The sequence below is a fragment of the Janthinobacterium violaceinigrum genome, from assembly GCF_009208555.1.
Classification (GTDB): Bacteria; Pseudomonadota; Gammaproteobacteria; order Burkholderiales; family Burkholderiaceae_D; genus Janthinobacterium; species Janthinobacterium violaceinigrum.
This window is the reverse complement of the sequence record NZ_WFLI01000020.1, coordinates 1-57,320: the sequence shown is the minus strand read 5'-3', so window position 1 is coordinate 57,320 and position 57,320 is coordinate 1. Positions and strand designations below refer to the sequence as shown.

At 62.8% G+C, this 57,320-nt stretch carries 53 protein-coding genes (1 of these 53 running past the window's edge); 27 read left to right on the top strand and 26 right to left on the bottom strand.

The genetic code is table 11. The annotated features are described in order from the left end of the window. Positions 1-527 carry the 3' portion of a glycine-rich domain-containing protein gene (locus GCN75_RS17370; RefSeq protein ID WP_152283580.1) on the top strand. Its footprint begins 187 nt before the window's first position, so 527 of the gene's 714 nt are visible here — the last part of the coding sequence; the start codon falls outside the window, past its left edge; its stop codon occupies positions 525-527. Between the two features lie 81 nt (positions 528-608). Here GCN75_RS17370 and GCN75_RS17365 read toward each other — a convergent pair whose 3' ends face one another. The 4 genes from GCN75_RS17365 to GCN75_RS17350 form a co-directional block, all read right to left on the bottom strand. Then, the gene (locus tag GCN75_RS17365) at positions 609-848 is read right to left on the bottom strand and encodes a hypothetical protein (RefSeq protein WP_029496207.1); all 240 of its coding nucleotides are present in this window, start codon (positions 846-848) and stop codon (positions 609-611) included. A gap of 241 nt (positions 849-1,089) precedes the next feature. Continuing rightward, complete coding sequence (locus tag GCN75_RS17360; RefSeq protein WP_152283579.1) at positions 1,090-1,359, bottom strand: hypothetical protein; 270 nt, start codon at positions 1,357-1,359, stop codon at positions 1,090-1,092. Positions 1,360-1,553: 194 nt separating this feature from the next. After that, positions 1,554-1,814, bottom strand: a complete 261-nt coding sequence (locus tag GCN75_RS17355) for a hypothetical protein (protein ID WP_152283578.1) — start codon at positions 1,812-1,814, stop codon at positions 1,554-1,556. A gap of 84 nt (positions 1,815-1,898) precedes the next feature. Then, positions 1,899-2,816 carry an SDR family oxidoreductase gene (locus tag GCN75_RS17350; RefSeq protein WP_152283577.1) on the bottom strand — a complete coding sequence of 306 codons (918 nt, stop codon included), beginning with the start codon at positions 2,814-2,816 and terminating at the stop codon, positions 1,899-1,901. Between the two features lie 12 nt (positions 2,817-2,828). Here GCN75_RS17350 and GCN75_RS17345 point away from each other — a divergent pair, with 12 nt between their 5' ends. The 5 genes from GCN75_RS17345 (at position 2,829) to GCN75_RS17325 (ending at position 7,767) form a co-directional block, all read left to right on the top strand. Then, positions 2,829-3,854, top strand: a complete 1,026-nt coding sequence (locus tag GCN75_RS17345) for a CDP-6-deoxy-delta-3,4-glucoseen reductase (RefSeq protein WP_152283576.1) — start codon at positions 2,829-2,831, stop codon at positions 3,852-3,854. A 77-nt stretch (positions 3,855-3,931) separates the two neighbouring features. Beyond that, entirely contained in the window at positions 3,932-5,203 is a 1,272-nt protein-coding gene (locus GCN75_RS17340) for an MFS transporter (protein ID WP_152283575.1), read from the top strand. A gap of 38 nt (positions 5,204-5,241) precedes the next feature. After that, positions 5,242-5,907: a DUF1345 domain-containing protein gene (locus GCN75_RS17335; protein WP_152283574.1), complete on the top strand. Its 666-nt coding sequence runs from the start codon at positions 5,242-5,244 to the stop codon at positions 5,905-5,907. 253 nt (positions 5,908-6,160) lie between these two features. After that, complete coding sequence (locus tag GCN75_RS17330) at positions 6,161-6,538, top strand: HPF/RaiA family ribosome-associated protein (protein WP_131374005.1); 378 nt, start codon at positions 6,161-6,163, stop codon at positions 6,536-6,538. Between the two features lie 263 nt (positions 6,539-6,801). After that, a complete protein-coding gene (locus GCN75_RS17325; protein WP_152283573.1) occupies positions 6,802-7,767 on the top strand; it encodes a GGDEF domain-containing protein in 966 nt (321 codons plus the stop codon). Positions 7,768-7,883: 116 nt separating this feature from the next. Here GCN75_RS17325 and GCN75_RS17320 read toward each other — a convergent pair whose 3' ends face one another. Next, a complete protein-coding gene (locus tag GCN75_RS17320; protein WP_226941443.1) occupies positions 7,884-8,516 on the bottom strand; it encodes a DUF5610 domain-containing protein in 633 nt (210 codons plus the stop codon). 143 nt (positions 8,517-8,659) lie between these two features. On the opposite strand from GCN75_RS17320, the gene sbcB reads away from it, so the two are divergent. Continuing rightward, complete coding sequence (gene sbcB / locus GCN75_RS17315) at positions 8,660-10,108, top strand: exodeoxyribonuclease I (RefSeq protein ID WP_152283572.1); 1,449 nt, start codon at positions 8,660-8,662, stop codon at positions 10,106-10,108. 144 nt (positions 10,109-10,252) lie between these two features. On the opposite strand, the gene pyrF is transcribed toward sbcB, so the two are convergent. After that, positions 10,253-11,077 carry an orotidine-5'-phosphate decarboxylase gene (gene pyrF / locus GCN75_RS17310; protein WP_152283571.1) on the bottom strand — a complete coding sequence of 275 codons (825 nt, stop codon included), beginning with the start codon at positions 11,075-11,077 and terminating at the stop codon, positions 10,253-10,255. A 167-nt stretch (positions 11,078-11,244) separates the two neighbouring features. Between pyrF and GCN75_RS17305 the strand changes: the two genes are divergently transcribed. The 5 genes from GCN75_RS17305 to GCN75_RS17285 all read left to right on the top strand — a co-directional run bounded on the left by GCN75_RS17305 (position 11,245) and on the right by GCN75_RS17285 (position 15,028). Next, positions 11,245-11,859, top strand: coding sequence for a LemA family protein (locus GCN75_RS17305; RefSeq protein WP_152257261.1), 615 nt, complete (start codon positions 11,245-11,247; stop codon positions 11,857-11,859). 1 nt (position 11,860) lies between these two features. After that, entirely contained in the window at positions 11,861-12,694 is an 834-nt protein-coding gene (locus GCN75_RS17300; RefSeq protein ID WP_152283570.1) for a TPM domain-containing protein, read from the top strand. Further along, entirely contained in the window at positions 12,694-13,215 is a 522-nt protein-coding gene (locus GCN75_RS17295) for a TPM domain-containing protein (protein ID WP_152257263.1), read from the top strand. The genes GCN75_RS17300 and GCN75_RS17295 overlap by 1 nt, the downstream gene beginning before the upstream one ends. Positions 13,216-13,287: 72 nt before the next feature. Next, positions 13,288-14,052 carry an SDR family NAD(P)-dependent oxidoreductase gene (locus GCN75_RS17290; RefSeq protein ID WP_152283569.1) on the top strand — a complete coding sequence of 255 codons (765 nt, stop codon included), beginning with the start codon at positions 13,288-13,290 and terminating at the stop codon, positions 14,050-14,052. A 550-nt stretch (positions 14,053-14,602) separates the two neighbouring features. Further along, positions 14,603-15,028 (top strand): VanZ family protein, encoded by a 426-nt coding sequence (locus GCN75_RS17285; RefSeq protein WP_226941442.1) that lies wholly within the window; start codon positions 14,603-14,605, stop codon positions 15,026-15,028. Positions 15,029-15,047: 19 nt separating this feature from the next. Here GCN75_RS17285 and GCN75_RS17280 read toward each other — a convergent pair whose 3' ends face one another. Continuing rightward, a complete protein-coding gene (locus GCN75_RS17280; protein ID WP_152257265.1) occupies positions 15,048-15,335 on the bottom strand; it encodes a hypothetical protein in 288 nt (95 codons plus the stop codon). 219 nt (positions 15,336-15,554) lie between these two features. Here GCN75_RS17280 and GCN75_RS17275 point away from each other — a divergent pair, with 219 nt between their 5' ends. Next, positions 15,555-16,037: a hypothetical protein gene (locus GCN75_RS17275; protein WP_152283568.1), complete on the top strand. Its 483-nt coding sequence runs from the start codon at positions 15,555-15,557 to the stop codon at positions 16,035-16,037. A 106-nt stretch (positions 16,038-16,143) separates the two neighbouring features. On the opposite strand, the gene GCN75_RS17270 is transcribed toward GCN75_RS17275, so the two are convergent. After that, positions 16,144-17,271 (bottom strand): M24 family metallopeptidase, encoded by a 1,128-nt coding sequence (locus GCN75_RS17270; protein WP_152283567.1) that lies wholly within the window; start codon positions 17,269-17,271, stop codon positions 16,144-16,146. A gap of 190 nt (positions 17,272-17,461) precedes the next feature. Next, positions 17,462-18,967 carry a dipeptidase gene (locus GCN75_RS17265; RefSeq protein ID WP_152283566.1) on the bottom strand — a complete coding sequence of 502 codons (1,506 nt, stop codon included), beginning with the start codon at positions 18,965-18,967 and terminating at the stop codon, positions 17,462-17,464. Between the two features lie 216 nt (positions 18,968-19,183). Here GCN75_RS17265 and GCN75_RS17260 point away from each other — a divergent pair, with 216 nt between their 5' ends. After that, positions 19,184-20,182: an LLM class flavin-dependent oxidoreductase gene (locus GCN75_RS17260; RefSeq protein ID WP_152283565.1), complete on the top strand. Its 999-nt coding sequence runs from the start codon at positions 19,184-19,186 to the stop codon at positions 20,180-20,182. 188 nt (positions 20,183-20,370) lie between these two features. After that, entirely contained in the window at positions 20,371-21,582 is a 1,212-nt protein-coding gene (locus GCN75_RS17255; protein WP_152283564.1) for an MFS transporter, read from the top strand. A gap of 42 nt (positions 21,583-21,624) precedes the next feature. On the opposite strand, the gene GCN75_RS17250 is transcribed toward GCN75_RS17255, so the two are convergent. From GCN75_RS17250 to GCN75_RS17225, 6 genes are all read right to left on the bottom strand, one after another. Further along, positions 21,625-23,265 carry a M28 family peptidase gene (locus tag GCN75_RS17250; protein ID WP_152283563.1) on the bottom strand — a complete coding sequence of 547 codons (1,641 nt, stop codon included), beginning with the start codon at positions 23,263-23,265 and terminating at the stop codon, positions 21,625-21,627. Positions 23,266-23,402: 137 nt separating this feature from the next. After that, entirely contained in the window at positions 23,403-24,239 is an 837-nt protein-coding gene (locus tag GCN75_RS17245) for an HDOD domain-containing protein (protein WP_099379493.1), read from the bottom strand. Positions 24,240-24,353: 114 nt separating this feature from the next. Next, the gene (locus GCN75_RS17240; protein ID WP_152283562.1) at positions 24,354-25,439 is read right to left on the bottom strand and encodes a BMP family ABC transporter substrate-binding protein; all 1,086 of its coding nucleotides are present in this window, start codon (positions 25,437-25,439) and stop codon (positions 24,354-24,356) included. A 21-nt stretch (positions 25,440-25,460) separates the two neighbouring features. Continuing rightward, a complete protein-coding gene (locus GCN75_RS17235; RefSeq protein ID WP_152283561.1) occupies positions 25,461-26,390 on the bottom strand; it encodes an ABC transporter permease in 930 nt (309 codons plus the stop codon). After that, the gene (locus GCN75_RS17230; RefSeq protein WP_152283560.1) at positions 26,383-27,459 is read right to left on the bottom strand and encodes an ABC transporter permease; all 1,077 of its coding nucleotides are present in this window, start codon (positions 27,457-27,459) and stop codon (positions 26,383-26,385) included. Before GCN75_RS17230 ends, GCN75_RS17235 begins: the two co-directional genes overlap by 8 nt. Continuing rightward, on the bottom strand, positions 27,452-28,978 hold the full coding sequence (locus GCN75_RS17225) for an ABC transporter ATP-binding protein (RefSeq protein ID WP_405002825.1): 1,527 nt from the start codon (positions 28,976-28,978) through the stop codon (positions 27,452-27,454). Before GCN75_RS17225 ends, GCN75_RS17230 begins: the two co-directional genes overlap by 8 nt. A 452-nt stretch (positions 28,979-29,430) precedes the next feature. Between GCN75_RS17225 and GCN75_RS17220 the strand changes: the two genes are divergently transcribed. After that, complete coding sequence (locus GCN75_RS17220; RefSeq protein WP_152283608.1) at positions 29,431-30,243, top strand: outer envelope protein; 813 nt, start codon at positions 29,431-29,433, stop codon at positions 30,241-30,243. A 305-nt stretch (positions 30,244-30,548) separates the two neighbouring features. Next, a complete protein-coding gene (gene gluQRS, locus GCN75_RS17215; protein WP_152283559.1) occupies positions 30,549-31,475 on the top strand; it encodes a tRNA glutamyl-Q(34) synthetase GluQRS in 927 nt (308 codons plus the stop codon). A 74-nt stretch (positions 31,476-31,549) separates the two neighbouring features. Here the strand turns inward: gluQRS and GCN75_RS17210 are convergent, their stop codons facing one another. After that, positions 31,550-33,781, bottom strand: coding sequence for a TonB-dependent receptor (locus tag GCN75_RS17210; RefSeq protein ID WP_152283558.1), 2,232 nt, complete (start codon positions 33,779-33,781; stop codon positions 31,550-31,552). A gap of 509 nt (positions 33,782-34,290) precedes the next feature. On the opposite strand from GCN75_RS17210, the gene GCN75_RS17205 reads away from it, so the two are divergent. Further along, positions 34,291-36,972 carry a hybrid sensor histidine kinase/response regulator gene (locus tag GCN75_RS17205; RefSeq protein WP_193317546.1) on the top strand — a complete coding sequence of 894 codons (2,682 nt, stop codon included), beginning with the start codon at positions 34,291-34,293 and terminating at the stop codon, positions 36,970-36,972. Then, a complete protein-coding gene (bla, locus tag GCN75_RS17200) occupies positions 36,965-37,858 on the top strand; it encodes a class A beta-lactamase (protein ID WP_152283556.1) in 894 nt (297 codons plus the stop codon). The genes GCN75_RS17205 and bla overlap by 8 nt, the downstream gene beginning before the upstream one ends. Before the next feature lie 60 nt (positions 37,859-37,918). Here bla and GCN75_RS17195 read toward each other — a convergent pair whose 3' ends face one another. The 9 genes from GCN75_RS17195 to GCN75_RS17155 all read right to left on the bottom strand — a co-directional run bounded on the left by GCN75_RS17195 (position 37,919) and on the right by GCN75_RS17155 (position 46,714). Continuing rightward, the gene (locus GCN75_RS17195; RefSeq protein WP_152283555.1) at positions 37,919-38,359 is read right to left on the bottom strand and encodes a DUF695 domain-containing protein; all 441 of its coding nucleotides are present in this window, start codon (positions 38,357-38,359) and stop codon (positions 37,919-37,921) included. Positions 38,360-38,398: 39 nt separating this feature from the next. Beyond that, positions 38,399-39,061: a hypothetical protein gene (locus tag GCN75_RS17190; RefSeq protein WP_152283554.1), complete on the bottom strand. Its 663-nt coding sequence runs from the start codon at positions 39,059-39,061 to the stop codon at positions 38,399-38,401. Positions 39,062-39,183: 122 nt separating this feature from the next. Then, positions 39,184-40,047, bottom strand: coding sequence for a hypothetical protein (locus GCN75_RS17185; RefSeq protein WP_152283553.1), 864 nt, complete (start codon positions 40,045-40,047; stop codon positions 39,184-39,186). A 75-nt stretch (positions 40,048-40,122) separates the two neighbouring features. Next, complete coding sequence (locus GCN75_RS17180) at positions 40,123-41,118, bottom strand: extracellular catalytic domain type 1 short-chain-length polyhydroxyalkanoate depolymerase (RefSeq protein WP_152283552.1); 996 nt, start codon at positions 41,116-41,118, stop codon at positions 40,123-40,125. 126 nt (positions 41,119-41,244) lie between these two features. Next, a complete protein-coding gene (locus tag GCN75_RS17175) occupies positions 41,245-43,449 on the bottom strand; it encodes a TonB-dependent receptor (protein WP_193317545.1) in 2,205 nt (734 codons plus the stop codon). Between the two features lie 148 nt (positions 43,450-43,597). Beyond that, on the bottom strand, positions 43,598-44,392 hold the full coding sequence (locus GCN75_RS17170; RefSeq protein ID WP_152283550.1) for an alpha/beta fold hydrolase: 795 nt from the start codon (positions 44,390-44,392) through the stop codon (positions 43,598-43,600). A gap of 116 nt (positions 44,393-44,508) precedes the next feature. Further along, on the bottom strand, positions 44,509-45,147 hold the full coding sequence (locus GCN75_RS17165; RefSeq protein WP_226939040.1) for a TetR/AcrR family transcriptional regulator: 639 nt from the start codon (positions 45,145-45,147) through the stop codon (positions 44,509-44,511). 107 nt (positions 45,148-45,254) lie between these two features. Beyond that, the gene (locus GCN75_RS17160) at positions 45,255-46,211 is read right to left on the bottom strand and encodes a bifunctional helix-turn-helix transcriptional regulator/GNAT family N-acetyltransferase (protein ID WP_152283549.1); all 957 of its coding nucleotides are present in this window, start codon (positions 46,209-46,211) and stop codon (positions 45,255-45,257) included. Between the two features lie 74 nt (positions 46,212-46,285). Further along, on the bottom strand, positions 46,286-46,714 hold the full coding sequence (locus tag GCN75_RS17155) for a hypothetical protein (RefSeq protein WP_152283548.1): 429 nt from the start codon (positions 46,712-46,714) through the stop codon (positions 46,286-46,288). Between the two features lie 128 nt (positions 46,715-46,842). Between GCN75_RS17155 and GCN75_RS17150 the strand changes: the two genes are divergently transcribed. Genes GCN75_RS17150 through GCN75_RS17135 form a run of 4 tightly spaced genes read left to right on the top strand, consistent with a single transcriptional unit; the run spans position 46,843 to position 49,177 of the window. Further along, complete coding sequence (locus tag GCN75_RS17150) at positions 46,843-47,337, top strand: hypothetical protein (RefSeq protein ID WP_152283547.1); 495 nt, start codon at positions 46,843-46,845, stop codon at positions 47,335-47,337. 44 nt (positions 47,338-47,381) lie between these two features. Next, a complete protein-coding gene (locus GCN75_RS17145; RefSeq protein ID WP_152283546.1) occupies positions 47,382-47,903 on the top strand; it encodes a DUF1993 domain-containing protein in 522 nt (173 codons plus the stop codon). 13 nt (positions 47,904-47,916) lie between these two features. Next, positions 47,917-48,618, top strand: a complete 702-nt coding sequence (locus GCN75_RS17140) for a DUF1566 domain-containing protein (protein ID WP_152283545.1) — start codon at positions 47,917-47,919, stop codon at positions 48,616-48,618. 40 nt (positions 48,619-48,658) lie between these two features. Beyond that, a complete protein-coding gene (locus GCN75_RS17135; protein WP_152283544.1) occupies positions 48,659-49,177 on the top strand; it encodes a hypothetical protein in 519 nt (172 codons plus the stop codon). Between the two features lie 3 nt (positions 49,178-49,180). Here GCN75_RS17135 and GCN75_RS17130 read toward each other — a convergent pair whose 3' ends face one another. After that, complete coding sequence (locus tag GCN75_RS17130) at positions 49,181-49,897, bottom strand: SDR family oxidoreductase (protein ID WP_152283543.1); 717 nt, start codon at positions 49,895-49,897, stop codon at positions 49,181-49,183. Positions 49,898-50,048: 151 nt separating this feature from the next. Here GCN75_RS17130 and GCN75_RS17125 point away from each other — a divergent pair, with 151 nt between their 5' ends. The 4 genes from GCN75_RS17125 to GCN75_RS17110 all read left to right on the top strand — a co-directional run bounded on the left by GCN75_RS17125 (position 50,049) and on the right by GCN75_RS17110 (position 56,385). Further along, positions 50,049-51,353, top strand: a complete 1,305-nt coding sequence (locus GCN75_RS17125; RefSeq protein ID WP_152283542.1) for an MFS transporter — start codon at positions 50,049-50,051, stop codon at positions 51,351-51,353. A 337-nt stretch (positions 51,354-51,690) separates the two neighbouring features. Continuing rightward, positions 51,691-53,271 (top strand): isocitrate lyase, encoded by a 1,581-nt coding sequence (locus GCN75_RS17120; RefSeq protein ID WP_034784508.1) that lies wholly within the window; start codon positions 51,691-51,693, stop codon positions 53,269-53,271. A gap of 646 nt (positions 53,272-53,917) precedes the next feature. Continuing rightward, a complete protein-coding gene (locus tag GCN75_RS17115; protein ID WP_152283541.1) occupies positions 53,918-54,655 on the top strand; it encodes a LemA family protein in 738 nt (245 codons plus the stop codon). After that, positions 54,652-56,385, top strand: a complete 1,734-nt coding sequence (locus GCN75_RS17110; protein WP_152283540.1) for an MAG1210 family protein — start codon at positions 54,652-54,654, stop codon at positions 56,383-56,385. Before GCN75_RS17115 ends, GCN75_RS17110 begins: the two co-directional genes overlap by 4 nt. The last annotated feature ends 935 nt before the right edge of the window (positions 56,386-57,320 follow it).

Here is a 57,320-nt window from a genome sequence, read left to right as displayed (position 1 = left end):
ACGTCGATACCTTCTGGCACTACCACATCCTCGACACCCTGAAATATGCGGCCGACTGCGAACAGGTCTTCGGTTACTTCCTGCATCACTTCCCGTACATCGGCTTGCGCGGCGAGGATGACGAAGCGGCGCATCACCGCGTGGGCGAGCGCATGAAGCAGCTGTACGAGCAAACGTTCGGGGAAGATTATATCCGCGCAGAAACCGCGTATTCGGGCCGCGCCGTGCAGGCAGCCTATTCGGGACGGGCCGTGCAAGCCGCGTATTCAGGACGGGCTGTACAAACAGCATTTTCCAGTGCGGCGGTACAGGCGACGGCATACTCGGGCCGGGCCGTGCAGACGGCGTTTTCCAGCGCAGCGGTACAGGCGACGGCGTATTCGGGCCGCGCGACCGGTGCTGCCAGCACCGCATTTTCCAGCGCACCCGCCACGCTGACCGCCGCAGTGGTCAAGTCGTCCACGACTGGCCTGGAGATGGGGCGTTTCTATATCGATCGTCCGGTGCTGAACCCCGACCCGCAATAGAGAAAACAAAGGTGGCTGCCGCACGCGGCAAGCTTGACTTACCCAGACGGCACCTCTCAGTTTGCCGTCTGTCAGGCGCTCTTAGGCAGCCATCAGTTCGCGCAGTTCACGAATGCTGAAATCGCTGATTTCATGCATGCGGATGAGGATCGTGGCGCCGATCGGCAAGGTATTGTGACGAATCTTGCTGATAACAGGTGGCGCCACTTCCAGAGCTCGCGACAGGGCGGCATCGTTTTTCAGTTGCAGCTTGTCGATGATCGCATCGAGGACGCGATTCGGGTTGTAGGTAGGCAAAGAGGTAATTTGTTTGAGAGACATGATCAAAAATCCGACTTGTTGTATTAGTGCAAAAAGAAACCAAATGTCTCTTCTGCAATAATTCAGGGTAAACACACTAAAAAGCGCCATCACTTATGCGGCATTTACGCCGCAAACAATATAATACACGCTATTGTTGATTTTTGCGTAACTTAAAGCAAAATTGTGATAATTGAAGAGAATTGACGCACTTGGAATGTGCTAGAGGATAACTCAAATCGGAAAAATTTGCTGCAAGTCATCAATTTTTACAATGAGGAACGCCGCTACGCATGAACCAGGCAATCGCCATGAGCGCGCTCAGGCGTGCCATTTCCGCTGACAAGTGCCAGCCCTGGACGGCCACGCCGGCCGGGGTGGCCCGCAGACTGGCGCTCGGGAAGGCGTCCACGCGGCACCAGGCCAGTTGCCGGCGAATTTCATCGGGTGGCGGCGGTGGCTGCAACGCACGCTCACGGCGGCGCATATAGGCGCGCACCTGTTCCTTGCTGGGGTGACTCATAGCTCGCATGGCTCGCTCCTGCTGACGGAAAACAACGTCGCGCTAATTGTAGAGCCCGCCACAAATAGCCAAGACGCGTGACGACATTGCTCACCATATCGCCAGCTCGCCATGACACGTTTGCGCTGCATCAAATGGCAAGGCCCCGACGTTGCGCCGAAGCCCATCCTGCCCCACGGCCTGGCGGCCGCGGCGGCCCTTCCTTATTTCTTTTGCTGGCGCACGCGCTGTTGCTGCTTTTCCTGCGTTTGCTGGCGATTCTGCTTGCGCTCGAACAGGGTGACCGCATCTTTCTTGGCTTGCTCGACGGTACGCATTTCCTCATGCGCATCGTGCGGGACAAAAAATTCGGCGTCCTGCGCTGCCACGACCAGCTTGATGGCGGCGTCGTCATCGAGGTCATACAGTTCCGTCAGGACGGTGGTGACCTCGTCCAGGTATTCTTCGTAAGTGAGGGTGGTCATGCTGTATTCCTTAAGTGAATGGCGCACCGCCGGAACGACGCGCTGCGCGCCGGCCCAGGAAAAGTGCGCAGATAACCGGCCATTTTACCCGATGCGGGCCCCGCCGGCGGCCAGCGGCCGCAAGGCATCGGCCACGCGCGCGTAGCGCAGGCGCACGCCCAGCTCGCGCTTGATGCGCGTATTGTGCAGGCGGCGCGATTCGGACATGAACGACAGCAGCATCGGCGTGACCACTTGCTGCAGCTGGGCACGCGGCAGGCGCGGCGGACGCGGCAAGCCGAAGGTATCGGCCACGGCATCGAAGTACTCTGCCATTTTGAGCTCGCTGTCATCGCTGGCGTGATACACGCGTCCCGGCTTGCCCCGCCACAAGGCCCGCTCGATGATGCGGGCCAGGTCATCGGCATGGATATGGTTGGTATACACATCGTCGCCCGCAGCCAGGGCCGGCGTGCCTTCGCGCAGGCGTTTCAATGGCAGGCGGTCATCCGCATAGATGCCGGGCACGCGCAGGATGGCCACGCTGGCGCCGCGGCGCGCGCCCCAGCCCCGCAAGACCTGTTCGGCGTCGACGCGGCGGCGCGCGCGCGCATTCGCCGGCGCCACCGGCCGCGTCTCATCGACCCAGGCGCCAGCGCAATCACCATATACGCCGCTGGTGCTCACATACACCATGCGGGCGTGCTCGGGTAAAATGGCGACCAGATTGCGCGTGCGCCGGTCCAGCACGCCCGACGACAGGGGCGGCGCCAGGTGCACGACCATGGTCGCCAGCCCCGCCAGCCGTTGCAGGCTGGCGCGGTCGTCGAGGTTGGCCACGATGGGCACGGCGCCAGCGGCCCGCAGTTGGGCGCAGCGCCCCGGCTGGCTGGTGACGGCAAAGACGCGAAAGCGCGCGCGCAGCAAGGGCAGCAACCGCATGCCCACATCGCCGCAGCCCAGGATCAGCAGGCGCGGCAAGCCCAACGGCTTGCGCAAAGAGTGCATTAACATATTTTTCATCTCAAGGATTGTATGACTTTTCAAATTACTGTTCAGCCCAGCGGCCACCAATTCAGCTGTGAAGCGGACGAAACCGTCCTGTCGGCAGCAATCCGCGCCGGCGTGGGCCTGCCGTACAGCTGCAAGAGCGGCGCCTGCAGCTCCTGCAAGGGCAAGATCGTGTCCGGCAATGTACAGCATAAGCCATACCAGGCCCGCTCCCTGACGGAAGATGAAGCGGCCGCCGGCTATTCGCTGCTGTGCTGCGCCGTCCCCCAGGGCGACCTGGTGGTGCAGGCGCGCGAAGTGGCGGGCAGCAGCGACTACCCGATCAAGAAAATGCCGTCGCGCGTGACCACCATCGAAAAAGTCGCGCCAGACGTCGTCGTGCTGACCCTGCAGCTGCCGGCCAGCGAGCGCCTGCACTACCGCGCCGGACAGTATATCGAAATCATGCTGCGCGACAACAAGCGCCGCAGCTACAGCATGGCCAGCGCGCCCGTCGAAGGCGGACCCGTAAGCCTGCATATCCGCCACATGCCAGGCGGCCTGTTCACCGACCAGGTATTCGGCACCATGAAAGAGCGCGACATCCTGCGCTTCGAAGGCCCGATGGGCACCTTCTTCCTGCGCGAAGATTCCGACAAGCCCGTCGTGCTGCTGGCCTCGGGCACGGGCTTTGCCCCGCTGAAAGCCATCGTCGAACACATGGTCAACGAAAAATCCCAGCGCCCGATCACCCTGTACTGGGGCGGCCGCCGTCCGCACGACCTGTATATGGATGCGCTGTGCCGTCAGTGGGCCGCCGACCTGCCGCAATTCACGTATGTGCCCGTCGTCTCGGAAGCCTTGCCGGAAGACGCCTGGAGCGGCCGCACGGGCTTTGTGCACCAGGCCGTGATGGCGGACTTGCCCGACCTGTCCGCGCACCAGGTCTACGCCTGCGGCGCACCGATCGTCGTCGAATCGGCAAACCGCGATTTCGTGCAATTGTGCCAGTTGCCAGCCGACGAGTTCTACGCGGACGCCTTCACCACGGAAGCCGACCTGGCCAAGTAAGCATCCAGACAGCGGGGTGCTGCTGGCGCGGCATCCGCTGCCGCCACCGCTCCACCCCGCCGTTCCCTGGAAATCTCATGTCCCTCGCATCTGCCGGCAACGGCTTCAGTATCCTGCGTCACCGCAATTTCGCCTTCTACCTTTCCGCCCGCGTGCTGGGCACGCTGGCCGTGCAGATGCAAAGCGTGGCCATCGGCTGGCAGGTGTACCAGATCACGGGCAGCCTGTTCGACCTGGGCTTGATCGGCCTGGCGCAGTTCGCCCCCTTCCTCGTGCTGATCTTGCCGGCCGGCCACGTGGCCGACCGCTACAACCGCCGCAACATCATCGCCTGGTGCCTGGCGGCCCAGCTGGCGTGCGCGCTGGCCTTGCTGGCCTTTACGCTGAGCGGGCTGTCCATCGTCTGGCCCGTGTTTGCCGTGCTGGTGCTGTTCGGCAGCGCGCGCGCCTTCATGATGCCGGCCACGCAAGCCGTGCTGGTGAACATGGTACCAACGGAACATTTCAGCCGCGCCGTGGCGCTCAGCTCGTCGAGCTCGCACGTGGCCATCATCCTGGGGCCCACCCTGGGCGGCTTGCTGTACTACTTCGGGCCCAAGGTCGTGTACCTGGTCTCGTCCGCGCTGCTGGTGGTGTCCGTCCTGCTGATGCGCGCCACCACGCCGGCACCGCAAGTGGTGAAACGCGAGCCCGTCAGCTGGCATACCTTGCTCGAAGGCTTGCGTTTCGTCTGGTCGAAACCCATCGTGCTGGGCGCCATTTCGCTCGACCTGTTTGCCGTACTGTTCGGCGGCGCCACGGCCCTGCTGCCTGCGCTCGCGCATGACGTGCTGCATATCGGTCCCAGCGGCCTGGGCCTGCTGCGCACGGCGCCAGGCGCCGGCGCCGCCCTGTGCTCGATCGCGCTGGCCATGTTCCCCATCACGCGCCGGGTGGGCGCCTGGATGTTCGGCGGCGTGGCCGTCTTCGGCCTGGGCACCCTGGTGCTGGGCAGCACCAGCTATTTCCCGCTGGCGCTGGCGGCGCTGTTCCTGATGGGCGCCGGCGACATGGTCAGCGTCTACATCCGCCACCTGCTGGTGCAGTTCGAGACGCCGGACGAAATCCGCGGCCGGGTCAGCGCCGTGAATGCCGTCTTCATCGGTGCCTCGAACGAGCTGGGCGAATTCGAATCGGGCCTGACGGCCGGCTGGTTCGGCCTCGTGCGCGCCGTGCTCTTCGGCGGCGCCGCCACCCTGGCCGTGACGGGCGTGTGGGCCGTGCTGTTTCCCGTGCTGTCGCGCATGGACCGCTTCCCCCACCACGAGAAGGAAGCAGCCGCCAGGACGGCCACCGCGACCGGCACATAAGGTCTAAGATGCGCTATTGCCACTGACGACTTCGCACCATGAAAATCACGCTTCCGTTTCACGGCTTCATCCGCAGCCGCCCCCACCTGAGCCTGGCCACGGCCATCGGCGTGGCGGCCGGCCTGCTGCTGCCCGCGTCCTGGCAACAGATGACGCGCCTGCTGACGGCGTGGAACGTGGCCGTCTGGTTCTACCTGGCGACGATGGCCTGGATGATGATGCGGGCCAACCACCACAAGGTCAAGGCCATGGCGCAGCGCCAGGATGAACGGGCCGCCACGGTGTTGTCGGCCCTGTCCGTGGCGTCCGTGATGAGCCTGGTGGCCATCGTCTCGCAGCTGTCCTCGATGAAGGACATGGCGCCGGACGAGCGCGCGCTGCACTACGGCCTGACGATCCTCACCCTGGTCGGCTCCTGGTTTCTCGTCGGCACCCTGTTCTGCTTTCACTATGCCCACCTGTATTACCAGGCCGACCCCGCCTTGCGTCCCCTGAAGTTTCCCGACGACGAGCAAAACCCCGATTACTGGGATTTCCTGTATTTCGCCTTCACCATCGCCGTGGCCGTGCAAACGTCCGACGTTTCCGTGCAGACGCGGCTGATGCGGCAAATCGTGCTGGGACAATCCGTGCTGAGCTTTTTCTTCAACCTGGTCGTGCTGGGACTGTCGATCAATATCGCGGCCGGTCTCATCAATGGATAAACGGCGGGGCTGACGGCGGCCCAAAAGATTCCGAGAGGAAACTTGACCTGGGTGTAGGGTTAAGCTCATCTTAATCGTGCGCACCCTCTTGAAATACGGGAAAGAGGAGTAAGATGGATTACGTAAGACAGGTCATGCACAGATCTGGTGCATGAGGCAAGAACCAGGCGCCGACGCGCCCTGGCAGCGGGTTTGACCACTGCCGTGCCAGGCGCCTGAGATGGGTTTTTTTTGAATTGACAGGAGTAAGCATATGCAAATCAATATTCATACCGACAGCACCATCGCCAACACCGCTGGACTGAACGAACATGTGCAATCCGTACTTGAAAACGCACTGAGCCGCTTCCGCGACAACCTGACCCGCATCGAAGTCCACCTCAGCGACACGAATGGCCCGAAAGGCGGCGCCGACGATATCCGCTGCGTCATGGAAGCACGCGTTGCTGGCTATCAACCAATCGCCGTGACCGAGCAAAACGCCACCGTGCACCAATCCGTTGCCGGCGCCACCGACAAACTGAAACGCGCCATCGATAGCGCCCTGGGCCGCCTGCAAGACAGCAAGCGCCACGCCACCGGCAAGAATGCCGTGATCGATGCGGCCGAAGCGGAAGAAACCGCCGAGTAATCCCCCCACTGCAGTATTTGCCAGAGACCAAGGCAGCCGTTCAAGGCTGCCTTTGCACATCTGGCCCCGCCTTTCGCATGCAGCAATAACAATGATCAAACTGCAAGCATTCCAGCTTATCAACACGACAAGGAAATAATTGTCGTATTTCTCACAGTAAGTAACATCAAGCAAGCTTTTGCCGTTACAGCCAAGGCCGCTTTACGCTATCATGAAGATACCGGCCCTCTGCTCGCGCGCGCCGGCTTTTTGAAAGTGTGATTGTGGAACAGATCGGCAACTTCAGCGCTTCAGGCTGCAACATCGGCGATTTACAGCTATTTCGCGATGGGGCGGATAGCCAGACGGCCGCCATGCTGGCGCCCTGCCCCGTCATGCGCCTCGAAGCGGGCGAAGCCATTGCCGACACCCAGGGCACCAGCCTGTACATCGTCCTGCGCGGCTCGCTGGCCGTGGCCGCCGACACCCACACGGGCATGGATGACGGCACCGTCAGCAAGGTCTTGCCCGGCGAAAGCGTGGGCGAACAATCGGTGCTCGACGAAGCGAGCAACCTGGCCGCCATTTCCGCCCTCGAGGAAACCGATTTGCTGGTGATCGACGCGGCCATCGTGTGGGAATTGATCGAGCAATCGAACGGCCTGGCGCGCAACCTGCTGCGGCTGCTGTCCTTCCGCATCCGCGCTGCCAATGCCCTGCTGCGCCGGCGCCAGAAACTGGGCGAGTTCTACCGCCAGCTGTCGATGGTCGACAGCCTGACGGGCCTGTATAACCGCGCCTGGCTGACCGATTTATTGCCGAACATGATAGTCACGGCCCACGGCAGCAACTCGCCCCTGTCGCTGGTGATGATAGACCTCGACCATTTCAAGCGTTTCAACGACACGCACGGCCACCAGGCGGGCGACCAGGCACTGCGCATCGCCGCGCAGGTGCTGGGCGCCGCCCTGCGGCCCACGGATTTTGCCGTGCGCTATGGTGGCGAGGAAATGATGGTGATCTTGCCCGACACCAACGAAAACGTGGCCCTGCGCGTGGCCGAGCGCCTGTGCGAGCGCATGCAGCAAGCCGTCATCTTCGCCGACATGCGCAGCCCGCTGCCGCACATCACGGGTTCCTTCGGCGTGGCCAGCCTGGCGGCCGAACAGGATGACGAGGGCCTGATCGCGGCGGCCGATGCGGCGCTGTACCGGGCCAAGGCGAACGGCCGCAACCGCGTAAGCACCTGATAAAAAGCCCATGGCGTCGTGGCATTTTCTCGCCGTACATTCGTACTGTCTTCGGCAATGCGCCTGGCCCTGGACATTTTCTCGGGCGCTTCCCGCACCTCAAGTAAGGATAATGCTCAGGCAGCCTTGCTGTCGGCCGGCTTGGCAGGCGTAGTTGGCGCCGCAGCGTCATCCTTCTTGCTGCTGTGCGCGGCGACGAAGTCCGCATAGCCCTTCTGCACCAGCGCGTACGTCTTGTCGATATTGCTGGCGATATCGCCTTGCAATACTTTCAAGCCGCCCAGAATATCGCGCGCTTCCTTGAAGCCTTTTTCCATCCCGCCGCTGATCGTGTCCATGAACTTGGTCAAGGCCGTGTCATCGTCCAGGCCGGGGTTCTGCTTTTTGAACGCGTCAAAAAACCCCGTCGACAGCGATACAATGCGGCTCGCCGTCGCTTCGGCGCTATTGTCCTGCGAGGCCGCGTTCTGGATCGTGTCGTCGCCGTACTGGCCCTTCAGCGCTTCATTGATGTTGGTGATGGCCGTCTTGTACAGCAGCGCCAGCGGTTCGTTTTCCGAACCGATCGACACATTCAGCGACGCCTGCATGATGGAAGCGTTCAACTGCAGCTTGGTGCGGTCGTTCACGCTCATTTCAGTGTTGACGCCGTCCTTTTGCTGGATTTTATCGTCCTTGCCAGCAACACCCGTACTGACGGAAGTCACGGAAGGAGCGGAATTGCCGCCTGCGGCGATGGGAATTGACACGATAGACCTCCTTGAACGGGCAATGTATGCCACCATGCGGGAAACGCGATGATGACCATCCTCTCGTGTAGTATCGGCAGGTTTTCAGAAAACTGAAGCGGCCCGGACAATTAAGATAACAATTAAGCAAGCAACGACCATCAATGACTACCCAGACCTTTCTTTGGCACGACTACGAAACCTTTGGCGCCCAACCGCGCCGCGATCGCCCGGCCCAGTTCGCCGCCATCCGCACGGATGCCGACCTCAACGAGATCGGCGACCCGATCATGCTGTATTGCCAGCCTGCCAATGATTTCCTGCCCGACCCGCAATCGTGCCTGATCACGGGCATCACGCCGCAGCAGTGTCTGCAGCTGGGCGTGCCCGAGCACCAGTTTGCCGCCACCATCGAAGCGGCGTTTTCGGAGCCGGGCACCATCGGCGTGGGCTACAACACCATCCGTTTCGACGATGAAGTCACGCGTTTCCTGTTCTGGCGCAACCTGATCGATCCGTATGCGCGCGAATGGAAGAACCATTGCGGCCGCTGGGACATCCTCGACGTGGTGCGCATGACGCACGCGCTGCGCCCGGAGGGCATCGCATGGCCGAAGCGCGACGATGGCCAGACCAGTTTCAGGCTGGAACACTTGAGCAAGGCCAATGGCCTGGTCCACGAAGCGGCGCACGATGCGCTGTCCGACGTGCGCGCCACCATCGCCCTGGCCCGCCTGATCAAGGAAAAGCAGCCAAAGCTGTTCGAATTCTGCCTGGCCTTGCACAAGAAGGACCGGGTCGCCAGCGAAATGGGCATGCACCTGGCCGCCGGCGAGCGCCAGCCTTTCCTGCACGTGTCCGGCATGTTCCCCGCCGAACGGGGCTGCCTGGGCGTCGTCTGGCCGCTGGCCACGCACCCGAGCAATAAAAACGAGATCCTCGTCTGGGATTGCGCCTACGATCCGCGCGAACTCTTTACCCTGGACGCCGACACCATCCGCACGCGGCTGTTCACGCGCAAGGACGCCATGCCGGAAGGCATGACCCGCCTGCCCGTGAAAAGCGTGCACCTGAACAAGTCGCCCATGCTGGTCGGCAATCTAAAGACGCTGTCGCCGGCCATGGCCGCGCAATGGGGCATCGATCTGGACGCGGCAAAGGTCAACGCGCAATTTGCCGCCGCGGCGCCCAACATGGATGCCATCTGGGCCGAAGTGTTCCAGCGCCCGGGCGCCAATGCCGCGCTGGACGTGGATGAAGATTTGTACAATGGTTTCGTCAGCAACGACGACCGCCGCCTGCTCGAATCCTTGCGCCGCGACACGCCGGCCAAGCTGGCCACGGCCCGGCCCTCGTTTGCCGACGAACGCCTGCAGGAGCTGCTGTTCCGCTACCGCGCCCGCAATTTCCCGCAAACCCTGAGCGAAGCGGAAAGCCTGCGCTGGGAACAGCACCGCGCCGCCCGCCTGTTCGACGGCGACGGCGGCGCCCGCACCATCGAAATGCTGTTTACGGAGATCGACGTGCTGTCGGAATCGGTCGATGAGCGGGGGGAAGAAATTCTGGGAGAGTTGTACGACTATGCGGAGATGGTCGCGCCCATGCGCGATTAGTCGCACCTGACCAAACCTGCTGCGCGTCGGTATAGGTGGCCTGCGATGCTCACCGTACTACAGTACGGTTGCGCTTCTCGGCCACCTCTCCCTTCCGCTCGCTACGGTTTTGTCAGGCGCTGTGTTGCTGACTATATATCGTTCTTAAACCGAACGGTGCGCATTGATCGCATCGCGCGTTTCAATGGCCACGCGGCGCGCCGCGTCGGCGAAATCTTCGCCCGCCTGCGGCGTGGCGTAGATGATGGCGCGCGACGAGCTGATCATCATGCCCATGCCGTTCGCCGTCTGGCCCGCGCCGACGGTGGCGGCGATGTCGCCGCCCTGGGCGCCGATGCCGGGCACCAGCAGCGGCATGTCGCCGACGATGGCGCGCACCTGCGCCAGTTCTTCAGGGAAGGTGGCGCCGACGACGAGCGCGCACTGGCCATTCTTGTTCCATTTGTCCGCCACCAAACGCGCCACGCGCTGGTACAGGGGCACGCCGTCCGTGTCGAGGAATTGCAGGTCCGAGCCGCCCGGGTTCGAGGTGCGGCACAGGATGATCACGCCGCGGTCTGCCCACGCCAGGTAGGGGTCGAGCGAATCCTCGCCCATGTAGGGGTTCACGGTGACGGCGTCGGCGCCGTAGCGCTCGAACGCTTCGCGCGCGTATTGCGTGGCCGTGGCGCCGATGTCGCCCCGTTTCGCGTCGAGGATCAGCGGGATGTGCGGATAGTTCTCGCGCACGTAGCGGCAGATGTCTTCCAGCTGCTTTTCCGCGCCCAGCGCGCCGAAATACGCGATCTGCGGCTTGAAGGCGCAGGCCAGGTCGGCCGTCGCATCGATGATGCGCGTGCAAAAGGTGGTGATTCCATCGGGCAAGTCGCGCAGTTCGGCCGGCAGTTTCGCCAGGTCGGGGTCCAGTCCCACGCACAGCAGGGAATTATTGGCCGTCCACGCGGCGGATAATTTAGTGATGAAATTCACGGCACACCTTCTCTATATTCAGTTGCAAACCCCGTATTGTAACGCGCCGCAGGCTTGCCACGGCGTCGCAGCGCGCCCAGGCGCCGCGGCCGGCGCTTATTAAACCGACATTACGGGCCGTTTCAGGTATATTTGCCTCACCTCCCTTACTCTGCACGGAACCCATCATGCAAATCACCAATCAATTCACCAAATGGCTGCGCCTGGCGCTGAGCGTCACCGTCCTGGCCGGCATCCTGACGGGCTGCGGCTACAACGACTTCCAGAGCAAGGACGAGGCAACCAAGGCCGCCTGGGGCGAAGTGGTCAACCAGTACCAGCGCCGCGCCGACCTGATTCCCAACCTGGTGAACACCGTCAAGGGCTACGCCACGCATGAGCGCGAAACCCTGGAAGCGGTGACCAAGGCGCGCGCCGCCGCCACCAGTTTCCAGATCACGCCCGAAGTGCTGAACGACCCGGCCGCCTTTGAAAAATTCCAGCAGGTGCAGGGTCAGCTGTCGTCGGCCCTGTCGCGCCTGATGGTGGTGTCCGAGAAATATCCGGACTTGAAGGCCGATACCAGCTTCCGCGACTTGCAGTCGCAGCTGGAAGGCACGGAAAACCGCATCACCGTGGCGCGCCAGCGCTACATCACCGCCGTGCAGGATTACAACGTGCATGCGCGCAGCTTCCCGAACAACCTGACGGCCATGATCTTCGGCTACAAGGTCAAGCCATCGTTCACGGTGGAAAACGAAAAAGCCATCTCGACCGCGCCAACCGTCAACTTCGGCAAATAAGATGAAAGCCTGGTCTTATCTGGCGGCGCTGGCGACGGCGCTGCTGCTGTGGACGACGCCACCGGCCGGCGCGCAGGGCTTGCAGCCCGTGCCGCCGCTGGCGGCCCGCGTGACGGATAACGCCGACATGCTCGATGCCAAGCAGAAAGCAGCGCTGGAAGGCGTGCTGGCCGATTACGAAGCCAAGACGGGCAGCCAGATCGCCGTGCTGCTGGTCAAGAGCACGGAACCGGAAGCCATCGAGCAATACAGCATCCGCGTGACGGATGCGTGGAAACTGGGCCGCAAGGGCGTCGATGACGGCGTGCTGCTGATGGTGGCGAAGGACAATCCCTCGTCCCTGCGCCGCCTGCGCATCGAGGCGGGCCGCGGCGTGCAAGGCGTGCTGACAGATGCGCAATCGAAACGCATCCTGCAGGACGTGATCGCCCCCCATTTCAAGCAAAACGATTTCTATGGCGGCCTGGTGGCTGGCGTGGGGGCGATTGCCACCCTGCTGAACCAGGAGCAATTCCCCGCCCCGGTCCAGCAGAAAGCGCCGGCCACCGTGGAAGCGGGCGGCATGACCTTCTGGCTGCCCTTGCTGTTCTTCGGTTTTCTCGTCGTGCTGACCCTGTTCCGCTCGCGCGGCGGGCCTACGCGGCTGCAGCGCGGCAGCAACTGGTCCAGCGGCGCCACCGGTGTCGTGCTGGGCAGCATCCTGAACCAGGCGCTGAACAACCGCGGCGGCGGCGGCTTCGGCGGCGGTGGTGGTTTTGGCGGTGGCGGAGGCGGCGGTGGTTTCGGTGGCGGCGGCGGCGGTTTTGACGGCGGCGGCGCCTCGGGAGATTGGTAATGACGAAACAACTGACATTCGGACAACGCTGCGGACGGGCCCTGAAGCATTTGCGGGGCACGCCCGCGACGGCGCGCCAGGCCTTTCCGGAACGCACCCTGAAAGCCATCGAGACGGCCATTGCCGACGGTGAAGCGATGCACCAGGCGGAAGTGCGCCTGATCGTCGAGGCGGCCCTGACGCCGGGCATGGCTTACCAGGGCGTGAGCAACCGCGAGCGGGCGCGCGAACTGTTCGCCCAGTATGGCGTGTGGGATACGGAAGACAACGTTGGCATACTGATCTACATCAACCTGGCCGAACATCAGGTTGATATCGTGGCCGACCGCAACGTGGGCCGGCGCGTCACGCCGGAACAGTGGCAAGCCGTGTGCCGCACCATGACGGGCGGCTTCAAGGACGGCAATTACCACGACAGCACACTCGATGCCTTGAAACAGCTCAACACCCTGCTGCAAAGCCACTTCCCCGCCAACGGTACGCGTGGCAACCAGTTGCCGAACGAACCCATCCTCCTCTGATTCCTGTCCAGGGATTAAAATCTGCCATTGCCGCGCGCAATGGCAGCGCGCCCCACCCGCCCAGGAGAGCACATGAAACTGATCAATAAAACCGCCATCGTCACGGGCGCCACGCAAGGCATCGGCCTGGCCTGCGCCACCCGCCTGATCGCCGAAGGGGCGCAAGTGATGCTGGTCGACATCAAGGAAGAAGGCGCGCAGGCAGCCGCCGCCCTCGGCCCGCAGGCGCATTTCTTTTGCGCCGACGTCAGCCAGAAGGCGGATGTGGACGCCATGCTGAAGGAAACCCTGGCCCAGTTCGGCCACATCGATATCCTCGTCAACAATGCGGGCGTCACGCACGCGGCCGATTTCCTCGACGTGTGCGAAGATGATTTCGACCGCGTCATGCGCATCAACCTGAAATCGATGTTCCTGTGCGGCCAGGCCGTGGCGCGCGAAATGGTCAAGCGCAGCAGCGGCTGCATCATCAACATGTCCAGCGTCAACGCGGAACTGGCGATCCCGAACCAGGTGCCGTATGTGGTGTCGAAAGGCGCCATCAACCAGCTGACCAAGGTCATGGCCCTGAACCTGGCGCCGCACGGCGTGCGCGTGAACGGCATCGGACCGGGCACCATCCTGACGGAACTGGCCAAGCAGGCGGTATTGTCCAGCCCGCAGGCGCGCCACACGATCTTGTCGCGCACGCCGCTGGGCCGCTGCGGCGAACCGGAGGAAGTGGCCGGCATCGCCGCCTTCCTCGCCAGCGACGACGCCACCTACATGACGGGCCAGACCATCTATGTCGATGGCGGGCGCATGGCGCTCAACTACACGGTGGCCGTGAAGGAATGAGGACAGCTCAAGGCAGTTATATCAAAAACCAATAATGGATATCTGAAAAGACCATTAGACACATATCGTGCGACGCAGCATAATGCACCTGTCTCCACTATTCTCCTCCAAGAAAATAGTTTTAAGCCCGCTTTCACCAGCGGGCTTTTTTTTTGCTGTCACGCTTGAAACATGGTCATTCTTGCCATGACGTGCAATTTCCTCGATTAAATATCTCGATCGCGAAAAAATGTTGCGGCGTGTCATAAGCCCGTCATGTTCGCCCCCTATACTTGCTTCATCTGCTGTACAGGCAACCGATATGCCTGACTACAGACAGGTGTGCCGCCATGGCACACCACTCCCCTTTCATGACCATGGCGCGCGCCGGCAAGGCGCGCGACATGGTGAGTACCAGGCAACTCTCAACTCTTGACCCATTTCATTTGGGTTTTTGGCCCGCGCCCCCGCGGGCCTTTTTTTTGCCTGTACGGCAAGCTCTTGTGCAAAAACATGGCGTCCCGCCACGCGCATGATATTGTGACTGCCTTTCCACCAGCCCTCACGCATCATGCCTGTACCATTGCCCGAACTCTGTTTTGCCGAACGTTACGAACGCCTGCGCTACCGCACGGCAGTGGTGCTGTACATACTGGTCATTGTGATCGGCGATATTCCCGGCATGCGCGCGGACGTGGCCCAATATGCGTCGGGCGGCGTGCTGCATTCCTTCGGTTATGGCGTGCTGGCCCTGATCCTGTTCAGCGGCACGAGCGGCGGCATGGCACGCCGGGCACTGCTGTCGGTGCTGATGGTGGCGGCCATGGGCGCGCTGGACGAATTCATCCAGAGTTTCCTGCCCTACCGCCATGGCGCCGTCAGCGACTGGGTGGTCGATGTCACGGCCGCGACGGCAGTCTGCCTGCCCCTGTATTTCCTCTGGCCGAAAATGGTCGCTGCCGCCCTCGGCAAGAACGCGCCGCTGCCCGAAGCCTGAACCGGGGCCTGACAAGCCGTCAGGCGCGATCCGCTTCGCTGTCCTGCCATTCCAGCCGCAACTGCCGCTGGCCGCGCGTACTGCCTGTGCCCAGGCGCCGCATCAGGGCACGCGTCTCGCGCCGGCTGCCGGCGCCCACGGCGCGCGCCGCATCGCGCTGCATGTCCAGCAACTGTTCCGAGCGCGCCAGCCGCACCAGGCCATGCAAGGCCTGGGCCAGGACATGGCGCGCGCGGGCATCGTGCGCAGTGCCGCCCACGGCCAGCACCAACTCATCGATCAGTTTTGCGGTAGGACCAGATGACATTTTTTCTCCCGATTCAGCAGTGAGGAAACGTGCTGGAGCACGAACGAATGATTGCCAGCATCTTTATACCAAGCACGGCAATTAGCCCATTGATCTAGCTCAATGGGCAATGACAGCTGCCGAACATCCCTGCCCCGCCATGCTCTTACATGCAGCAATCGCTGCCATCCGCATCACCGCGGGTGCCGATCCTGAGTGTTCGACCATGAGGAGACCAAGATGAGATCGAAAAAAACCCTGCTGCTGGCCGGCCTGAGCTGTATCTTGCTGGCAGCTTGCCACGCCAACGACAATACCAATCTGGCACGCAGCAATAGCGGCGAAACCTATGCCGCACCGGCCGGCACGACGCCGCAAAGCAGTACGGCCAGCCGCACGGCCACCGACACCGGCAACGCCATGAGCAGCAGCACGAGCAGCGACATGCGCAATGACATGAGCCCATCGAGCATGAACATCAGCTCGGCCACGGTGCAATCGATAGAAACCGTGCCGCGCAGCATGGATCAAGGCAGTGCCGACATGCAGTCAGGCACATCGGGCACGGCCGGCAGCACTTCGGGGGCGGCGGGCAATATGCTCTACCGCGTCACCTTGCGCCTGGACGACGGCACGACGCGCACCTTCATGCAGAACAGCCAACCAGCCTTCCAGATCGGCGACCGGGTCAGCGTGCAAAAAGGCGTTATGCAGCGCTATTGAGACCGGCCCAAGCGCGACTGACCAAAGCCTGACCAACGCCTGACCAAAGCCGGCCGCTGTCCCGGTTCCGGTCCCGGCCTCTGTCTCGCTGCCGCACCTGGCCCGCTCAGGCCAGCGCCAGGGTCAGCGGCCGGCGGCGTCCCTGCACCACGGCCGAGGGCCAGGCCGGGTCGTGCGTCAGGTTGTGCAATTGGTTGCCGTCGAGCAGAAACGTGTCTTCCACCGTACTGCCGGGCAAGCTGGGATGGAAGGCCAGCGCCATGCCCCGCTTGAGGAGGATTTCCGTGTGCGCGCCGGCCGCCACTTCGGGCGCCAGATAGCCGTGGATGCCGCCTTGCCGGCTGGTGCGCACCGTGTCGGGCTGGCCCGCATACGCGTAGGCGCTGTCGAGCGCGTGATACACCATGCTCAGCGCATGGCCCGTTTCGCAAGCGTCGAGCGCCACCGCTTCCAGCGCCAGCATGGCGGCATCGGCATCGTCCATGGCCACGGCCCCGCCGTCGGCGCGGCGCTGCGCGGGACCGAAGCGCCGTTGACGGCTGAGGCTGGCGCACAGGCCGAAACGCCGCGCGCACAAGGCCAGCACGGCTTGCGTGCCCAGCAGCACCTGGGCAGGCGGTGCACGCCGGTAACGGTGCTGGCGGTCCTCTCCGCTGACCAGCACGTGCACGGCCTGCAAACCCCGCAGCCACAGCGCACGCACGCAGGCGGCAGCCAGTTCCTGCTCGCTCCAGTCGGGACGGGCCTGGCGCAGCGCATCCGCCGCCGCGCCGGCAGCCAGTTGCCCCACCTGCCGGTAACGCAGTTGTTCCGATTCCAGCAGCACCAGCCGCTCTTCGCGCAGGGCCACGGGCAGGCTACGTTCATGCAAGCCGGGCCGGTCGGACAGCACGGGCGCGCCGCCGGCCGCATGCTGCACGAAATGCTCGCGCAGCTCATACAGCTGCGGCTGCATCCAGGGCGACACTTGCCATGTCCACGGTCCGCGCACCTCTTCCTCGCGCATGCGCATGGCTTCCGCTTCGTCCGTCAGGATGTAGGCTGCGCCGCGCGTCACCAGCACTTCCGCACAGCCGCACTCGGCCGTGTGGCTATGGCTGTTCGACGCGCCCGCCGTAGCCCACGCAAACCAGTCCACGCCGCGCAAACGCACGGCGCCAGCACGCTGGTCTTCCAGCCAGCCCCGCATCTGCGCCAGCTTGTGCGCCACTTCCAGTTCCAGCGGCCAGTTCATGGCCACTCCCTGCCGCGCACCGGACACGCGCATGTCTCCAGCCCGCAGGCTGCCTGCCAGGCTCCTTGCTTGCTATGCATAACTGCCCTCCCATCCATGGAGACATATGACAGGTACACACGAAAAAAGTTCGGCGCCCGGACTAGTCCCAAGCTTGCAGTCTATGACTTCCTTCTATTTTTTCAAGCGGCTATTTCGCCAGTTCGATGAGGACGGCCGTGTACATCTGCAAGTTCAGCAGCAGCTGCTTTTCCGTGATGAACTCGTGCTCCGAATGCCCCGTGTACACGGTGTGCGGCATGGCGGGGCCGAAGCTGACGGCGTTCGGGAACAGCCGCGAATTGGTGCCGCCGCCGATGGCAACGGGCTGCGGATTCGCCATGCCCGTGTAGTGTTCGAAGACGGACAACAGGGTGGGAATCTGCGGCGCCGCCGTCTGCAGCCACGGCTCGCCGATCTGCACCTGCAGCGCGGCCGGCACCTGGCGCCGCGCTTTCCAGCCATCGAAGGCGGCCGTCACCTGCTGGCGCAGCACGTCGGCTGCCTTGCCTTGCGGACGGCGCAGGTTGATGTTCAGTTCCAGCGCTGCGCCCTGTTGCCTGAGCACGGTGGGCGCCACCGTCATCGGCCCCATGAAGCCGTCGCGGTAGGCGATCTGGCCGAAACGCTCGCCGTAGATGCCCGTGCCCACCAGTTCATTCAGGAACGACAACATGTCGGCCGCCTGCGTGCCCTGCCATGGCTGCACGGCCAGCGCGTCGGCCAGCATGCTGATGGCGTTGACGCCGTCTTCCGGCTTCGACGAGTGGGCCGATACGCCCAGCGCCGTTACCGTCAAGGTATCGCCAGCGCGCGCGTAGCTGTAGCGCATGCCCTTTTGCGCCTGCGCACGGGCGCGGATGGCCGCTTCCAGCGCTGCCGGCGCGCGTTCGATGACGGCCGTCGCATCTTCCGGTATCTGGCTGCCGAAAAAGCCGCCCGTCAGTTTCGCCAGCACGGGGCCGCCTGCGGCCGGCAAGGCCGTGCGCGGCGGCAAGGTCAGCTTGATGGAGCCATAGCCCTTCTCGGCCGTCACCACCGGGTATTCCGCATCGATGGTGATGTTGACTTGCGGCGGCGTGTGGGTCTGGAGGAATTGTTTCAGCGGTTCCCAGTCCGATTCCTCGGCCATGTAGACGTACAGCTCGATGCGCTTGCTCAGCGCTACCTGTTTGTCCTGGATGGCTTTCATCGCGTACAGGGCCGTGGCAATCGGTCCCTTGTCGTCTTCCGTGCCACGCCCCAGCAACTTGCCCGGTTCGCTGCTGCGGTCCAGTTCGAACGGCGAACGGGCCCACTTGGCGGGATTGACGGGCTGCACGTCGCCGTGCGTGATCACGCCCACGCGCTCGCTGCCCTTGCCCATGCCGATGATCACCACGTGGCCATGGTCGTGGAAATCGAAACCCAGGCGCTGTGCCTCGGCCGCCAGGTAGCGCTTGAAACCCGTGTGCTGGGGATTGTCGTCAAACGGCACGGCCGGGTCGGCCACCGTGTTGTAGCTGATCATCTTCGCCAGGCTGGCGATCAGCGGTTCGGGATAGGTGGCCAGCGCGTAGCGGGCCGTGTCCTGCGCCTGCAGGCTGACGGGCGCGGCGTGAACGGAGGGTTGCAGCAGCAAGCCGATCAGGGACAGCAAAACAGGTTTCTTGAACATGGCGGGGCGCATAAAGTGGGGAGGCCCACTCTAGCACCGCCCGCACCGATTTCCAATCGATACGAGTTTTTTACCGATCAGTACGCAAATTCCCGATTCGCATTATCATGTGCGCAGCCTGTCTTCCCCGCCGCGCTGTCATGGGTGACCCTGCCAGCGTCAGGGGATAGACAAATCGTCCATTGTGATTTTCCACCACGTCCCGATATCGCTACCATGATTCCATTTTCCATACTCGACCTGGCGCCCATCGCCGAAGGCAGCAACGCCAGCCAGTCGTTCAAGAATACGCTCGACCTGGCGCAGCACGGCGAACGCTGGGGCTACAACCGCTACTGGCTGGCCGAACACCACGGCATGCCCGGCATCGCCAGCGCCGCCACGGCTGTCGTCATCGCCCATGTGGCGGCCGGCACGAAAACCATCCGCGTGGGTGCAGGCGGCGTCATGCTGCCCAACCATTCGCCGCTGGTCATCGCGGAACAGTTCGGCACCCTGGAAGCGCTGCATCCGGGCCGCATCGACCTGGGCCTGGGCCGCGCGCCCGGCTCCGACCAGACGACGGCGCGCGCGCTGCGCCGCGACCTGCAGTCGGATGCGGAACAGTTTCCGCAAGACGTGCTGGAATTGATCGATTACATGTCCGACGAACCGCGCCAGCGCGTGCTGGCCGTGCCTGGCAAAGGCGCGAAAGTGCCCGTGTGGATACTGGGGTCGAGCCTGTTCGGCGCCCAACTGGCCGCCCACCTGGGCTTGCCTTATGCGTTCGCCTCGCACTTCGCGCCGCAAATGATGATGCAGGCCGTGGCCTATTACCGCGAGCATTTCAAGCCGTCGAAGCAGCTGGCCAAGCCATACGTGATGCTTGGCTTTAACGTGTTTGCCGCCGACACGGATGCCGAAGCGCATCTGCGCGCCACATCGATGCAGCAGGCGTTCGTCAACCTGCGCACGGGCCGCCCGTCGCGCTTGCAGCCGCCCGTGCCCGGCTACCTGGAACAGCTGGGCCCGCAGGAACGCGCCATGCTCGATTCCGTCCTGTCCTGCACGGCCATCGGCGCGCCGGACACGGTGAAGGCGAAGATGGCCGCCTTCATCGCAGAAACGGGTGCCGACGAGCTGATGATCACCTCGCAGATCTTCGAACACCAGCACCGGCTGCGCTCGTATGAAATCACGGCGCAGGTGCATGCGGAGCTGGCGCAGCAACGGTAACAGACCTTTTCTTCCTCCCCCGGTATATCCCCATATACCCTTTCCCCGGCCGTCGGCAACGATCGCCGGGATTTTTTTGCCTGCCGTTTTGTCTACCCCCCGCCGCAAAATCGGCCCTGCCCGGCAGGAAATGTGCAGCCCCGCTATCATGCTCATCCAAAAGCATTATTCCAAGAAAGCTGTACCGCATGAAATCTGCAAGCTCTTCCGTCGATGCCAGCACCCTGCTGAGCTCCACCCGCATCCTGTTGTTCGCCCTGTCCGCCGGCGTGCTCGTCGCCAGCCTCTACTACGTGCAACCGCTCACCTCCATGCTGGCCGCTTCGTTCGGCGTCAGCGTGCCGCAAGCCGGCTACCTGGTCACGGCCACGCAAATTGGCTATGTGCTGGGCATCGTCTTCCTCGTGCCGCTCAGCGACGTGCTGAACCGCCGCAAGCTGCTGACGTGGATGCTGATCGCCAAGATCGCCGCCCTGCTGCTGGCTGCCACCAGCCAGAACATTGTCGTCTTTGCCATCGCCAGCGTCCTGATGGGCATCACGTCCAGCGCCCTGATGGTGGTCACCGCCATGGTGGCCTCGTATGCGCCCGACCACAGCCGGGGCCGCATGGTGGGCACCGTCATGACGGGACTGTTACTGGGCATCTTGCTGGCGCGTACCGTGTCCGGCACCGTGTCGCAGATCAGCGGCGGCTGGCGCACCGTCTACGTGCTGGCCGCCATCGTCGTCGCAGCCCTGCTCCTCATGCTGCGCCGCATCCTGCCCAATGAAGCGCCACGCGGCACGCTGCACTACGGCAAGCTGATGGCCTCGCTGGCCGACATCATCCGCCAGGAACCGCTGCTGCGCCAGCGCGCGCTGTTCTCGGGCCTGGGCCTGGGTACCTTCAGCGTGTTCTGGACGGGCCTGACCTTCCTGCTCAGCGGCGCGCCGTATCACTATTCGGAAATGCAGATCGGCCTGTTCGGCCTGGCGGGCGCCACGGGTGCCTTTGCCGCGAATACGGCAGGTCGCATGGCCGACCGCGGCTATGCGCGCCAGGCAACCTGGCTGCTGGCCGTCGCCTCGATCGCGGGCTGGGCCCTGATCGGCTTTGGCGCCCATTCGCTGGTGCTGCTGCTGATCGGTATCGTGCTGCTGGACATGGGCGTGATGGGCCTGCAAGTGACGCACCAGTCCATCATCTATAAGCTGGCGCCGCACGCGCGGGCGCGGGTCACCACGGTATTCATCGCGGGCGGCTTCATCGGCGCCTCGGCAGGCTCGGCCCTGGCCAGCGCCAGTTTTGCGGCCGGCGGCTGGCCCGCCCTGTGCATGGTCGGCGGCGCCATGCCGCTGCTGATGCTGCTGGTGTGGAGCAAGTACCGCCACACGCAGCGCCGGCTGGAACGGACATAAGAGGCAAAAAAAAACCGCTCCATCGAGCGGTTTTTTACGTCCTTACTGCGCCTGTTCGCGCGCCTTGCCGAACGCGTCGCCCGCCTTCCAGGCCGGCATTTTCGCGGCGTTGGCCACGGCCTGCCCCAGGTTCAGCGTGAATTGCGCCTGCTGCGTCATGCCGGACAAGTCCCAGCTGGCATCGTACTCGTCGGTGACCTGATGGTAGCGGGGACCGTAGGCGGCCGCCTTGGCTTTCGACGCTTCCACGTCCTTGATGTACTCGCGTCCGCCATTGATGGAAAACGCGGGCACGCCTGCCTTGGCAAAGCTGAAATGATCGCTGCGGAAGTAGCCGCCCGCCAGGTCGGGACGCGCTTGCGCGATATGCATGCCCATGGCTTTCGCCACCGTGGCCGCCATGGCGCCCAGGTCCGTGCGCTCGCTGCCTTGCGCGCCGATGTCATGCGTGGCGCCCACAAAGTTCAGGCTGTCCAGGTTCAGGGCGGCAGCCGTCTTGTTCAAGGGCCACAGCGGATCGGCCGCGTAGGCGGCGCTGCCCAATAAACCCTGTTCTTCGGCCGCCACCCACAGGAAAATCTGCGTGCGCTTGGCCGGCTTTTTCACGGCTTCCTGCGCCATGGCCAGCAAGCCGGCCGTGCCCGACGCATTGTCGACGGCGCCGTTGTAGATCGTATCTCCGCTGTCTCCCTGCTTGCCCAGGTGGTCCCAGTGGCCGCTGTAGATGACGGCTTCATCCTTGAGTGTCGGATCGGTGCCCGGCACCATGCCGGCGATATTGAACTGTTCCACCTTGCGCACGGCGGATTTCATTTCGCCGCTCAAGCTGGCATTCAATGCGACAGCCTTGAAATCCTTGCTTTCCGCCTGCGCGCGCAAGGCGTCCAGGTCCTGTCCACCGGCCGCAAACAGGCGGCGCGCCGCGTCTTCCGCGATCCAGCCTTGCAGCGGCGTGCCAGCCGTGCGGTCCGCCAGCTGGAAGCGCTCGCTGCCGCTCCAGCTGTTCTGCACCACGCTCCAGTCGTACGAGGCCGATGGTTTCGTATGGATCAGCAATACGCCAGCGGCGCCCTGGCGCTTGGCTTCCTCGAATTTATACGTCCAGCGGCCATAATAGGTCAGCGCCTTGCCGGCGAAGCGGTTCGGTTCAAGCGCGGTCGGCTGCGGGTCGTTGACCATCATGACGACGATCTTGTTTTTGACATCGGCGCCCTTGAAATCGTTCCAGCCCTCTTCCGGCGCCGTGATGCCATAGCCGACGAACACGAGGGGCGCGTCGAACGTGTGCGCGGCAACGGAGTCGCCCGTGGCCCACACCCAGTCCGGACCGAAGGCCAGCGGCACGGCCTTGCCGCCCGCCACGGCCTGCAGGCTGCTGTCTTGCGGCAAGGACTTCACGCCGGCAATTTGCACGCTCTGGCGGTAGCTGTTGCCGCGCACGGGTTTCAGTCCGGCCATCTGCGCCTGCGTTTCCAGGTAGGCCACGGTCAGGTCGGCGCCACGCTGGCCCGTGCCGCGGCCTTCCAATAAATCGTTCGACAGGAAGGCCAGGTGGGCGCGCAGCGGCGCTTCCTGCACGATGGGCAAGCCGTGCGCGGCAGGCGCGGCGGCGTGCGCAGAAAACGCCAGCGCCAGGCTGGAAGCGAGCGCCGTGAAGGCCAGGGAAGAAAACAGCTTCTGCATAAGATCCTTTTGATAAGAGGAGGAAAGCGGTCCGGCGGATAGCCGGGCCGGCGATTGTATGCCATGGCGCAAGCACGTCAAAATGCGGACGAAAAAAATCCCCGCGGCAAGGGCGGGGATGGGCGATGGACGCTGCGTCAGACCAGCAAGGCGGCCGCCAGCGATTCGATTTCCTCGGCCGATTCCTCGAGGATGGTGTGCAGGGTGCTGCCGCCGATGCCGAAGTCGATCTTCGCGGCCGCCTGGCGACGCGCGGCGCTTTCCGGCGGATGCAGGGGCGAGCCGACGGGCGACAGATCGTTGGCCAGCACCAGGGTCGCACCCAGGGTGCGGGGCGGGAACGGGCTGCCGCCGTGCCACATGCCTTCCACGGCCTGCAAGACCATGTCCGGCACTTGCAGCTGGCGCAGCACGCCGCGGCCGATCAGTTTTTCGCCGTATTCGATCCAGTCTTCCGTATTATCGTCCAGCAAGCCCGGATATTCCTCGGCGCGCGACAGCAGATAGAAGCCGCCCACTTCGTGCACGATGGCGGCAAACATGGCCGTTTCCACGTCCACATGCGTGACTTTCCTGGCAATCACCTGGCTCAGCGCGGCCACGTGGGCCGTGTGTTCCCACAGCTTGGCCGCCTTGGCGCGCAATTGCGGGTCCGTGATCTGGCTGCCCAGCTGGCGCACGATGACGGACGCCACCATCGACTTCAACGTGGCAAAGCCCAGGCGCGAAACGGCTGCGCGCACATTGGCGATTTCATTGCCGGAACGGTTGTAGGCGGCCGAGTTGGCCAATGCCACGACCCGCGCCGACAGCAGCGGCTCGGCCATGACCATGCGGGCGGCCGCTTCGATATGGCAATCGGGGTCGTCCAGCGCTTCCTGCAGCTTCAAGGTGGCCTTGACGTTGGCGGGGAACGTCAGCTCGCCCTTGCTCGCTTGCAGCGCGATAATCTTGAATACTTCCAGTCTATCCATGGGTCAATCTCCGGTACGGGCCTGTTCAGGCTCTGCTGTGTGGATGGGCCGGAATGCGCTCCCGGCCCGGCTCCCGTTTCCGGCAATATTACAGCAAGTTTATACTCAAACCTATTACTTTCCGGAAACTTTTCCTGCCACGCCTTCGACAAAATAATCCATCTTCGTCAGCGCCGCATCGTCCAGCACGCCTTTGTCCAGGCGCACTTTGCCGTCGTTATCCTTGATGGGTGCGCTGAAAGGATTGAGTTTTCCAGCAACCAAGTCTTTCTCGCGCGCCAATACAAACTGTTTCACGTCGGCGGGCACGGCAGCGTTGATGCCTTCCAGCTTGACCATGCCATCCTTGATGCCGCCCCAGGTGCTGCTGGACTTCCACGTACCGTCCAGCACGGCTTGCGCCTGCTTCGTATAGTAGTCGCCCCAATGGTGGGTGACGGCGGCCAGCTGCGCCTTCGGCCCGTACTTTTTCATGTCCGAATGGTAGGCGATCGCATACTTGCCCTTCTCTTCCGCCGCCTGCACCACGGCGGTGGAGTCCGTGTGGTGGGTGACCACGTCGGCGCCCTGGCCGATCAGGGTGATGGCCGCGTCGCGCTCCTTGCCCGGGTCGAACCAGCTATTGACCCACACCACTTTCACTTCCGCCTTGGGGTCCACGCTGCGCATGCCGCGCGTGAAGGCGTTCACTCCCTGCAATACTTCCGGGATGGGGAACGCCGCCACATAGCCGGCCACATGGGTCTTGCTCATCTTGCCGGCCAACACGCCGGCCAGGTAGCGGCCTTCGTAGAAACGGGCGTTGGTATTGGCCACGTTGGGCGCCGTCTTGTAGCCGGTCAAATGAATGAACTTCACATTAGGAAATTGCTTCGCCACTTTCAAGGTGGGATTCATGTAGCCAAACGAAGTCGTGATGACCAGCTTGCTGCCCGTTTGCGCCAGGTCGCGGATCACGCGCTCCGCATCGGCGCTCTCCGGCACGTTTTCCACATACTTGGTGGTGATCTTGCTGCCCAGCGCCTTTTCCATTTCCTTGCGGGCCTGATCATGCTGGGTAGTCCAGCCCGCATCGCCGATGGGGCTGATGTAAACAAAACCGACATTCAGCGGCGCGGTGGCGGGCGCGGCGGCCATGGCGGGCATGGCGGACATCAGCGCGGCACCGCAGGCAGCGGCACACAATAGTTTCTTGGACATGGTTTTCCTTGTGGTGAGTGATTAATTTCCCGGATTGAAATTTTTCCCCAACGAAGCGGGCATGTTGAGCTTGATGTAATTGGCATTGCTGGAAATGAGCACGAGCACGACGATGGCTGCCACATACGGCAGCATCGACAACAGCTGCGACGCGACGGGCACGCCCAGCGCCTGCGCGTGGAAAGTCAAGATCGTGATGCCGCCAAACAGGTAGGCGCCGCCCACCACGCGCGCGGGGCGCCAGGTGGCAAACGTGGTCAGCGCCAGCGCGATCCAGCCCCGTCCCGCCACCATGCCCTCGACCCACAGCGGCGTGTAGACGAGCGATAAAAAGGCGCCGGCCAGGCCGCAGCAGGCGCCGCCGAACAGCACTGCCGCCAGGCGGATGCGGCGCACGGGGTAGCCCAGCGCATGCGCGGATGCGGGCGACTCGCCCACGGCGCGCAGCACCAGTCCCGCCCGCGTGCGGTACAAAAACCAGGCGATGGCCAGGCACAGCAGCAGGGACAAATACACCATCGGATGCTGGCGGAACAGGGCCGGCCCCAGCACGGGTATGTCTTCCAGCAAGGGGATGCCGAAGCGCCCATTCTGCAAGCTGTTGCCCACATAGTTCAGACCGATATACGTGGACGCGCCCGCGCCGAACAAGGACAAGGCCAGGCCCGTCGCGTACTGGTTCGTGCCCAGCCACACGGTCAGCCAGGCAAAAAAGCCCGACAGCACCATGCTGGCGCCCGCCCCCGCAAGAAAGCCCAGGGTGGGGCTGCCCGTGTTGACGGCCACGGCAAAGCCCGTGATGGCGGAGACCAGCATCATGCCTTCCGCGCCCAGGTTGACCACGCCCGCCTTTTCATTGACGAGCAGGCCCAGCGCGGCCAGCATCAGCGGCGTGCCCGCATTGATGCTGGCGGCGACCAGCGGTGCGATCGTCAGGGCCAGGTTATCCATGTTTTCTCCAGCGCAGTTTGTATTGGATCAGCACATCGCAGGCGAGCAAGGCGAACAGCAAGATGCCCTGGAACACGCCCGTGATCGCGCTGGGCAAGCCGAGGCGCGATTGCGCCAGTTCGCCGCCGATGTAAAACAGGGCCATGACGAAACTGGAAAAAATCACGCCCACAGGATGCAGCCGCCCCACGAAGGCGACGATGATGGCGGCAAAGCCGTAGCCGGGCGAGACCGTGGGGGTCAGCTGCCCCATCGGTCCCAGCACTTCGCAGGCGCCCGCCAGGCCGGACAGGGCGCCGCAGATCAGCAAGGACGACCACAGGGTCTTGCGCGAGGAAAACCCTGCATAGCGGGCGGCGGCCGGCGCCATGCCGCCCACGCGCAGGCGGAATCCCGCAATGCTGCGCGACAGATACAGCCAGCCGCCCAAGGAGGCCAGCAAGGCAAACACGATGCCCATATGCAAGCGCGTATCGCTGACAACCATGGGCAGCAGCAAGCCGTCGGACAGCAGTTTCGACTGGGGGAAGTTGAAGCCCTCCGGATCGCGCAGCACGCCATACACGAGATAGCTGAGCAGCAACTGGGCGATGTAGACGAGCATCAGCGAGACGAGGATTTCGCTGGCGTTGTAGCGGTCGCGCAGCCATGCCACGAGGCCCGCCCACGCCATGCCGCCCGCCATGCCGGCCAGCAGGGACACGCCGATGATGGCCGCGCCGCCCACGCCATCGTCCAGATACAGGGCAGCCGCGCCGCCGCAGATGGCGCCCAGGGTCAGCTGCCCTTCCGCGCCGATGTTGTAGATGTTGGCGCGAAAACAGATGGCCAGTCCCACGGCGATCAGCAGCAGCGGCGCCACCTTGAGGCCCAGCTCGGACCAGCCATGCGCGTCGCGCAAGGGTTCCACGAAGAACACGGCCAGGCCCGCCAGCGGATCGTGGCCCAGCGCCATAAACAGCAGCGCGCCGCACAGCACGGTCAGCAGCACGGCCAGCACGGGCGACAGCCACGACATCAGCCGCGAGGGCGCAGGACGGGCTTCCAGGCGCAAGGCAAACTTAGCCATGGGCAGCCTCCTGCGGCCACAGCCCGCTCATCCATTGTCCCACCAGGCTCACGCTGGCCTCGCCCACGTCGAGCGATGGCGAAATTTTTCCCTTCGCCATTACCAGCAGGCGGTCGCTGATGTCGAACAATTCATCGAGTTCCTCCGACACGACGAGCAGCGCGCAACCGGAATCGCGCAGCGCCAGCAATTCGGCGCGGATTTGCGCGGCCGCGCCCACGTCCACGCCCCAGGTGGGCTGCGCCACCACCAGCACCGTGGGTTCGCGCATGACTTCGCGTCCGACTATGTATTTCTGCAAGTTGCCGCCCGACAGGCTGCGCGCCAGCGCCTGCGGCCCGCCCGCCTTCACCTGGAAGCGCGCGATGATGGCGGCCGCCCGCTGCGCGATGACCTTGTGCCGCACGAAGCCGTGGCGGATGGTGGCGGGTGTCTGCCAGCTGAGCAGGACGTTGTCGGCCAGCGCCATGTCGGGCACGGCGCCCCGCCCCAGCCTTTCCTCCGGCACGAAGCCGAAGCCGAGGGCCCGGCGCCGGCCCGGCGGCAGGCGCCCCGCCGGCGTGCCGTTCAGCACGATGCTGGCGGGGGCCGCGCGCAAGTCCTCGCCCGACAGGGCGGCCAGCAATTCCTGCTGGCCATTGCCGGACACGCCCGCGATGCCGACGATCTCTCCCGCGCGCACGTCGAAACTGATATCGCGCAACTCGGTGGCGAACGGGTGGCTCTTCGGCAAATGCAAATTCTTGACGCTCAGCATGGCCGCACCGGGCGTGCGCGCCACGCGCGTGACGGCGGGCGGCTCGGCGCCGATCATCATGCGCGACAGGCTGGCTGCCGATTCCTGCGAGGGGTCGCACACGCCCGCATTCTTGCCGGCGCGCACCACCGTGCACGTGTGGCACAGGGCGCGGATTTCGTCGAGCTTGTGGCTGATGTACAGGATGCTGCAGCCTTCGGCCGCCAGCTGGCGCAAGGTCGTAAACAGCTTTTCCACGGCGCCCGGCGTCAGCACGGAAGTCGGTTCATCGAGGATCAGCAGTTGCGGCTTGGCCAGCAGGGCGCGCACGATTTCCACGCGCTGGCATTCGCCCACGGAAAGCGTGTGCACGTGGCGCTGCGGTTCCAGGTCCAGGCCGTACTGGCGCGCCGTCGCCTCGATGCGCTGGGCCAGCTCCGCCATGTTGGTACCGGCGGGCAAACCGAGGGCGATGTTTTCCGTGACAGTCAAGGTATCGAACAGGGAAAAGTGCTGGAACACCATGGCGATGCCGAGCGCCCGCGCGGCCGACGGGTTGGCGATTTCCACTTCGCGGCCATTCCACACGATGCGGCCGCCATCGGGCTGCACGGCGCCGTAGATGATTTTCATCAAGGTCGATTTGCCGGCGCCGTTTTCACCGAGCACGGCATGGATCTGCCCCGGCAAGACGGTCAGATGGATGCCGTCGTTGGCCACCACGGCCGGATAGCGCTTGCTGATATCGAGTAATTCCAGGCGTGCCGTCATTGTTTTTTTCATGCCTCGCTGCGGGGTCGCCGGCGTCGGGGCCGGTAAGAAAAATCAAGCTGCTGTCTCTATCGTATCGGCATCCGCGGCGCTTGGGGGGCAGGCGCGGCGGCGTGCATTTCTATTTCCTCAAAAAAACAACACCTGTATACAATTTTGAAAAAAATTATCAGCTTTACAGCAGCCGCCTTGCCCCGCAAGGACGAGAAGGTGCGATGATTATATGCAAGAACTGATAGTAAGTATGCAGATAAGACATATCGCCCGGGGCGGCGATTCTCGCATCATGGATTGAACGGCGCGCAATATGCCCCATCGCAGCGCTTCATGCGCGCTAGTGGGCTAGTGGGCCAGCCCCCTGCGCCCTGCCATCACCAGTTCCCGTTTCTCAACACCGCCATCAGGAGCCGAAAGTGCCAAAAACCATACCGTGTCTGTTGCTCTGCCTCACCACCACCCTGGGCGTGGGCGCAACCGCCCAGGCTGCCGAATGGAGCGATACCGCGCTGAGCTGGCGCGCCGGCAATGATTACCGCGAGCCGTTCAATCCGGACGACATCAAGAAGAACATCTTTGCCATCACGCACGCCAGCGGCTACAAATACGGCAGCAACTTCGTCAACCTCGATTTCCTCATGTCCGACAGCAAGGACCCTGGCGCGCTCGGCAAGACATCCGGTGCGCAAGAGGCCTATCTCGTCTACCGCAACACCATCGACATCGGCAAGGTGCGCGGCAGCGACATCAAGTTCGGTCCCGTGCGCGGCGTCGGCGTCACCCTGGGCTTCGACGTCAACACGAAAAATGACGTCGGCTACAACTCGCGCAAGCGCATGCTGGTGGCCGGCCCCACCCTGATGTGGGACGTGCCCGGCTTCTTCAACACCAGCCTGCTGTTGCTGCGCGAAAGCAATGCCCCCAGCGGCGCCTTCCCGCCCATCTCGCAAGTGACGGGCCGCTACACCTATAAAACGCACGCCATGCTGACGGGCGCCTGGGCCATCCCCCTGTCGCCGCTGTTCGCGTTCGAAGGTTTCTTCAACCTCATCGATTCAAAAGGCAACGATGAAGTGGGACGCAAGACGGCAGTGGAAACGAATATCGACATGCAGGTGATGTTCGACGTGGGCGCAGCCCTGGGCAGCCCCAAGAACACCTTCCGCGTGGGCCTGGAATACCAGTACTGGAAGAACAAGTTCGGCAACTCGCCCGCCACCACGGGCAACGTGGGCCAGACGGCAAAGACGCCGATGATACGCGCGGAGTACCATTTCTAAAATTCATTGTTACGCATCAACACACACGGTCGCGCCTGATGCCAGCATGAAGCTTTCCTGCTGGCGCAGAGCGACCGTGGAACAACTGCCGGCAATCCCCCCGATACGGCTCGCCCCCTCGCCCGCATGTCGCCGCCACGATCCAGCCCCGCGCATCTTGCAAGACGCGATGACATGGCATGCACATGGCATCACCTGCCATTGCGCATGATTTGACAGGCCTGCCGCCCTCCCCGATACTTGTTCCACCCTGTAGCCAACCCCACGAGCGCATGCTGCCTCCGCAGCCGCTTTTGCCAGCACGAATGAACAGTTCTCCCCTCACCTCTCCCTACATCGGCCGCTTCGCCCCCTCCCCCTCCGGTCCTCTGCACATGGGTTCGCTCGTTGCCGCCATGGCCAGCTATCTCGATGCGAAGGTGCATCTGGGCACGTGGCTGTTGCGCATCGAGGATCTGGACTATGACCGCAATGTCGAGGGTGCCGATCTGGGCATCCTGGCCAGCCTGCAGCGCTGCGGCATGCACTGGGATGGCGAGGCGACGTGGCAAAGCAGGCGCCTGCCGCTGTACGAGGCGGCGTTGAAGCAGTTGCAGGACGATGGCCTCGTGTATGCGTGCGGCTGTTCGCGCAAGGAAATCCAGGATTCGGTGCTGCAGGCGGGCGGGCCCAAGGGTGGGGTCGCCGTGTATCCGGGCACTTGCCGCCATGGCCTGGCGCCGGGCAAGGCGGCACGGGCCTTGCGGCTGCGCGTGCCGCAGGGGCCGCCAGCCGTGTATGGCTTTACGGACCGCTGGGCGGGTCCCCAGCAGCAAGACCTGGCTGGCGAGGTGGGCGACTTCATCGTGCTGCGCGGCGATGGCTACTGGGCCTACCAGCTGGCCGTGGTGGTCGACGATGGGGAGCAAGGCATCACGCACGTGGTGCGCGGGGCGGACTTGCTCGATTCCACGCCGCGCCAGTTGTATCTGCAAGATGTGCTGGGCTTGCCCCATCCCGGCTTTTTGCACGTGCCTGTCGTCACCAACGGCAGCGGCGAGAAACTGTCGAAGCAGACGGGCGCGCTTGCCTTCGATACGGGGACCAGCGCCGCCGACCTGCTGGCATCGGCGCTGCTGCCCGCCGCCCGTTTCCTCGGTCTCGACGTGCGCGCCGACAAGGTGGACGACTTCTGGCGGCAAGCGATTCCCGCCTGGGCGCAGCGGCTGGCGCGCCTGCCCGAACAGGCATAAAAAAACCCGCCGCGGCGAACCGGGCGGGTAGCAATGCAGGCGCCAGCGCATGGCCGGCGCCTGAAGTCCGGCAATTAGAAGTTGCCTTTGAATTGCACGCCAAATTGACGCGGCTCATTGATGAAGCCCGTGCGGTTGTTGAAGTCGATGGCGCCCGTGATGCGCTGAATGTCGGTGATGTTGCGGCCAAAAGCGGCCACTTCATACTTGCCGGCATCCCAGGTGTAGCCCACGCGCAAGCCGCCTTCGACCATCGGCTTGCCGGTGAACTCGGTTGCCTCATACAGGAAGAAGTTGATCTTGCTGCGGTAAGCCCAGTCCGTGAAGACGAAGAATTCGCCGTTTTCCATCGGAATCGAATAGCGGCCCGTGGCGGTGATCGTCCACTTCGGCGCTTGCGGCAATGGATTGCCGTCGATGATGGCGCGGTTGCCGGTGGTGAGCGGATCGGTCACGGTGCAACGCGATTGTGCGCAGGTGGCGATCGACAGGCTCGGGTCCTTGATTTCCGTGAAGTTGTAGCTGCCGCCCAGCGACATCTTCAGGCTCGGCGTGACAAAACCTTCCAGTTCCAGTTCCGCGCCGCGGCCATTCGTCTTGGCAGCATTGATCAGGCGCGTCACGTTCGACGTACCGCCCACCACCGTCAGTTGCTGGTTTTTCACCTGGTAGTCATACACGCTGAACGCTACGCGGGCGCGGCGGTTGAACAGGTCGGCCTTGATGCCCGCTTCATACGAGGTGATCGTTTCCGCGTCGGCCACGGTCACTGGCACGTCCTTGCTGGCCGGCGCGATACTCGGCGCGCGGAAACCGGTGGCGATACGGGCGTAGAAGTTCACGTCCTTGTTGTACTTGTAGGTACCGCTCAGGTCCCAGTTGACCTTGGCTTTGCTGACATCGGCGCTGGTCGGGTTGACTTGCGCGATGTTGATTGCCTCTACCGTGTTGAAATCCTTCTTGTCCTTGGTGTAGCGCAAACCGGCGCGCAGCATGAAGTCGTCGTTGACGGCGTAGTTGACGGAACCAAACGTTGCCCAGGCCGAGTTCTTCTGGCGGCTGGCCAGGTGCGTGGTCAGCACGTGCGTGTTGGTATCGAAGTTGTCGGTGAAACCGTTGGCATCTTCGTTAAAGTAGTACACGCCTGCCTGCCAGTTGAGCGGACCGGCATTTTTCGATTCGGCGCGGAATTCTTGCGAGTATTGTTTCACGCTGGTGATGCCGCCAGCCGTTTCAACCTGGAAAGGAATGAAGCCGGGGCCCGTCGGCGTGCCGCCGTCGATGTCGCCATGCGACACGTAATTGCCGACTTGTTCAAAGCCGGTGATCGAGTACAGCTTGACGCCGTCCAGGTCCCAGCTCAGGCGGGCGCTGGCGCCGTTGGTGCGCAGGCGCTGGAAATTCGGCGCGTTCGTGAACGACTTGTTCGGGTCGAAACCGTCGACGATATCGTTCGTGCCCTGCTTGATCATGTTAGCGTAGAAGACGCGCGCGCTGCCCGTCGTATTGCGCTGGTGCACATTGAACAGGGCGTTGAACGTGGTGTTCGGTGCGTACAGCAATTGCACGCGTTCCGCGTGTTCGTTGTAGCCGTCCAGCGCGTTTTTCTGGCCCGTAAACGTATTGTCGACGTAGTCGTCGCGGTGCTGGCGCAGGGTCGAGAAGCGCAAGGCCCATTCTTTGCTCAGCGGCACGTTGACGGCGCCATCGAAATTGCTCGTGTTATGCGTGGCCGTGGAGACGTTGTAATAGCCCTCGACCTTGTCCAGGTTCGGCTTGACGGATTCGAACTTGACCACGCCGGCAGGCGTATTGCGGCCAAACAAGGTGCCTTGCGGGCCGCGCAGCACTTCCACGCCAGCCACGTCGAAAATCGGATAGCCCTTGAGGATGGGGTTTTCTTGCACGACATCGTCGTAAATCAGGGAAACAGGTTGCGATGCAAAGATGTTGAAGTCGGTATTGCCGTAGCCGCGGATGTAGAAGCGGGGGAAGGTGCGGCCATTCGACGATTCCACGTTCAGGCTCGGCACTTTGCCGGCCAGCACGCGAATGTCTTGTCCGCTGGACACCAGCACGTCGAGCTTCTCGTCGCGCAGCAACGATACGGAGACGGGCACGTCGCGGATATTTTCCTTGCGGCGCTGCGCCGTCACGGTCACGGTTTCCAGCTGGCTGGCGGCAGGGGCCGTATCAGCAGCGACTTCATCAGCGTAAGCCGAGCCGATAGGCAAGGCAGCGGACAGTGCCAGCATAGCAGCGCTTTTGGCGCACAAACGCTTGTGCATCTTGGACATCTTGATCATGTTGTTTCCCAGAAGTTTAAAAAAGAATTGCGAAACCTGTCTCCGGGTTATGTACGGCGCTGGATGATCGTCTGCACCATCTCGGTGCAGCAGCGCGAGCGGATGTTTCTCCGCTCTCGGCGTCACTGGCTCTGCCCTGGCTGTCGTCCAAGCTGACAGCGGTTCTGGCCGCATCTCTGGGATGTCTGATGAACACCGACTTTGAAGTAAGGCGCCAATTTAATTCAAGCGCCTTATGCGCTGCAAGAATATTGTTATGTAAAATATTCATTCATCAACATAAAGGGCTGACTAGTGGTTATTCAGCCACAATAGCGTGCTCGCCTTGCTATTTCCGCCGATGCCATGCCGCGCGACGCAGCTTTTTCGCGTGGCCAGCCGAAAGCGGAATTGCTGACCTGCAAGACAGCCCCGACGGTAAAAATAGTTGTAATATCGCCAGACTTGAGCTGCCGTGCCGCCCCATTCCAGTGCGGCGGCAGCACCCCGCACCATCGCCGATCGCCTCCATGCCAGAACCCAGCCAGCCCAGCCACGCCGTCCCATCCTCCATCGCCGCCGCCCAGGCGGCACATTTGCTGCTGGGCGCCCATTGCGACATCGTCTGGAGCACGAAAACCTTCGGCCAGTTCGATGCGGACCAGCCGTCCTGGCGCGCCTTCACGGGCCAGACCGAGGCCGAACTGCTGGGCCGCGGCTGGATCAACGCCCTGCATCCGGACGACCGCAACTTGCCTTACGTCATGCCGACGCACCTGACGACCGTGTTCGAAACGGAATACCGGCTGCGCCACGTCAGCGGCGCCTACCGCAATGTCATCGTGCGCATGCTGCCCGTGCGCGCGCCCGACGGCAGCGTGTATGAATGGCTGGGCTCGCATTGCGACGTGACCCAGCAACGGCAGACGGAACAGCGGCTGCGCCTGGCCATGCAAGGGGGCCGCATGGGTACGTGGGAAATCGACCTGGGCAGCGGCAGCATGTCCGGCTCCGATGCGTTCAAGGCCAATCTGGGCCTGCCGCCAGCCAGCCACATCGATTACGCCCAGCTGACGGGCGCCATGCTCGACGGCGACCTGCAGCATTGGCAGACGGTGGTGCACGCGGCCATCGCCAGCGCCGGCGATTTCGAGATCGACCTGCGCGTGCGCTGGCCCGACGGCTCGCTGCACTGGACGCACATGCGCGGCACCTGCGCCAGCGACGGCGCCGGCAACGTGATCGCCCTGTCCGGCATCTCGCTCGACCTGACGGCCAGCAAGCAAAACGAGGAAACCCTGCGCCTGACCCTGGCAGCCGGCGAAGTGGCCACCTGGAACTGGGATATCGTTGCCGACCGGGTCACGGCTGACAGCAATATGGCGCGCCTGTTTCCCGTCAATGCCGATGCGGCCACGGCGGCGCCGCTGGCGCGCTACCTGGAGATCATCCATCCCGATGACCGCGAGCAAGTCAGCGCGCAGATCGCCGAGGCGCTGCGCGCGCACACGCCGTTCGAGGCCAGCTACCGCGTCAGTGCCGGCGATGACGATGGCGAATATCGCTCGGTCATCGCGCGGGGCCGCGCGGAATACGCGCCCGATGGCACGCCCCTGCAATTGCCCGGTGTCCTGCTCGATATCACGCGCCAGAAACAGGTGGAAGATGCATTGCGCCGCAGCGAGGAACGCTACCGCACCTTGATCGAACTGATGGACCAGGCCTTTTGCGTCATCGAAATGCTGTACGACGAGCAAGGCCGCCCCATCGATTTCCGCTACCTGGAAGGCAACCCGGCCTTCGTCAAGCAATCGGGGCTGGACAATGCCATCGGCAAGACCATCCGCAGCTTCGTGCCCGATCACGACCAGCACTGGTTCGACCTGTACGACCAGGTCGTCAAGACTGGCGAACCCGTGCGCTACGAAAACGAAGCCGTGGCCATGGAGCGCTGGTTCGAAGTGTTTGCCGCGCGCCTGGGCGGCCCCGGCAGCCGTTTGCTGACGGTGCTATTCAGCGACATCAGCGAGCGCAAGCGCTCGGAGCAGCAGCTGCGCCAGCTGGCCGACAACCTGTCCGAAATGGACCGGCGCAAGACGGAATTCCTGGCCACCCTGGCGCACGAACTGCGCAATCCGCTGGCGCCCATCCGCAACGGCTTGCAAATCATGCGCCTGGCCGCCGACAAGCCCGCCACCGTGGCGCGCGTGCGCGACGTGATGGAGCGGCAAGTCAATCAGATGGTGCATCTGGTCAATGATTTGCTGGACGTGGCCCGCATCACGCGGGGCCAGATCGAACTCAAGCTCGAACGCACGGACTTGAAAACCATCATCGCCAGCGCCGTGGAAACGAGCATGCCGCTGATCGAAGCGGGCCGTCACCAGTTGCAGGTGCAACTGGACGAGCAGGCGCTTCCGCTCGAAGCCGATCCCACGCGGCTGGCGCAAGTGCTGGGCAATTTGCTCAACAATGCAGCCAAGTACACGCCCGCCGGCGGCCACATCGCCTTGCGCGCGGGGCGCGATGGCAACGAGGCATTGATCGAGGTCAAGGACAGCGGCGTCGGCATCCCCGCCGAATCGATCACCACCGTGTTCGACATGTTTACCCAGGTGGGACAGAACATGGGCCGTGCGCAAGGCGGGCTGGGCATTGGCCTGTCGCTGGTGCGGCGCCTGGCCGAGTTGCATGGCGGCAGCGCCACGGCGGCCAGTCCCGGCGCCGGCCTGGGCAGCACCTTCAGTGTACGCCTGCCGCTGCTGAAGGAGGAAACAAAAACGACGACGGCACCGGCGGCCGCCGTCAACACCGCCAGCGGCTCGCACTTCCGCGTGCTGGTGGTCGACGACAATGTCGATGCGGCCGATACCCTGGCCGCCGTGCTCGACATGATGGGCCATGCCACGCACGTGGCCCACGACGGCGCGCAGGCCCTGGCCGTGACGCCGCAATTCTTGCCAGACGTCATCTTCCTCGACATCGGCCTGCCCGGCATGAACGGCTACGACGTGGCGCGCGCGCTGCGCCAGCTGCCGGCCGGCGCCGAAGTCGTGCTCGTTGCCTTGACGGGCTGGGGCGCCGAAAACGACCGCAGCCAATCGAGCGCGGCCGGCTTCGACCACCATTTGACCAAGCCGGCCAACCTGCTCGCCATCGGCGAACTGCTGGCCACCCTTTCCACTCCAAAAACACCTACCGACCATGACTGACTCTCATAACCACGTCCGCCGCCACCTCCTGCTGGCCAGCGGCGCCGCCCTGCTGTGCCCGGCACCGCTGCTGTTTGCCGCGCCCGCCACCAGCATCGCCACCGCCCAGACGCAGCTGGCCGCGCTGGAACAGGCCGCAGGCGGACGCCTCGGCGTTGCCGCCTGGCGCCATGGCAGCGAGCTGCGCGTTGCCTACCGCGCCGACGAACGCTTTCCCCTGGCCAGCACCTTCAAGGCCATGCTGGCGGCCGCCGTGCTGGCCCGCAGCGTCAGCCAGCCGGGGTTGCTGGACCAGCAGGTGCGCTACGAGAAAAAGGAACTGGTCACCTATTCGCCCATCACGGAAAAGCATCTGGCCGACGGCATGACGGTGGCCGAACTGTGCGCCGCCACCTTGCAGTACAGCGACAATAGCGCGGCCAATTTCTTGATGAAAATATTAGGCGGACCGCAGGCGGTGACGGCGTATGCGCGCAGCATCGGCAATACGGTGTTCCAGCTGGAACGCTGGGAAACGGAACTAAATAGCGCCATCCCCGGCGAAGTGCGCGACACGGCCAGCCCCACATCGATGGCGCACAGCTTGCAGCAACTGTTATTGGGAAATAGCTTGCCTGCGCCGCAGCGCCAGCAGCTCGACGCCTGGATGCGCGGCAACACGACGGGCGACAAGCGCATCCGCGCCGGCGTGCCCGCCGGCTGGCAGGTGGCGGATAAAACGGGCTCGGGCGCGTATGGCAGCGTCAACGATATCGGTGTGGCCTACCCGGCCAGCGGCGCGCCGCTGGTGATCGCCGTGTATTACACGCGCGAACAGAAAAAGGCGGACACGAATCAGGACATTATCACGGCCGCCACGCGCATCGTGGCCGCCGCGTTGGCCTGATTAGATCCAACCCTGATAAATGCGTCGCGAGCAGAAGATCACGACGCGCAGCAGGTTTGATCAGGTCGTTGGAGGCAGTGCGGCCATGAAACCCGCGTAGGTCGACCACGTGGGGTCGGCCGCGCTGCGGATTTCAATCGGGAACTTTGGACGCGGCGCCAGCGCCGTGTTCAGGCGGTTGAAAAACTCTTCGCCCGACTGCGTGTAATAAATCCACTCGCGCAAGTTCTCGCCCGTCGACACCAGCGCCAGCGTGGCAAAGCCTTCCTCTTCCACCACTGGCGCCAGCGCCGCTTCCAGCTCTTCCATGTGCTCGCGCTCGTTCGGCGCGGGCATGCCCGTTTCGTCCTCATAACGCCAGGCAATGATGATGCGGTCCGGCTGCGACGACAGGTCCCATTCGTCATGGAAGGCGTCGACATAGCGGTAGATGATGGCCATCTCGTCGCTGTGCGTGACGATGGTGCCCCAGCTGCGGGCGGAAGTGGAATTCTGGTTCATGGTTGCAACAGTCAAAAAAATAAATCGAGGGGGCGCAGCTTACAGTACCGGCGGGCAAGTCACATTCCACGCGTCATACTGGGCGCCGCTCTTGCGCAGCCAGACGCGGGCGTAGCTGTCGCGGTCGCTCTTGAACACGAGCGCATAGCGCTCTTCGGCGCGCGGCGCAGCGGCGCCCACGTCGACGGCTGCCAGCGCAAACTTCAGCGCGCGCAATGGCGCACATGCCGTATTACCTGCCATCAATAATCGCGCCCGCTCCAGCAGCGGCTTCTGGTACAGCAACACGCCTTCCAGTTCCGCATCGGGGACGCGCTGCAGCATGCGCACGGGTTCGGCCACCGCGCGGCAGGTGCCACGGTCGAGCCAGGCGTAATACTCCATGCCCGCCTCTTGCCAGCGCGCCTGCTTGCCCTCGCCGTGCAGCACGAACTTGGTGCGCTGCGTACGGCACAGCGCGCCATGCCCGCGGTACGGCGACGTTTCCACGCTGCCCACCACTTCGCTGCCGCGGCTGCCTACCACGGGCACGCTCTCGAACACGGTGCGCGCAGCCGGCTCGCCCGGATATTGCTGCGCATAAAATTCCAGCAAGGACGCGCGCTGCTGCGCATCCACCGCCACCGCCTCGGCGGCATGGGCAGAGAGGCACGCAGCCGACACTACACACAGCGCCAAGGGGCGCACGAAATATCTTGGCATGGCATTCCTTCAATCGACGTTCCAGGGCGGGTATCGCCCAAGCGCAGATTATATAGTTACCAGGAAATACCAGGAGCATGCGGGATCAGGACGTGCGGAAGCTGGCGAAACCGATTGGATCTTTAGTCGGCAGTTGACTTGCTGGCCAGTACTTGCCGCAAGACGTGCCGCTTGGCCGCCAGCGCCGCATCTGCCAGGCTCCACTCCTCCAGCCGCCGCGCATACTCCGGCGTCATCATCCAGCCAAATACTTCCGCCTTGTCTTCCTCGGGGCCGTAGGCCGCGTACAGGCTGACGAGGCCCGGCTGCGGGTGGCCCAGGTTCTGGAAGCCCTTGCCATAGGCCGTGGCACCGCCCTGGCCGTAGGCTGCGCCGGGCGGGTTCAGCGCCAGCCAGGCGGGGTCGCGGTAATAGAAATCGTTGAACAGCCGGTATTCGATGAAGTGGTAATACTCGTGGTGCACGCGCAGCTCCATGCCGGATGGACACATCGCGGCCAGCATGTTGTCGGCGTAGACGACGCTGTCGATTTCCGGCGCCGGCATGGCCAGCCGGCGCTGGCCGTCCACGCTCAAATCTTTCACCAGCACCACGTGGCGCAAGCCTGTTTGCGCGAAGACGCGGGCCGGATAGCGTTCCATGGCCGGCAAGACTATGCTGAGCAGCAATTGCAACCCCGCGCGGTCCTGCTCCGACTCGGTAAAGGCGTGCGCCTCGCTGCCGGGCATGGACAAGGTCCAGGCCGGCACCAGCTGCAAGGCCGCCAGGCGCGCCGTGGCAATCGCCTGCAGTTGCGCCACGCTGGCGTCGTTTGCTGCGACGGGCGCATAGCGCACGCTCCAGTCGCATTCGCTGCGCATGCTGTCTTGCTGGGCAGCACGCTCGAATGCCAGTGCGTAGGCCGCCGATGGGGCGGGTGGGACGACGCTGGCGCACGCAGACAGCAATACAAGGGCAATAAAGGACAGCAGGCGGCGAGCAGGCATGAGATCTTTCACAGGCATAAAAATGGGGCGCAATTGCTGCGCCCCATTGTACAAGCCGGAAATTTCCTCACGCCATCAGCGCTGGTAATTCTTGAAGAAATTCCAGCTGATCACGGTGGCGTCCGGGCCCAGTTCATCGCTGAACGGCCAGCCGGGAGGACCGCCGCTCCACGCGTGGTTCATGCCCTCGACCGTGTACTTTTGCGCGATGACGGCGCCGTTGTGCAGATAGGTGTCGATGGAATAGCTGCGGCCATACGGCACCGTCTGGCGCACGATGCTGTCGGCACGGTAGCGCACGCTGTCATTGTCGAGGCCATCGTCGCCGTAATCGCTGGTCTGCAGGAATTGCTCGATGGTTTGCTCGCCGTTGACGGGATTGACGACGATGTCGGACGTGCCGTGGAATACCATCGTCGGCATCAGCCGGTGCGGCGAACCCGAGCAGCGCCACGCATCCTTGCCCCGCACTTTCGGGTCGAAGGAGCTGCCGTTGAACAAGGAATCGGCGGCCGTGATCATGCCCGTGGCGCCCTTGTACATGCCGCCCGAATGCACCATCACGGCGGCAAACACGTCCGAATAGCAGGCGGCCATGATGGACGCCATGGCGCCGCCGGCCGAGATACCCGTCACATACACGCGGCTGTCCTGCACCGCATATTTATTCTTGACCTTGTTCAGGATGCCCATCAGCACGGCCGGCTCGCCCGTGCCCCGCTCCTGGTTCAGCGGCAACATGAAATTCCAGCAGCGCATGGGATTGGCCGTGACGTTCTGGCGCGGGTAGACGACGATGAAGTTCTCGCTGTCGGCCAGTTCGTTATAGCGGCTGACGGCGGCCATGCTGTTGGGCTCGGAACCGCAGCCGTGCAGCATCAGCACGACGGGCAGCGGCGTGTTCGGATTGTAATTGCTCGGCAGCCAGACCTGATATTCGCGCGAACCCCACAGGCTCGCATAGAGGCCGAAGTCCCACTGCCCGGCGGCCGCCGGCAGCGCGGCCAGCAAGCCGCAGGCGGCGATGATTGCTGATAATAAATGACGCAGTTGCTGATGCAGATTTGCCATGCCAGTCTCCCATGATTGTTATTGACGACGAGAACAGTGACAACAAACCGGCTTGATGCATATCAAGCCGGCACTTCCGACCAGCGAGGCCGGACCCGGCGGGCCCAGCCCCGATAGTTGAGAACCTTAGAACTTGTAGCCGGCCTTGGCGATGATCTGGCGCGGCGGGCCATAGAAGCCGTCGAGGATGAACAGCGCAGGAATGTTGTAGCCATCCGTGCGGTAGCGTTTATTGCCCAGGTTGCTGCCATGCAGGCTGAAGGTCCAGTTCTTCGGCGCTTCCCAGACCACGCCAGCCGTCCACATGCTGTAGCCGCCCTGCGCCAGCACTTCGCTCAAGTCCGTGGTCGGATACACCTTGCTGCGGTAGCCGTAGCCGACCATGCTGCGCAAGGCGCCGCCAAACACGTCGCGGTCCGTGCGCGTCAGGTTCAGGCCCACCTGGCGCCGCGGCGTATTGCTGAACTTTTGCGTATCCGCAATGTTCTTGCCGCCGCTCATGAACTCGTCATAGCTGGCATTGAGCAAGGCGAGGAAGCCGTTGACTTCCCACTGGCGGTTCGGCCGCCACGAAAATTCGAACTCCGCGCCTTTGACTGTCGCCTTGCCTGCATTCGTGAAGTCGCCATAGAAGCCAGGCAAGCCGCCCGGTTGCACGTAGCTGGTGAAGACGGACAACTGGATATCCTTGTAGCGGTTGTAGAACAGGGCCACGTTGGCATCGAAGGTGTCGTCCGGCGCCGCGTACTTCATGCCCACTTCCAGCGCGTCGAGTTTTTCATCCTTGTACGGGCGCGCGGAATCGGGCACGACCAGGTTGTTGGCACGCACGTTGTAGCCGCCCGACTTGAAGCCGCGCGACAGGTTGCTGTAGAAATTCGTCGTCTTCGACGCTTCGTAGCGCACGGACAGCTTCGGCGAGGTATTGCTGACGGACAAGGACTTGTCGAAATCGGCCGCCGTCTGGATCGGGCGCGTAAAGCCCGCGTCGGCAAAAGCGCGGTTGAGCACGATGGCGCGCTTTTCCTCGCGCGTGTGGCGCAAGCCCGCATTGATGCTCCACGCCTTGCCCACGGGCCAGGTCCAGTCCGTGTACAGCGCCGTGCTGTCCGTCTCCACCGTGCTGACGGCGGCCTGGAACTGGCGTCCCAGGAAGTTGTTGTAGATGCCGCCGCCGGCCGTGCCTTCGAAGCGGTACAAGCCGATTACGCCGGCGCCGTAGTCGCCGCTGTAGGACGCCTGCAATTCCAGGCTTTTCTGCTCATCGCGCGAATCGCCGAACACGTCGGCAATAGGCTGCGGCAAACCGTCGAAGTCGATGGTTTGTTCGGACGTGCTGCGCCGCTTGGCGCCGATCACTTTCACGGACCAGTCGTTCGACAAGGTGTAGTTGGCCACCAGCGAGCCGCCCCGGTTGTGCGTGAAGTTGTTGCCCGGCATGCCGCTCTGGATATCGTAGGCGCTGGTGCTCGGTGGCCGCTTGAGCGGATCGAAAGCGCTCACGCCCATGCGCTGGAAGCCCCGCACGCCCGATTTGTCGTCGGTGGCGTCCAGGCTCAGCACGACAGTCAAAGGTATGTCTTGCGGAAAGTAGCCGACGGACAGGCGCGCGGCCGTGCTGTCCTGGTCGCTGACCTGTTCGCCGTTAAACGTGTTGCGGCCGAAACCGTCGCGGTCCAGCTTGGCGGCCGCCAGGCGCGCGCGCCAGGTGCCGTTTTCACTGGCCACATTGAAGGCAGCCTTGAAGTTGCGCTGGTTGTAATTGCCGATGCCCACTTCCGCCGAGGCGCCGTTTTCCTTCGCCAACGGGCGCGAAATGTACTTGATGGCGCCGCCGATGGTGTTCTTGCCGTACAGGGTGCCTTGCGGGCCGCGCAGCACTTCGATGCGCTGCACGTCGAACACGTCGAGCAGCGCGCCTTGCGGACGGGCCATGTAGACGTCGTCGAAATAAATGCCCACACCAGGGTCCACGCCCCAGACGGGGTCGGCCTGGCCCACGCCGCGGATGAAGGCCGTCAGGGTGGTATTCGTGCCGCGCGAGGCGTACACGGTCAGGTTCGGCACGCGCTCCTGCAAGTCGGCCAGGTTCTGGATATTCGCCCGTTCCAGGGCCTTGGCGGAAAACGCCGTGACGGCCAGCGGCACGTCCTGCAGGCGCTCTTCACGGCGGCGGGCGGAAACCGTCACGGTTTCCATGCGCTCCTTTGCATCGCTGGCTTCCTGGGCGCTGACGGCAGTCGCCGGGTTGGCTTCCTGCGCCTGGGCCTGGGTGGCAAACGCGCCGGCAACGGCGAGGGCGGCGGGCATCAATTTCAAAGCAAGTTTCATAGCGTCTCCAATGTCAGGCTTGCTTACCACCAGGGAAGACTGCCGGATTCCAGGATCGCAAGACGTAACGGTACCCGCGCGCATAAAGCGAGCACCTGCCCTGCGATGACTGTTTCCCGGCCCCCTGCCCGTGCGGCGAGTGGCCTGTTTATTTTGAATGTGTGGCGAGAAAGGACTGCAACAAGGTATTCACACGCTGCGCCTGGTCCAGGGGCGTGGCGTGGCGCGAGTTCGCGATGATTTCGATCTCGCACTGCTGAAACTGTGCGGCAAAGGCCCGCTTGCTGGCGACGGGCGTGTAATCCTGGTCCGCCGCCATGATGAAGACGGGCATGGCCAGGGCCTGGAAATGAATGTCGATATCCCAGTGGAAAATGGCGTCCAGCGCGGCCAGGTAGGCGCGCTTGTCCATGCCCGCCATTTGCGTGGCAAAGCGTTCGACCAGGGCCTGCTGTGCCGGATCGGGAAACAGTTTCTTGCCGATGATCTTGCCCATGGGTTTCAAGCCCAGGGTGGCGATCACGGTGCGGCGCAGCCAGTAGGCAAACAGCAGTGCGGCGGGCTTGCTGCCCTGGAACGGTTGTGAATTGATCAGGCACAGACTGGCCACCCTGCCGGGCGCGCGGTTGGCCATTTCCAGGCCCACCATGCCGCCCAGGGAAAAGCCGACGATGTGCGCACGCGGCACGTCGAGCTGGTCCATCAGATTGAAGAGGTCGTTGGCGAAATCGCCGATCTGCCAGTCGCCGTTTGGCGCGGGACTGGCGCCATGGCCGCGCATGTCGGGCACGATCAGGCGATAGGTACTGCCGAGGGCATCGATTTGCGGGCGCCAGTCTTCGGCGCAGGAACCGAGGCCGTGCAGCAAAAACACGGGATCGCCCTGCCCCGTGCCCAGGTCGAGGTAATGCAATGGAACATCGGATGTCGTGTGACGCCGCATTCTGTCTCCTTGCTGTTGAACATGCTTTGTGTTCAGGTGCAGGAATATGTTTTCCTGCTGTTGGAAAACATAATACGGAATCCGAATTCCGATTTCAAGTTAAATCGCTAAATATCTCAAGTCAGGTAATTTAAAGCAACACGTACCAGTTCATCCTCGAGCGCGGCGGCCGACAAAAAGGACAGCGAGCCCGACAAAACGTGCTGGTTCAGGATGCCCAGCAGCACGGGCGGCACCACCATCATCGCCTGCGTGGGGTTCGGGTGGCGGATGCTGGACGACTTGCTGGCCAGCACGGCGACCGTGCGTTGCGAAATCAGATGGTTGATCTGGTGCACCTTGTCGCGGAACTGCGCGTCCTGCGAGCAGCGCGTGATCAAGGCGCGCAGCACGCCGCGCCGGCCCGTGTTGACCGCCACGAACATGGCGACCATGGCGCGGATGAACGCTTCCAGGCTGCGCCCTTCCCACTGGCGCAGCTCCGTCAGGGTCTCGACCTTTTCCACCATGTCGGAAAAAAAGCGCTGCAGCAGCAAGCGGCTCAGGGTGTCCTTGTCGCCCAGCAAGCGGTAAAACGTGCCCACGGATGTCTCCGCCAGCTTGGCCAGGTCGGCCACGCCGATTTCATCGAAACGGTTTTCCGCCAGCAACTGCTCGCCCACCAGCAGCAAGCGCTCGAAGGCCAGCTTGCTGCGCGCCTGGGTGGGCTCCGGTGGAACGATCAACTGCGGGAAGGGCATCGGGAAGGAAGGCATGCGGCGTCGGCGTCTCGAAATAGTGGAACCTGGGTTCCGTTATGGGTGCGCGTATTGTAACGCGGGAGACGGCCGATGGGGAGCGCCGCGTGGCGCCCTGGCGTGCGCTAGCGGCCCTGCCACTCCATGTAGACGTCGGCGCGCTGGTAATGGACGTCGCCGGCCGGCCGCGCCACGTGCGTAAAGCCGCTGCTTTCGTACAGGCGGATGGCGGGATGCAGCTTGCTGTTCGATTCCAGGAACAGCAGTGGCGCACCGCTGGCCTCGAAGGCGTCGAAAGCCCGCTCGATCAGCCGGCGCGCGATGCCCAGGCCCTGGCATTCGGGCGTGACGGCCATCTTCGACAGCTCGATGCTGGCGTCGCCAGCGCGGATCAGGGCGCAGGTGCCGACGATCTTGCCGTCCAAACGCGCGAGGAAGATCTGCCCGCCATCGTCGAGAATCGAGCGTTGCGGATCGGACAGCACTTTGTCATCGAGCGCCTCGACATAGAAATACCGCTCCAGCCAGGCGATATTCAGCCGCTTGAAGTCGGCCGCATAGGGCGCGGCGTAATCGATGATTTCCACGGCGGCCCGCTCGCGCTGGCGCCGGCAAGCGGCGATGGTCTCGCCGAAGCCTTGTGTCTGCAGGCGCGCTTCCGCCCGGTCCAGGCTGGCCATCAATTGCGGCGTGCCATGGTCGAACACCGTATCGACGGCCGCGCGTACATCGTCCCACAGGGGCGCCATGTTGCGCAGCAGCGCCTGCCCGGACTCGGACAGCGCCAGCAGGCGGCGCCGCTCATCCTTGGCGTCCGGCAGCTCCGCCACCACGCCGGCATCCAGCAGCTTGCGTCCCAGCTGCACCACCACCGGGTGCGTCTGCCCGATTTGCGCGGCCAGGGCCGTGATGGATGTGGGGCCGTTGTCCCGCAGCAGCAATAACAGGGGGAAACAGCGCGACGTCAGCTCGACACCGGCCGCCACATAGCTGGTATCGACACCGGCATACAGTTGATCGGAAAGACGGCGCAGGCGGCTGGCCAGCATCAGGGAGCCGTAGGTTTGCAGGGAGGAGGACATGTTGGGCAGGAGATATGTAAGTAGTTACGTATACCCTAACGTAAACGAGCTTTCCAGGTCAAGGGCTGGCTGAACTATTCCTCATCTTCCGCCAGCGCCTCCTGCAGCCTGCCTCGAAACACGGCCGCGACCAGCTCTTCCAATCCCGGCCACACCTGCGTCAGCCAGCGCTTGCCCTCCTCGCCCGGCGCCACATAGGGATCGTCGCGCGTGGCGCACGCCAGGCCGATGGCGATGACTTGCCCCGCATCGTCCAGGCCGGCCGCGATCATGGCGTCGATGGGCAAGGCGATCAGCTCGGCAGTCAGATGCGGACGCAGCAGGCAGGCGGGTGCGATGATGGCGAACGACGCTTCCACGTAACTCCAGCAGTTGGTGGGCCAGTGGGCAGCTTTGACGGCGTCGACAAAGGCCGCGTCGCTGAAGGCATCCGGCTGGGCTTGCGCCTGCGCATAGAAGGCGGCAAGGGCGACGAGTTGCGGCGGGGAAGTCCAGGTGGGCATCGGTCATTGATCCAGGCAACGCCGCTCCAGGCTGGCGGCAAAGGCGGACTGTAGCATGTTCAAGCGGCACGCCGAAACACGGCTGGCCCGGGCATAATGCTGGCATCGCTCTCGACCTTGATCCCTGTATGCCAACCGCCTTTGAACGCTGGAAAACCGAACTTTTAATTGTGGGCAACATCGTCCAGGACGGCGATACCTCCACGCCGCCCGATGAAGCCCATCGGCGCTTCCAGCGCTACTGCGCCATGCTCGATGCGCTGACGGGCAAGGAAGGTGGGCAATACGCGCTGGCCATTTTCCAGTCCGTGCAGGCCGAACATGATTACGGCGCCTACCAGACGGCCAACCGCGCCGCCTGGCGCTTTGGCGAAACGGCGTATTGCACTGCCCTGCTGCACGAACTGCCGCGGCTGATCGCCAGCTTGCCCGACTGGGCGGGAGACTTTCTCGTCGGCATAGCCAACGGCGCGGGCACGCCCAACGCCTCCACCATCAGCTGCTTCAACGCCTTGCTGGCCACGGCGCCGCCAGCGGACCAGGCGCAGATCACGGCATTTATCGCACAGCAGGAAGACGACGGCTGGTTCGAGCATTGCCCTGGCGTGCTGGGACATCCATAAGGCCGCGCCGCCCCGCCTGTCTGAATAATTACATGAGGAAGTCCATGTCGGTCTACACCATCACCATCCCCTGCTTTGCCCAGATGCTGCGCACGTTGACGACGCTGTTACGCAAGGGCGAGGAGCACGCCCAGACACTGGGCTTCGATGCGCAACACCTGCTCGATGCGCGGCTGGCGCCCGACATGCACACCCTGGCGCGCCAAGTGGAATTCACGTGCGCCCAGGCACAGGAAGCCGTGTGCCGCCTGACGCAGCAGCCATTGCCCGCACTGGTCACGCCCGCGAACATGCCGCAAGCCAGGGTGCTGATCGAAGACACCCTGGCGATGCTCGCTTCGGCGGACCGCGCAGCGATCGATGCTGGCGCACAGCAGCCGATGTCGATCGCCCTGGCCGGCGGCCTGACCTTCGACATGACGGGCCAGGAATACGCGGTGAATTGGGCCACGCCCCAGTTCTATTTCCACCTGGTGACGGCGTACAACATCCTGCGCCACAACGGCGTGCCGCTGGGCAAGGCCGAGTATGTACAACATATGTTTGCCTATGCACGCCAGCCATAGGCACCACGATGCCATGGACGGCGAACGCTACGCGGGCGTCATGCCAGGCCGGGATGGCGCTGCCGGCTACCACTTGTTCTTGCTGCCCGGCGAAGCCGACGCCCTGCCCTGGCAAGCGGCGCTGGCCTGGGCCGCGGCGCGCGGCGCCTGCCTGCCCACGCGCAGCGAACTGGCCTTGCTGCACGCCAACCTGCGCGACGCCTTCCCGGACGCCTGGTACTGGTCGTCGGAAGCGGACGCCATCCTGCCCCGCCTGGCCTGGAGCCACGATTTCGATAACGGCACCCAATACAACTTTCGCAAGACCTACAGCGGCCGCGCCTGCGCCGTACGTCGGGTCGAATTGGCGCCATCGGCCGCCGCGCCCGTCCCCTTGCGGCAGGGCGAGCGCTATGCCGGCCTGATTCTCGGCAAGGATGGCGCGCCCGACTACCATCTGCTGCTGCAGCCGGACGAGTGCGAGCCGGGGTACCAGTCATGGCAAGCCGCTTCAAGCTGGGCCGCCAGCCTGGGGCACAGCCTGCCCAACCGGCGCGAGCAGACCTTGCTGTATGCGACATTGAAAGAGGCATTCCGGCCAAACTGGTACTGGTCGAGCGAGCCGGGCGACATCAAAGACGAAGCCTGGTGCAAGGACTTTGACACGGGCGTTGCCTATCAGACTTTGCGCGAGTTCGACGGCTATACGTGCTGCGTGCGCCGGGTGCTTGTATAGTGCGCGTTTGCTCAGCCGAGCTGTCCCATCAAGGAAAACCATGCTGTTATCACTCGACGATCCCCTCTGGTCCACCCTGGAAGGCGGCTACCGCGTGCCCTACGACGTGGCCGAGGCGCTCAAGGCCATGCAGGCGGGCGAAGACGTCTGGCATGAGCTGTGGGAAGAGCTGCACCACCAGGGCGACGTGGGTGTCGCCTCGTATGCGGCCGTGCCCCAGCTCGTCCACCTGCTGGGCGGCGCGCAATCGCGCGAGGAAGATTTCTATGCGCTCATCGCCTTGATCGAGCTGGAGCGCCACCGCCCCCACAATCCGCCGCTGCCGGACTGGCTGGCCGACAGCTACCAGGCGGCATGGGCGCAGCTGCCCGCCATCGCCGCGCGCGACCTGCAGGGCCAGCTGGACCCCGTCATGCTGGAATCCATATTCGCAGTGCTTGCCCTGGCCAAGGGCAACTTGCGCCTGGGCGCCCTGCTGCTGCAGATGGACTCATCCGAAGCGGATGAGTGGCTGGAAGAGCGGCTGGGCTGGTCCGAGGTCTACGGCAAGGACGCGTAAGAGTCAGAAACGCTCGTCGCGCAGCGCCGGCATCACCAGTTCGCGCACGAACGAAGCATTCGACAGGCTCAGCAGCATGCGCACGACGGCGACAACATCATGCACGGGAATCAGCTCGCCTTCGCCCCGCGCAGCGGCGGCCGCCAGCGGCACGGACAAGCCATCGTAGGTATTCAGGTAACCGAGCTGCAGCGCCGTCACGGCCAGCCCCTGTTCGCGGAAACCTTCGCGCAAGGCGTCAGCAATGCCGTTCAAGGCGAATTTCGACGCGCTGAACGTCACTTCCGGGCGGCCGCTCTGGCGCAGGCCGGACGTGGAACCCGTCAATATCAGCTGCGGCTTGCTGCTGGCCAGCAAGCGGGGCACCAGGCGCTTGAGCAGCAGGATCGTCGCCGTGATATTCGTGTTGACCATGTCGACGATGGCGTCGTCCCCATCTTCGAGGAAAGCGTAGTCGTCGCTGAACGCCTTTTCTTCCCACACGCCCAGGTTGTAGATCACGGCGTCCAGCGTGGCGGGCGCTGCACGCGCGATGCGTTCGACTGCCTCGGCGGGCGCTGCCAGGTCGGCCGCGATCCATTGCAGCTGCGCGCCCTGGCCAGCGGGCAAGTCGGCAGGCTGCTGGCGCGACACGCCGATGACGGCATGCCCGTCCGCGAGCAAACCGTCCACCAGCGCGCGCCCCAGGCCCCGGCTGGCGCCCACGATCATGATGTTCATACTGTGTCCTTTGCAATGAAGTCAACGCCGATGATAGCGGCGTTGTATTAAGCACAGCTGAGGCTACTCCCCATTCCCCCGCGTTTACTCACACGGCGGAAATGCGTATGCTAGGTCTGGCAATCTCCGATAACACACAAGAACGAGACACATGCCTACTTCCGACACCGCCGCAAGCAACGCCGCAACCCGCCCCCTCACCCAGCAAGACTACAAGACCCTGTCCTTGGCCGCCCTGGGCGGCGCGCTGGAGTTCTACGATTTCATCATCTTCGTCTTCTTTGCCAACGCCATCGGCCAGTTGTTCTTCCCGCCGGAAATGCCGGAATGGCTGCGTTTGCTGCAAACCTTCGGCATCTTCGCAGCCGGTTACGTCGTGCGTCCGCTGGGCGGCATCGTCATGGCCCACTTCGGCGACTTGCTGGGCCGCAAGCGCATGTTCACCCTGTCCATCCTCATGATGGCCGTGCCGACCCTGCTGATCGGCCTGCTGCCCACGTATGCCACCATCGGCCTGGCCGCCCCGCTGCTGTTGCTGCTGATGCGCATCTTCCAGGGCGCGGCCGTAGGCGGAGAAGTACCGGGCGCCTGGGTGTTCGTGTCCGAACACGTACCGAGCCGTTTCACGGGCTTTGCCTGCGGCGTGCTGACGGCGGGCCTGACGGTCGGCATCCTGCTGGGCTCGCTCGTGGCGACGGGCTTGAACACCGTCTACACACCGGCAGAAATCACCGATGGCGCCTGGCGCTATCCATTCTTGTTGGGCGGTATCTTCGGCTTTGGCGCCATGTATCTGCGCCGCTGGCTGCATGAAACCCCCGTCTTTGCGGAAATGCAGCAGCGCAAGGCGCTGGCCACGGAAATGCCCCTGAAATCCGTACTGCGCAGCCACCGCGGCGCCGTCGTCGTATCAATGCTGCTGACGTGGATGCTGTCGGCCGGCATCGTCGTCGTCATCCTGATGACACCGGCCCTGCTGCAAAAGATCCACCACATCGCGCCGCGCACCACCCTGGTGGCCAATACCGTGGCCACCCTGTGCCTGGCCTTCGGCTGCATCATCGCCGGCATGCTGGCCGACCGCCTGGGCGGCAAGCGCGTGATCTTCGTCGGCTCCGTGCTGCTGGCCATCAGTACCTATCTCTTCTACACCACCGTCGGCACCCGCCCCGACCTGCTGCTGCCCCTGTATGCGATGACGGGTTTATTTGTCGGCGTCGTCGGCGCCGTGCCCTACGTGCTGGTGCAGGCGTTCCCGGCCCAAGTGCGCTTCTCGGGACTGTCGTTTTCCTACAACTTGTCGTACGCGATTTTCGGCGGCCTGACGCCCGTGGTCGTGACCCTGATGTTGAAGAACAACGTGCTGGGCCCCGCCTATTACGTGATCGGCGTGTGCGTGGTGGGCATGCTGACGGCGCTGTTCATCAAGGACCAGCGGCAGACGGTGGGCCGATAAATCGGCTAGTCGCAGCCCAGGCCGCCTTCGGGCGGCTTTTTTTTCGCTCCATTTTGTCGCGCTGCACCAAAATCTGAAAAGGCGTTTCACATCGCGGAATTTCAAACGGCGGACTCATCCATTAATGCTCTCACTTTTTGAAAATTCATTTCACATCCTGAAAAATTATAATTAAGTCGTTGAAAAAGAACGATTAAATTTAAGTTATATGTCTTATATAAGACTTGAAGATCGACGCGAATCGGCCTACTATTTAGTCATGCAGTTTGCTTCGACAAGACGTTGTGGCGCACTCGGCGATTTTCTCAAACATAGCTTTTCTTTTTAGGAGATTCACATGTCCCAATATCAAGACGACATCAAGGCTGTTGCCGGTTTGAAAGACCAACAAGGTAGCGCCTGGAACGCCATCAATCCCGAGTCCGCCGCCCGCATGCGCGCCCAGAACAAGTTCAAGACGGGCCTGGACATCGCCAAGTACACGGCGAAGATCATGCGCAACGACATGGCTGCCTACGATGCGGACCCATCCAAGTACACGCAGTCGCTCGGTTGCTGGCACGGTTTCATCGGTCAACAGAAGATGATCTCGATCAAGAAGCACTTCAACAGCACCGACCGCCGCTACCTCTACCTGTCCGGCTGGATGGTTGCCGCCCTGCGCTCCGAGTTCGGCCCGCTGCCAGACCAGTCGATGCATGAAAAAACCGCCGTCTCGGCCTTGATCAAGGAGCTGTACACCTTCCTGCGCCAGGCCGATGCCCGCGAACTGGGCGGCCTGTTCCGCCAGCTGGACGCGGCCCAGGGCGATGCCAAGCAAGCGATCCAGGCGAAGATCGACGGCCACGTCACCCACGTCGTGCCCATCATCGCCGACATCGACGCCGGTTTCGGCAATGCCGAAGCGACCTATTTGCTGGCGAAACAATTCATCGAAGCGGGCGCCTGCTGCATCCAGATCGAAAACCAGGTATCCGACGAGAAACAATGCGGCCACCAGGACGGTAAAGTGACGGTGCCGCACGAAGACTTCCTGGCCAAGATCCGCGCCATCCGCTACGCCTTCCTGGAACTGGGCGTGGACGACGGCATCATCGTCGCCCGCACGGATTCGCTGGGTGCCGGCCTGACCAAGCAGATCGCCGTCACCAATGAACCAGGCGACCTGGGCGACCAATACAATTCCTTCCTCGACTGCGAAGAAGTGTCGGCCGATGCGCTGGGCAATGGCGACGTCATCATCAAGCGCGAAGGCAAGCTGCTGCGTCCGAAACGTCTGCCGAGCAACCTGTTCCAGTTCCGCGCCGGTTCCGGCGAAGAGCGTTGCGTGCTCGACTGCATCACTTCCTTGCAAAACGGCGCCGACCTGCTGTGGATCGAAACGGAAAAACCGCATATCGCGCAAATCGGCGGCATGGTCAGCGAAATCCGCAAGGTCATCCCGAACGCCAAGCTGGTGTACAACAACAGCCCGTCGTTCAACTGGACCCTGAACTTCCGCCAGCAAATCTTCGACGGCATGAAAGCGGCAGGCAAGGACGTGTCCGCCTACGACCGCGCCCAGCTGATGAGCGTGGAATACGACCAGACGGAACTGGCGATCGCCGCCGACGAGAAGATCCGCACCTTCCAGGCCGACTCGGCCCGTGAAGCCGGCATCTTCCACCACCTGATCACCCTGCCGACCTACCACACGGCAGCCTTGTCGACGGACAACCTGGCCAAGGAATACTTCGGCGACCAGGGCATGCTGGGCTACGTGGCCGGCGTGCAACGCAAGGAAATCCGCCAGGGCATCGCCTGCGTGAAACATCAAAACATGTCCGGTTCGGACATCGGCGACGACCACAAGGATTACTTCAGCGGCGAAGCGGCGCTGAAGGCAGCGGGTAAAGACAACACGATGAACCAGTTCTGAGTTGTTGATTTGGCTGTAGAGTAAGAAAGCCCGCTTCGGCGGGCTTTCTCGTTAACCGAAGGGCAATCGCTATCGATAGCGTTCTGCCCGGCCGTGCTGGCATTCCTGTCATTCAATGCGCAAAAATGAATGAATACTGTCGTTCATCCAGCTCGACAGTGTTAATGCACCGCTGCATTGCAGCCCCTTCCTGCATTTCCTCTATTTGCCAATGGCAAATCCTTAAATAATTCTTGATCATTTATTTCTCCGCAAAGTCTGGTCTGGCGCGGCCGAAGATTCGGTGGAAGGCGGAATTGCTTACCGGCCCAAAATGAATGTATTGGGCGGCTATGGCCGGCTGGCAGCGGGTGTCCGTTATCCAGCGCCCCGCCTCCCTGCTGCCGTTTTTTTGCAAGCGGCTGGCTGATCATTGGCCGCACCGGAAAGTATCCAGGATTTTTCCCGAAACTTCACATGCAATATCGGCTTGGCCGCCCTTGATTGGGTCTCATCCTTCAAGATATGATGGCAAAAAAATTAATTTTGGGAAACTTACACGATACACCCACATTCCGCTCCCGCACTTCAAAAGCTGAAGCGACATATTTTGCAACCGAGCGAGAAACGCTCAATCAGAAACACTCACTACAAAGGATTTTCAAGCATGGCAAATGATTTGGACGAAGTAACTGGCCCGATAAATGAACAGGGGCGCGACATCAACGTCATCAGCAAGCAGATTCCCGTCCAAGTCGGTACCGGGTCGCTCATATTTGAAATCGCCCTGTGGGCGGTCCTTCCGCTGATCGGCGGCTTGGCGCTGCTGACCGGCGCGTTGCCGCAAACGTACGGCTTGGCACTCCTGGTGCTGGGGGCACTGCCAGGCCTGGTCTTCCTGTTCATGAAGATCTCCGCCCTGGCGTATCTGCGCAAGCTGCAGCAGAAAATCCAGGCCGATGCGTCACAGATCGACAATTACCTGGAACAGCGCGTCGTGGTCTTGAACAACGTGGTTGGCCTGGTCGCAAAAGCAATCGACCTCGACAAGGACGTGATGAAGTCGGTAGCGGCTTACCGGAGCGGACAGAACGCCGATGCCGAACGCAATCAGGCATCGCAGAAAATCGACGGGATTTTTTCCCGCATCAGCATGGCGTGCGAAGCCTACCCGGATCTGAAGGCACAAGCCGTCATCGCCGATGCCATGCGCCAGAACAGTTATCTGCAAAAGGAAGTGACCGCCGCGCGCACGCTGTATAACGATACCGTCGGCATGTGGAACCAGGACGTCTTTGCCTGGCCGACCAAGCAGATCGTAGCGGCGCGGCAAGGTTATACCACGCGCATTCCTTTCACTGCCTCCGCCGAAACCAAGGCCGCCGCCCGGAGCGTCTTCTTTTGATCAACGACGTCCATGAACCATTGGAGCAGTATGCTCTCCATTTCAAAAATGCTCACGCCAGCAATACGTCGGACTTTTTCGAAGACCTCGTGCGCCAGTCCGGCGTGGACGAAAACGCCAACATCGCGACGGTGCAGGAACTACGCGTGCTCGAAAAGCAGGCCGCGGGCGCCGGCTCCAGCAACAAATGGTGGCGTATCCTGCGCGGCGCCAGCATCGTGGCCGCGCTACTGGCGGCACTCTATCTCTACGCCTATTACGCATGGCCATGGCTCGTGGTCCCGGCGATTGCGCTTGCCGTGGCGATTCATACGCTCAACCGCATCATCAACGATTCCGACGCGCAGTTAAAGCGGCTGCAGGAAGCCTGCGACGCGAAACGTGCCGTGGCCTGGGGTCAGATGGTGCCGCTGAACCGCCTGTACGACTGGGACATCATGGCAAAGCTGATGCAGCAGACAGTGCCCCGCATCGCATTCGACCCGTATTTCAGCAACGGCCGCATGGAAGAGCTGCGCAAGAGCTTTGGCTGGTTTGGCAATCTTGGTGACGACCACTCGATCGTGTTCTCGCATAGCGGCGTACTGAACGGCAACCCGTTCATTCTTGCACGCACCTTGTCACACTCGATGGGCAGCAAGAAATACGATGGCTCGCTGGCGATCAGCTGGACGGAACAGTACCGCAATTCGCAAGGCAAACTGGAAACCAGAACCCGCCACGAAACTCTGCGCGCATCGATCGAGCGTCCAATGCCCGAGTACGAGAACCAGACATTTATCGTCTACGGCAACGAAGCGGCGCCGGATCTCGTGTTCAGCCGCCACCCGTCAAAACTCTCCAGCCTGGAGGACGGCTTCTTCGACAAATGGCGGAAGAATCGCGCCATCAAGAAGCTGGAAGAAAAGTCGCGCGATGTCGACGAGGGGCATACTTTTACGGTGATGGCCAACCGCGAATTCGACGCCTTGTTCGATGCCACGGACCGCAACCATGAAGTACAGTTCCGGCTATTGTTCACGCCGTTGGCGCAACAGGAAATGCTCAAGCTGCTCAAGGATAGTCAGACAGGTTTTGGCGACACGTTCGTATTCGAAAAAACCCGCATGATCAACGTGCTGGAATCGGGACATATGCGCGCGACCGACATCAGCGGCGCCCCGGAGAAATTCTTTGCCTACGAACTCGCCCAGGCCCGCCTGTTTTTCAACGCCTATCACAACGATTTCTTCAAGTCGTTCTACTTTGGGATCGCCCCGCTGCTTGCCATCCCCTTGTACCAACAGCATCGCCCGCACTCGGACATCTATCAAGACACGTATTCGCACAAACCCTGTTTCTGGGAGCATGAAGCGATTGCCAATTACCACGGCGAGGCGATGTTCAAGCATCCCGAGTGCGTTACGCGAAGTATCCTGAAGACATCCATGCAACAAGAGGCCGACGGAGCGCAGAAAGTGCATGTAACGGCCAGCGGCTTCCGCAGCGTCGCGCGCACCCAGTACGTCTCGGTGAGAGGCGGAGATGGCCGCTCCCATCAGGTACCAGTGCATTGGGACGAGTACTTCGAGGTCGAAAATGGCGCCAACATGCTGGTAAAGGAAACGGCTTCGCCAGGCAACACCGCCACGGATGATGCCCCGTTGCCGCCGGCATTTTCCCAGCGTGGCATCGATGCCGAGAGGACTGTGCTTCGCCGGTCGATTGTTTCGGCGGTTTTGGCTGGTTAGGGTGCCTTTGCGGACTGCGTGCAGATCATCGTCAGCATCGCGGTAAATTCGGTGATTGCGGTGATGGTGAGGGCGATTGCGGAGTTTCTGGCCCAGCGGCCAGATTGGGCCGCGGCGCAAAAGCGGACGCAGCGGACGCAGGGTCAGGTCTGCCATTTGGACACGAACTGATGCGCTAGGCGTTGTAGAAGCATGCTCAGTCGCAAAGCTGATCAGAACCACGAACGCGCGGGGCTGCCGCGCAGCGGCGGCAGTTGGTCGATTCGTGGACGCAGGGTCAGGTCTGCCATTTGGACACGAACTGATACGCTAGGCGTTGTAGAAGCATGCTCAATCGCAAAGCTGATCAGAACCACGAACGCGCGGGGCTGCCGCGCAGCGGCGGCAGTTGGTCGATTCGGAAAGGGCCGGGGCCGTAGGCCCGCCCCTTCGAATCTCTCGCGCAGGGTGAAGCAGGGAATTCGCAAGGCACCTCCCTGAGTGCAGCCAATGGCAGAAACTAGCCAGGAATGGCATCAAGTGAATTAGCCAGGTAGCTCCGTAGAACCGCCTCTTTGTATCTGAAGAATTTTTTATGTGGATGATTTATTCCTTGCAACTGCAAATTTCTACCTTCTAAGAATTTACATACATGAAAAAATCGTTGGGAAGTAAGATTAGCTTCATTGGCTTCTGCATAGCGGGCATTGGATATCTCTCCGGCATTTACATTCACCACAACTTTGGAGCAATTCTTATCTGGTTTGCATTCTTTGTTTTTCTCGCTGGGATACTCAAAACATGGCTTGATTTTTTTACTAAATAGCAAAGTGTAGTGGTCAACCCATCCCGGACACTACGTTAAGTTTTTCTTCGGTGACGGCCGGAGCCAATCCCTCATTGAACTGATGTGGCCGTATCCAGTTATACCGGTGCATCAGGTAGTGGCTGATGTC

Coding starts and splice junctions, on each gene's coding strand:
- GCN75_RS17365 (WP_029496207.1), bottom strand. CDS start 848: ATGTCTCTCAAACAAATTACCTCTTTGCCTACCTACAACCCGAATCGC.
- GCN75_RS17360 (WP_152283579.1), bottom strand. CDS start 1,359: ATGCGAGCTATGAGTCACCCCAGCAAGGAACAGGTGCGCGCCTATATG.
- GCN75_RS17355 (WP_152283578.1), bottom strand. CDS start 1,814: ATGACCACCCTCACTTACGAAGAATACCTGGACGAGGTCACCACCGTC.
- GCN75_RS17350 (WP_152283577.1), bottom strand. CDS start 2,816: ATGAAAAATATGTTAATGCACTCTTTGCGCAAGCCGTTGGGCTTGCCG.
- GCN75_RS17345 (WP_152283576.1), top strand. CDS start 2,829: ATGACTTTTCAAATTACTGTTCAGCCCAGCGGCCACCAATTCAGCTGT.
- GCN75_RS17340 (WP_152283575.1), top strand. CDS start 3,932: ATGTCCCTCGCATCTGCCGGCAACGGCTTCAGTATCCTGCGTCACCGC.
- GCN75_RS17335 (WP_152283574.1), top strand. CDS start 5,242: ATGAAAATCACGCTTCCGTTTCACGGCTTCATCCGCAGCCGCCCCCAC.
- GCN75_RS17330 (WP_131374005.1), top strand. CDS start 6,161: ATGCAAATCAATATTCATACCGACAGCACCATCGCCAACACCGCTGGA.
- sbcB (WP_152283572.1), top strand. CDS start 8,660: ATGACTACCCAGACCTTTCTTTGGCACGACTACGAAACCTTTGGCGCC.
- GCN75_RS17305 (WP_152257261.1), top strand. CDS start 11,245: ATGCAAATCACCAATCAATTCACCAAATGGCTGCGCCTGGCGCTGAGC.
- GCN75_RS17300 (WP_152283570.1), top strand. CDS start 11,861: ATGAAAGCCTGGTCTTATCTGGCGGCGCTGGCGACGGCGCTGCTGCTG.
- GCN75_RS17295 (WP_152257263.1), top strand. CDS start 12,694: ATGACGAAACAACTGACATTCGGACAACGCTGCGGACGGGCCCTGAAG.
- GCN75_RS17290 (WP_152283569.1), top strand. CDS start 13,288: ATGAAACTGATCAATAAAACCGCCATCGTCACGGGCGCCACGCAAGGC.
- GCN75_RS17285 (WP_226941442.1), top strand. CDS start 14,603: ATGCCTGTACCATTGCCCGAACTCTGTTTTGCCGAACGTTACGAACGC.
- GCN75_RS17280 (WP_152257265.1), bottom strand. CDS start 15,335: ATGTCATCTGGTCCTACCGCAAAACTGATCGATGAGTTGGTGCTGGCC.
- GCN75_RS17275 (WP_152283568.1), top strand. CDS start 15,555: ATGAGATCGAAAAAAACCCTGCTGCTGGCCGGCCTGAGCTGTATCTTG.
- GCN75_RS17270 (WP_152283567.1), bottom strand. CDS start 17,271: ATGAACTGGCCGCTGGAACTGGAAGTGGCGCACAAGCTGGCGCAGATG.
- GCN75_RS17265 (WP_152283566.1), bottom strand. CDS start 18,967: ATGTTCAAGAAACCTGTTTTGCTGTCCCTGATCGGCTTGCTGCTGCAA.
- GCN75_RS17260 (WP_152283565.1), top strand. CDS start 19,184: ATGATTCCATTTTCCATACTCGACCTGGCGCCCATCGCCGAAGGCAGC.
- GCN75_RS17255 (WP_152283564.1), top strand. CDS start 20,371: ATGAAATCTGCAAGCTCTTCCGTCGATGCCAGCACCCTGCTGAGCTCC.
- GCN75_RS17250 (WP_152283563.1), bottom strand. CDS start 23,265: ATGCAGAAGCTGTTTTCTTCCCTGGCCTTCACGGCGCTCGCTTCCAGC.
- GCN75_RS17245 (WP_099379493.1), bottom strand. CDS start 24,239: ATGGATAGACTGGAAGTATTCAAGATTATCGCGCTGCAAGCGAGCAAG.
- GCN75_RS17240 (WP_152283562.1), bottom strand. CDS start 25,439: ATGTCCAAGAAACTATTGTGTGCCGCTGCCTGCGGTGCCGCGCTGATG.
- GCN75_RS17235 (WP_152283561.1), bottom strand. CDS start 26,390: ATGGATAACCTGGCCCTGACGATCGCACCGCTGGTCGCCGCCAGCATC.
- GCN75_RS17230 (WP_152283560.1), bottom strand. CDS start 27,459: ATGGCTAAGTTTGCCTTGCGCCTGGAAGCCCGTCCTGCGCCCTCGCGG.
- GCN75_RS17225 (WP_405002825.1), bottom strand. CDS start 28,978: ATGAAAAAAACAATGACGGCACGCCTGGAATTACTCGATATCAGCAAG.
- gluQRS (WP_152283559.1), top strand. CDS start 30,549: ATGAACAGTTCTCCCCTCACCTCTCCCTACATCGGCCGCTTCGCCCCC.
- GCN75_RS17210 (WP_152283558.1), bottom strand. CDS start 33,781: ATGATCAAGATGTCCAAGATGCACAAGCGTTTGTGCGCCAAAAGCGCT.
- GCN75_RS17205 (WP_193317546.1), top strand. CDS start 34,291: ATGCCAGAACCCAGCCAGCCCAGCCACGCCGTCCCATCCTCCATCGCC.
- bla (WP_152283556.1), top strand. CDS start 36,965: ATGACTGACTCTCATAACCACGTCCGCCGCCACCTCCTGCTGGCCAGC.
- GCN75_RS17195 (WP_152283555.1), bottom strand. CDS start 38,359: ATGAACCAGAATTCCACTTCCGCCCGCAGCTGGGGCACCATCGTCACG.
- GCN75_RS17190 (WP_152283554.1), bottom strand. CDS start 39,061: ATGCCAAGATATTTCGTGCGCCCCTTGGCGCTGTGTGTAGTGTCGGCT.
- GCN75_RS17185 (WP_152283553.1), bottom strand. CDS start 40,047: ATGCCTGCTCGCCGCCTGCTGTCCTTTATTGCCCTTGTATTGCTGTCT.
- GCN75_RS17180 (WP_152283552.1), bottom strand. CDS start 41,118: ATGGCAAATCTGCATCAGCAACTGCGTCATTTATTATCAGCAATCATC.
- GCN75_RS17175 (WP_193317545.1), bottom strand. CDS start 43,449: ATGAAACTTGCTTTGAAATTGATGCCCGCCGCCCTCGCCGTTGCCGGC.
- GCN75_RS17170 (WP_152283550.1), bottom strand. CDS start 44,392: ATGCGGCGTCACACGACATCCGATGTTCCATTGCATTACCTCGACCTG.
- GCN75_RS17165 (WP_226939040.1), bottom strand. CDS start 45,147: ATGCCTTCCTTCCCGATGCCCTTCCCGCAGTTGATCGTTCCACCGGAG.
- GCN75_RS17160 (WP_152283549.1), bottom strand. CDS start 46,211: ATGTCCTCCTCCCTGCAAACCTACGGCTCCCTGATGCTGGCCAGCCGC.
- GCN75_RS17155 (WP_152283548.1), bottom strand. CDS start 46,714: ATGCCCACCTGGACTTCCCCGCCGCAACTCGTCGCCCTTGCCGCCTTC.
- GCN75_RS17150 (WP_152283547.1), top strand. CDS start 46,843: ATGCCAACCGCCTTTGAACGCTGGAAAACCGAACTTTTAATTGTGGGC.
- GCN75_RS17145 (WP_152283546.1), top strand. CDS start 47,382: ATGTCGGTCTACACCATCACCATCCCCTGCTTTGCCCAGATGCTGCGC.
- GCN75_RS17140 (WP_152283545.1), top strand. CDS start 47,917: ATGGACGGCGAACGCTACGCGGGCGTCATGCCAGGCCGGGATGGCGCT.
- GCN75_RS17135 (WP_152283544.1), top strand. CDS start 48,659: ATGCTGTTATCACTCGACGATCCCCTCTGGTCCACCCTGGAAGGCGGC.
- GCN75_RS17130 (WP_152283543.1), bottom strand. CDS start 49,897: ATGAACATCATGATCGTGGGCGCCAGCCGGGGCCTGGGGCGCGCGCTG.
- GCN75_RS17125 (WP_152283542.1), top strand. CDS start 50,049: ATGCCTACTTCCGACACCGCCGCAAGCAACGCCGCAACCCGCCCCCTC.
- GCN75_RS17120 (WP_034784508.1), top strand. CDS start 51,691: ATGTCCCAATATCAAGACGACATCAAGGCTGTTGCCGGTTTGAAAGAC.
- GCN75_RS17115 (WP_152283541.1), top strand. CDS start 53,918: ATGGCAAATGATTTGGACGAAGTAACTGGCCCGATAAATGAACAGGGG.